Origin of the sequence: Enterobacter sp. 301B, from assembly GCF_003850715.1 — a bacterium.
GTDB lineage: Bacteria > Pseudomonadota > Gammaproteobacteria > Enterobacterales > Enterobacteriaceae > Enterobacter > Enterobacter intestinihominis.
The window spans coordinates 1-55,735 of record NZ_PQTC01000015.1 but is presented as its reverse complement, the minus strand read 5'-3'; the positions used below and the strand labels follow the sequence as shown (position 1 = coordinate 55,735).

Here is a 55,735-nt window from a genome sequence, read left to right as displayed (position 1 = left end):
TTACCCGCGAAGAAGCCCAGATACTCAGGCAGCTTGATGCGATAGAAGCGGTTAAACATATACGCTGCAATCGCACCGGAGATGATACCACCGAGAACACCGGTGTCCGCCAGGTGCTTAGCGGCAATCTCTTCAGCAGGTAAATGCAGTACCAGCGGCGCAACCACAGCCATGGTTTTCACCATGATGCCGTAAGCAACAACGGACGCCAGAGCGGAAACACCGTCGTTATTGGTGAAGCCCAGAGCAACACCGATAGCGAAGATCAGCGGCATGTTAGCAAAAACAGAACCGCCTGCTTCGGCCATCACGTGGGAAACTACGGCTGGCAGCCAGCTGAAGTTTGCAGAACCGACACCCAGCAGGATACCTGCGATAGGCAGTACGGATACTGGCAGCATCAGCGATTTACCGACCTTTTGCAGGTTAGCAAATGCATTCTTAAACATAATTGAGAGTGCTCCTGAGTATTTGTGCTTTTTTTACGTTTTCACGCATTGGCCCGGGGGGAGTACCGCGCCGTGGACAGGACATCTAAGCGCCCTTTATTTATTACACAGAGTAAAATAATTCCCTCTGAGTTTGTTTGACGGCTATCACGTTTCAGTTCAAGACGGCCAAAAAACTTGCAGATATTTACATAAAGCATGTCTGGATGTGTCTAAAAACGCCATCACCGCCCCGAATGAGGCGGTGAACTTTACTCGCTTTACTTATTAATTACGAGCCTAAAAATAACAGGTGTATCAGACAGATTGCAGGCGGGCGGGGTCGATATGGAACAGACTGGCGAAGTTTTCCGTTGTCACGCGAGCCAGTTCTTCAATACTGACACCTTTCAGAACGGCCATATACTCAGCGACATCCCGGGTCATCGCTGGCTGGTTCTCTTTGCCACGATGAGGCACCGGCGCCAGGTACGGGGAATCGGTTTCCACCAGAATACGATCCAGCGGAACATAGCGCGCCGCATCACGCAGTTGCTCAGCATTACGGAACGTGACAATCCCCGAGAACGAGATATAAAAGCCCAAATCAAGCAGCTTACCCGCCGTTTCTCTGTCTTCTGTGAAACAGTGTAGTACGCCACCGCAATCCGTCACCTTTTCTTCCCGCAGGATACCCAGCGTGTCGGCGCGCGCATCTCGGGTGTGAACGATAACCGGCTTATTCAGTTCCCGGCCAATGCGGATGTGGTTACGGAAGGATTCCTGCTGGCGAGGTTTCGTTTCCGGAGTGTAGAAATAGTCCAGGCCGGTCTCGCCCATCGCCACTACGCCCTCTTCTGCGGCAAGACGGCGTAAATCCTCAACGTCGTACGCTTCATCCTGATTCAGCGGATGCACGCCGCAGGAGAAGACGACATTATCGCGCTCGCCTACCAGTTCACGCATGGAGCGGTAACCCGGCAACGTGGTTGCCACGGCCAGGCAAAAATTCACATCGCGCGCGGCGGCTTTCGCCAGCACGTCGTCCACATTTTTATGCAGGGATTGATAATCCAGGCCATCGAGATGGCAGTGTGAGTCGACTAAAAACATAATGTCTCTCTCAGAGGTGGGAAACCGGCGGTATGACGCCCGGTTGCAGGTAGTGTTCAATACGCAGTAACTGGTCAGTCAGTAAAAGCTCGCGATTGAGACCGGTTACCGTCAAAAGTTGTTCACGACTCTGGCAGATATCATGAAGGATAGCGTGCAGTGACTGCCCTGACAGGCGATTCGCCAGCGTGGTGACCAGCGCCCACACGTCAGGGTTAGTCAGAAGCGTAGCCCCCTGCTGGATTTTGAGCGCATCCAGCAGCAGTGCGGCCAGCCAGTGCAGCCGTTCCGGAGCCTGATCGCTGTTCAGCGCTGGCAGCACGCTCAGCCAGTCATGGCTGTCGAGGGCTGATTCAACCGCACGACACAGCGTTTCACGCTGGGACCACACCTCGGGCTGTAATAAGGCCAGCGCAGCCGCAGGCGCACCGCTGCACAGGCGCAACGCTGAGAGCGCCGCGTCTTGTGACACCGTCACTTCCCGCTCAAGCCAGGCGAGTGCCCAGGATTCCTGAGGGACAGCAAGGTGGTGAAGACGGCAGCGACTGCGCAGTGTCGCCAGCAAGCGTTCCGGCTCGCGGCAGGAGAGGAAAAACCAGGTGTTTTCTGGCGGCTCTTCCAGGGTTTTTAACAGCGCGTTGGCTGCGGCTTCCGTGAGCAGCGCGGCGTCTTTCAGCCACACCACTTTCGCCCCCCCCAGACGCGCATATTCGTACAGTTTCTCACTGACCTCACGCACCGCGTCGATACCGAGCGTATTTTTGCCCTTCTCAGGTTCGAGGGTGTAATAGTCAGGATGCGTGCCCGCCTGCATGAGCTGGCAACCCCGGCACTTACCGCAGCTTTTATGTCCTTCCGGCTGTTGGCACATCAGAAAGCGGGTGATGGCGTAAATCAACGCATCATCACCCATTCCCGGCAGCGCCTGGATCAGTAACGCATGATGCCCCCGACCAACCTGATAGCTGCCGATCAGCTGTTCAAAGTGTGGGCGCAACCATGGATACCATTTCATGCCTGCTGCTCCTGTAGCCACTGCGTAACGGTCTGCTGAATATCACATGTAACGTCTTCAAGGGATTGCGTCGCATCGATGGTACGAATGGTCTTGTCCTGCCCGGCCAGTTCCAGATAACGCGCACGGGTGCGGTTAAAGAAATCAAAAGACTCCTGTTCGATGCGGTCCAGTTCGCCGCGGGCACGGGCGCGCTTCAGGCCCACCTCAGGGGTCACGTCCAGATACAGCGTCAGGTCAGGACGGAAATCGCCCAGAACCGCGTCGCGAAGCGTAGCCAGCATGGTCTGATCGATACCCCGGCCACCGCCCTGATACGCCTGGGTTGAGAGATCGTGGCGATCGCCAATCACCCATTTGCCTTCTGCCAGAGCGGGTTTGATCACCGTCTCCACCAGCTGAACGCGCGCCGCATAGAACATCAGCACTTCCGCTTTGTCGGTAATAACTTCATCGCCAACGGATTTGATATCCAGAACCAGGCTGCGCAGTTTTTCCGCCAGCTGCGTACCGCCCGGCTCGCGGGTGAAGACCATGTCGGCGACGCCAAGCGATTTCAGCGTATCCACCACCACGTTACGGGCGGTGGTTTTGCCCGCCCCTTCGAGTCCCTCAATGACAATGTATTTACTGCGCATTTTTTTCCTTAAGTGCCTTCAGATAGTCCTGAACGGAGCGATTGTGACTGGCCAGGTTGGTATTGAACGTATGCCCCCCTTTTCCGTCAGCCACAAAATAGAGATACGGCGTTTTGGCCGGGTGCGCGGCGGCCTTCAACGATGCTTCACTCGGCGTCGCAATCGGCCCAGGCGGCAGGCCGCTAATCACGTAGGTATTATACGCCGTTGGCGTTTCCAGATCTTTTCTGGAAATCCTGCCGTTGTAGTTTTCGCCCATGCCGTAGATGACGGTAGGATCAGTTTGCAAACGCATGCCGATGCGCAGACGGTTAATAAACACCGAGGCAACCTGGTCACGTTCGGCAGCAACGGCCGTCTCTTTCTCGATGATCGAGGCCATCGTCATGAACTGGTTTTGATCTTTATAAGGCAGGCCCTCTGCTCGCCCTTTCCACGCAGCGTCTACCGCCGCGACCATTTTGTTGTGCGCTCGCTTCAGAATTGCCACATCCGTCGTGCCTGCCGTATACATCCACGTATCGGGCCAGAACCAGCCTTCCACCCACTCGGGATGTTCGAATTTTAAGGCGTCTGCCACGGTCTGGTAGCGGTCATCTTTCAGCGTATGCTTGATGTACGGCGCGTCACGCAGTTGCCTGAGATAATCGCTCAGACGCATACCTTCCACAAAACGCAATGGGAACTGGGCTTCTTTACCACTCTCCAGCAGTTGCAGCATCTCGCGCACGGTCATGCCAGGGGTGAAACGATAGGTACCGGCCTTGAAATGGGACAGGTCCGGCTGAATACGCAGCAGCCACTGGAATACGCGTGGACGATTGATAATTTTGTCGTCATACAGCTGCTGACCAAGCGCCTGCCGCCCGGTCCCCGCTTTCAGGGTAAAAATCGTCTCGTCTTTAATCAGGATCTGACTTTCAGCCAGCTGACGGACTTTCCACACTCCCGCTCCGCCAGCGATTCCGAACGCAACGATAAGAAGGAGGACAAAGCGTAACATTTTCTTCATGACTACCTGGTTTGCTCACATAACGGGGCCAGAAACTGGAACAGCTCGCGGGATGACCAGCACTTGCGGTCATAAGCGCGAACGGGGACAACGGGCATCAGCGCATTGCAGATAACAACTTCTTCGGCAGCCAGCAGCGCCTCTTCCTTAGCGTTAACTTCGACAACGCGAAAGCCTGCGCGTGCCAGCTGTTGCAAACAAAACTGCCGCATAATGCCGTTGACTCCGGCCTGCTCCAGCGAAGGCGTGAATACGTCACTGCCCTTCCGCCAGAGTAAATTAGCCGCACAGCATTCCGTAATGTACCCTTCGCTGTCAAGAACCAGCGCCTCCCCGGCCTCCGTCTGCTCAAGATGAGTACGAATAAGCACCTGTTCAAGACGGTTAAGATGCTTTATGCCAGCGAGCATCGGGTTTCGCCCCAGACGTACCGGGCTAAGCGCCAGGACTACGCCCTCATCACGCCAGTGCGCGTAATGGGAAGGATAATCTGAAACGGAAAGGATCCGCGCAGGATGCTGGCAGGCAGAACCGCTATAGCCCCGACCACCGCTGCCGCGGCTGATAATGACTTTCAGGACGCCGCTTGCTTTATGTGACGCCAGCCGACGCATTTCACTTTCAAGAATGTCCCACTGCGAGAAGGGGATAAGTAATGCTTCACAGGCTTTTTGTAAACGAAGGATATGGGCCCCGAGCAGGCACACGCCACCGTCGAGAATACGCGCGGTCGTGAAACAGCCATCGCCAAACTGGGTCGCCCTGTCGCTTGCCGGCAGCATTTCTTGCTCAAGGCCATTAATTAAAAACATAGTGGCTCCTTATGCATGGAGGCTCAGTCTGGCAGGATGTGGTTAGCCGGACAAGGGGATATCACCTAATAAAAAAGGCCCGGCAAGCGGACCTTTATTATCGTCAGCGACTAACCAGACTCAGACCTTTTTGAAGATCAGAGAACCGTTAGTCCCACCGAAGCCGAAGGAGTTACACAGGGTGTACTCCATACCGCTAACCTGGCGCGCTTCGTGGGGAACGAAGTCCAGATCGCAACCTTCATCTGGATTATCCAGGTTGATGGTTGGCGGTACAGCCTGATCGCGCAGCGCGAGAATAGAGTAGATTGATTCTACTGCACCCGCCGCACCCAGGAGGTGACCGGTCATGGATTTCGTGGAGCTCACCAGTACACGGCTGGCAGATTCGCCGAAGATAGACTTAACCGCCTGCGCTTCTGCTTTATCGCCCGCAGGGGTAGATGTCCCGTGCGCGTTAACGTAGCCAATCTGTGCCGGCGTAATGCCCGCATCACGGATGGCGTTTTCCATCGCCAGAGCAGCACCTGCGCCGTTCTCTGGAGGAGACGTCATGTGGTAAGCATCGCTGCTCATGCCAAAGCCAACAACTTCAGCATAAATTTTCGCGCCACGTTTTTTCGCGTGTTCGTACTCTTCCAGTACGATCATGCCTGCACCGTCACCCAGCACGAAACCATCACGGTCTTTATCCCACGGACGGCTCGCCGCCTGAGGATTATCGTTTCGGGTAGAGAGCGCACGCGCTGCACCGAAGCCACCGACGCCCAGCGGGGTACTGGCTTTTTCAGCACCGCCCGCAACCATAGCATCTGCATCGCCGTACGCGATGATACGCGCGGCCTGGCCGATGTTATGCACGCCAGACGTACAGGCTGTCGCGATTGAGATGCTTGGGCCACGCAGGCCGAACATAATGGTCAGGTGACCTGCCACCATGTTTACAATCGTAGACGGAACGAAGAACGGGCTGATTTTACGCGGGCCGCCATTCACCAGAGATGTATGGTTTTCCTCGATCAGGCCAAGACCGCCAATCCCGGAGCCGATAGCAGCGCCGATACGGGTAGCGTTCTCTTCCGTAATCTCAAGGCCAGAATCCTGCATGGCCTGAACGCCAGCGACAATTCCATATTGAATGAAGGCATCCATCTTGCGCTGTTCTTTGCGCGAGATGATCTCTTCACAGTTAAAATCCTTTACTAAGCCAGCAAATTTCGTTGCATAGGCGCTAGTATCGAAATGGTCGATTAGGCTGATGCCGCTCTGACCGGCAAGGAGAGCTTTCCAGGTGGACTCTACGGTATTGCCGACAGGAGACAACATGCCAAGTCCGGTCACAACTACACGACGCTTAGACACGTTTGTCCTCCAGGGAGGGATAAAAAAAGAGATTCGTGGGACTACAAAAGATAAAACTCAGGCGGTCGAATGACCGCCTGGAGATGTTCACTTACGCCTGGTGACCGTTGATGTAATCAATGGCAGCCTGAACGGTGGTGATTTTCTCAGCTTCTTCGTCCGGAATCTCAGTATCAAACTCTTCTTCCAGAGCCATTACCAGCTCAACGGTGTCAAGAGAATCTGCGCCCAGGTCTTCAACAAAGGAAGCGGAGTTCACAACTTCTTCCTGCTTAACGCCCAGCTGTTCGCCGATAATTTTCTTAACGCGTTCTTCGATAGTGCTCATACTCTTAAATTTCCTATCAAAACTCGCTTTCGCGATGGTTTTCGTAGTGTATAAAATGTTGAAAAATTTGCAACTAAATCCCGGCAGGTCTTACCACGATTTTACGTTATTTTGAGGCCATTTGCCCAAATAACGCAAATATTTTCGATCGTGATTAAACCATGTACATCCCGCCGTTGACGTGGAGGGTTTCACCAGTGATGTAACCCGCTTCGTCAGAGGCTAAAAATGCAACCGCGCTGGCGATTTCTTTAGGGTCGCCAAGACGACCCGCTGGAACTGCCGCCAGCGTACCCGCACGCTGATCATCGGTCAGCGCACGCGTCATGTCCGTTTCAATAAAGCCCGGAGCAACAACGTTTACAGTAATTCCGCGGGACGCGACTTCGCGCGCCAGCGACTTACTGAAACCGATCAGACCTGCTTTCGCCGCAGCGTAGTTAGCCTGACCAGCATTTCCCATGGTACCAACCACAGAACCTACAGTGATAATACGTCCATGACGCTTTTTCATCATAGCGCGCATTACCGCTTTTGACAGTCGGAATACCGATGACAGGTTGGTTTCGATAATATCGTTCCACTCATCATCTTTCATTCGCATCAACAGGTTGTCGCGAGTGATCCCGGCATTATTGACCAGAATATCCACTTCGCCAAACTCTGCGCGAATATTTTCCAGAACAGATTCGATAGATGCTGGTTCAGTCACATTCAGTACCAGACCTTTGCCGTTCGCACCCAGATACTCGCTGATGGCCTGTGCGCCATTCTCGCTGGTCGCAGTCCCGATCACCGTCGCGCCGCGCGCAACCAGTGTTTCAGCAATAGCACGCCCGATACCGCGGCTTGCGCCGGTCACCAGGGCAATTTTTCCTTCAAAACTCATGGTATTCCTCTTTTATTGCGAGAGTGCCGCTTTCATTGCTTCCGGCTCGTTAATCGCCGAGGCAGTCAGGGTGTCTACAATACGTTTTGTCAGACCGGTAAGTACCTTACCTGGACCGACTTCATACAGATGTTCAACGCCCTGAGACGCCATAAATTCAACGGTTTTGGTCCACTGAACTGGGCTGTAGAGCTGGCGAACCAGCGCGTTACGGATAGCCTCCGGCGCGGTTTCGCACTTGACATCGACGTTATTCACAACGGAAATCGTCGGTGCGTTAAAGGTCATTTTTTCCAGCTCAACCGCCAGCTTATCGGCAGCGGGCTTCATCAGCGCACAGTGAGACGGCACGCTCACCGGCAGCGGCAGTGCACGTTTTGCACCCGCAGCTTTACAGGCAGCGCCTGCACGCTCAACCGCTTCTTTATGACCCGCGATAACGACCTGGCCTGGCGAGTTAAAGTTTACCGGAGAAACGACCTGACCTTCAGCAGATTCTTCACAGGCTTTAGCAATAGAAGCATCATCCAGACCGATGATGGCAGACATGCCGCCCGTGCCTTCTGGCACCGCTTCCTGCATAAACTTACCACGCAATTCAACCAGACGGACCGCGTCAGCGAAGGCAATCACTCCTGCGCAGACCAGCGCAGAGTATTCACCCAGGCTATGACCCGCCATCAGCGCCGGCGTTTTGCCGCCCTGCTGCTGCCATACGCGCCACAATGCGACGGAGGCTGCCAGCAGTGCCGGTTGAGTCTGCCAGGTTTTGTTCAGCTCTTCAGCTGGGCCCTGCTGGGTCAGCGCCCACAGATCATAACCCAGCGCGTCAGAAGCTTCACGGAAAGTCTCTTCAATAACCGGATAGTTTGCTGCCATTTCAGACAACATCCCAACAGTTTGTGAGCCCTGTCCCGGGAACATAAAAGCAAATTGCGTCATTTTTTAATCCTTATCCTAGAAACGAACCAGCGCGGAACCCCAGGTGAACCCGCCACCAAAGGCTTCAAGCAAGACCAGTTGGCCCCGTTTAATTCGTCCATCGCGTACCGCTTCGTCAAATGCGCACGGTACCGATGCCGCAGAGGTGTTGCCGTGGCGATCAAGCGTCACCACAACGTTATCCATAGACATGCCCAACTTCTTCGCCGTCGCGCTGATAATACGCAGGTTAGCCTGATGCGGTACCAGCCAGTCGAGTGCGGCGCGATCCAGATTGTTCGCTTCCAGCGTCTCATCAACAATGTGAGCGAGTTCGGTCACGGCCACCTTGAACACTTCATTACCCGCCATTGTCAGGTAAATCGAACTGTCCGGATTAACGCGATCGGCGTTAGGCAGCGTTAACAGCTCGCCGTAGCGACCGTCAGCGTGCAGGTGCGTGGAGATAATGCCTGGTTCTTCGGACTGCCCCAGCAGTACCGCGCCCGCGCCATCGCCAAAAATAATGATTGTGCCGCGATCGGTTGGATCGCAGGTACGCGCCAGCACATCAGCACCGATCACCAGCGCATATTTTACGGCACCCGATTTAACATACTGATCGGCGATGCTCAGCGCATAGGTGAAACCCGCGCACGCCGCTGCAACATCAAATGCCGGGCAGCCTTTGATGCCGAGCATGTTCTGCACCTGGCACGCTGCGCTTGGGAAGGCATGCGTGGCAGATGTTGTCGCCACCACAATAAGCCCGATCTGTTCTTTATCAATGCCAGCCATCTCAAGCGCTCGCTGAGCGGCTTCGTAGCCCATGGTGGACACAGTTTCGTCTGGCGCGGCGATACGACGTTCACGGATACCTGTGCGCGTGACAATCCACTCGTCAGACGTATCTACCATTTTTTCAAGATCGGCGTTGGTACGCACTTGTTTTGGCAGGTAGCTGCCGGTACCTAAAATCTTCGTATACATGTACGCTCAGTCACTTTTAGCTAATACAGATCCCAGGCGAGCGGCAATCCTCTGAGGGACTTGTCGCTGCACCGCCTGCACTGCCTGTTCAATCGCGACGGTAAATGCTCGCTGATTGGCGGCGCCATGACTCTTAATCACGATGCCGCGCAATCCTAACAGACAGGCGCCATTATACTGGTCGGGGTTGAGGTGACTGAATCGCCGCGTCAGGCTTTTTTGTAACCAACGCTTTAATAAAATCAGCCACCAGGACCTTTTTTTACCTTCTCCCTGCGATTTCAGCAGAGAAAGGAACATTCGTACGACCCCTTCCATGGTCTTCAACGTCACGTTTCCGGTGAAGCCATCACACACTAATACATCCGTTTTGCCCGTCAGCAACTCATTGGCTTCGAGATAACCAATATAGTTGATGGAGGGAACCTGTTTGAGTATTTCCGCAGCGTCGCGGATACTGTCCAGGCCTTTGGTCTCTTCTTCACCAATATTCAATAACGCAACGCGGGGATTGGTAATCCCGACCACGTCTTCTGCCAGCACCGACCCCATCACGGCAAACTGAGCCAGCATTGTACTATCACAATCTACGTTAGCGCCCAGATCGAGCACCACCGTTTTGCCCTTCTGCTGATGCGGTAACACCGTCACCAGCGCCGGACGCTCAATGCCCTCAATCGGCTTGAGCAATAATTTCGACAGCCCCATCAGCGCGCCAGTATTTCCCGCGCTGACGCAAGCCTGCGCTCGCCCTTCTTTCACCAGCTCCAGCGCCATTCGCATAGAGCTGCCGCGGCTATTACGAATAGCCTGCGATGGCCGGGCATCACTGGCAATAACTGACTGCGCAGGAATAATCTGCAGACGCGAACGTTGTTCAAAGTCAGCTTTTGCAAGTAATGGCGTGATTGTGTCGGGATTACCGACTAAAAGAAGTGTGAGTTGCGAATTAGAATTCAGTGCCTGCAATGCTGCAGGCACTGTCACGGTAGGGCCAAAATCTCCCCCCATGACATCTAACGCCAGGGTTAGACGTGTCAAGGTATCGTCGCAGCCTGGTTCGGTAAACTCCCCGTTTTCACGGGGAAGTTCCTCACTAAGCCTAATCACGCTGACGCGTGATTACTTAGTGATAACCTTGCGGCCGCGGTAGAAACCGTCAGCGGTGATGTGGTGACGCAGGTGTTTCTCACCAGAAGTCTTGTCTACAGACAGGCTGGTAACTGCGGTCAGCGCGTCATGGGAACGACGCATGCCACGTTTGGAACGGGTTGGTTTATTCTGTTGTACGGCCATGGACCTTACTCCTCAATTACTTACGCTTTAAGCTGGCTAATACGGCAAATGGATTTGGTTTTTGCGCTTCATCAGGCAGTTCCCCAAAGACCATGTCCGCCTCGGACACTTCACAGTGTTCAGAATCATGCACCGGAACGACTGGCAGGGAGAGGATGACTTCATCTTCAACCAGCGCCAGAAGATCGATTTCACCGAATTCGTTAACCTCAATCGGTTCATACGCTTCCGGGAGTGCTTCAGCCTGTTCGTCAGAACGAACCGGACTGAAACAATACGTTGTGTGAACATGCTGTACAAACGGTTTCCCGCAGCGCTGACATTCGAGCGTTACCGTCACCTTTGCATCACCGGTTAAAACGGCGAGGCGCTGGTTGTCGATAGCGAACGACATGGAGCACTCTACATCACTGTCCACACTGACTACAGATTCGGCAATACGCTCAGCCTGATCGGAAGAATAGATTCCTTCGTAATCGAGGCGTTTTTGAGCCGTACGAACCGGATCAAGAGTCAGGGGTAATTTTACCTTTTGCATAGGGCGCGCATATTAACTTTGTAACGTCATAGAGTCAAAGAAAAAGGCAACCAGAGCTGCCTTTTGCCAATTATTCGCACACATTGCGGCCTGTAGTTTAAAATGGCTGGCATCGATACGCTATATCTGGTGATAAAAATATGCCAAATCTCGTCCTTGCTTCCACTTCACCTTATCGCCGAATGCTGCTGGAAAAGCTCGGGATCCCGTTTGAATGCGCCGCGCCGGAGGTGGATGAAACGCCACAGCCGGGCGAGTCACCGCGTCATCTGGTGACCCGTCTCGCGAAAGAGAAAGCACAGTCGCTGGCCGTACGTTACCCCGCTCATCTGATTATAGGCTCCGATCAGGTTTGTGTGCTGGGCGGCGAAATCACCGGTAAACCGCATACGGAAGAAAACGCCTGCCAGCAGCTTTTGCGTGCGCGAGGCAGTATCGTGACCTTTTATACCGGCCTGGCGCTTTATAATTCCGCCTCCGGTCATCTGCAAACCGAGTGCGAGCCATTTGATGTGCACTTCCGTCATCTCAGCGAGGAGGAGATTATGGATTACGTGCGTCGGGAACGTCCTCTGAACTGCGCAGGGAGTTTCAAAAGTGAAGGACTGGGAATTGCACTGTTCGACAAGCTGGACGGGCGGGATCCCAACACGCTGGTGGGGTTGCCGCTGATTGCGCTCTGCCAGATGTTAAGGCGAGAAGAGTGTAATCCGCTGACGATGTGATTTTTGCCCAGCAGCGCTTCGCTTGTATGGGCCTACGGGTTTCGTAGGCCGGGTAAGCGCAGCGCCACCCGGCACATAATCAGCCGCGCAGAACTTTCAGGCAGCGTTTCAACTGATCATCCAGCGGCGCTTCAATACGGATAACTTCACCGGTATTAGGATGGGTAAACTTCAGCGCTGCCGCATGCAGGAACAGACGCGACAGCCCCGTACCCGCCAACTGCTTATCAAACTCGCGATCGCCATAGCGATCGTCGAACGCAATCGGATGGCCTGCAAACTGGGTATGGACGCGAATCTGGTGAGTACGCCCCGTCACCGGACTACAGCGCACCAGCGTGGCGAATTCGTAGCGCTCTTCTACTTTAAATCGCGTCTCAGACGGTTTCCCTTCCTGATTTACACGAACAATGCGCTCACCGCTTTGCAGAATATTTTTCAGCAGCGGCGCCTGCACCACTTTCACGTGGGACTGCCACTGGCCGCGCACCAGCGCCAGATAATCTTTCTGCATCCCTTTTTCGCGCAGCTGTTCATGCAGGGAACGCAGTGCAGAACGTTTTTTCGCCACCAGCAGCACGCCTGAGGTATCACGGTCAAGACGGTGAACCAGTTCGAGGAAACGCGCTTCCGGGCGCAGCGCACGTAAACCTTCGATCACGCCGAAGCTCAGACCGCTCCCCCCGTGTACCGCCGTTCCGGACGGTTTATTCAGCACCAGAATGTGGTCGTCCTCATAAAGGATAACGTCGCTCAAAGCCGCGACTTTTTGCAGCTTCGGAGAAACGACCTCTTCTTCACGCTCTGCAACACGTACCGGTGGAATGCGGACTTCATCGCCCGCCTCGAGCTTGTACTCGGGCTTCACACGTTTTTTGTTCACCCGCACCTCACCCTTACGCAAGATGCGATAAATCATACTTTTTGGCACACCCTTCAATTGGGTGCGCAAAAAATTATCGATACGTTGCCCCGCCTCGTCGTCGGCGATGGCAACCATTTTTACGGCTGGAGTCTCTGTTTTCATGGTTGGCGATTCTAAATAGCGTCTGACATTAGCGCCACTCATTTTTCTATGCTTATATTTACTTTTATCCGGACCACTCCCCTTTCGCGCAATCGATTTGGTGGTTATTAAACCAATCACCCCGTTGAAGTGAAGAAACTGTGAGTAACCGGGTGATAATTGGTAAAAGTCATCTTGCTATAACCCGGCGAGCAGTGGAATAATGAATCCGTTTTCCGCGTTAAATCCGGGTTTTGTAAGGATGTCGACGGAATGACCAATTTTGTCTGACCGATCATCCACGCAGCAATGGCGTAAGACGTATTGATCTTTCAGGCAGTTAGCGGGCTGCGGGTTGCAGTACTTCCCGGTATAAGGATTGTTCTCTGGAGAGTTTTCCCAGGCAATTCCCCTGATAATTGCGCTGTGTTTCCCTATGAAATACAGGCAACCGACACTCTGCGCCTCTTAAGCGAGCGACAACCGTGAGGTTGGCGACGTGAATAGACACGAGGCCATCGGTTCATACCCCGGAAAGCGTCACCTTGCCCGCAGCTTTGTCGTCAATGTAAGAATAACGAGTAAGTTACGATGAAAAGAATGTTAATCAACGCAACTCAGCAAGAAGAGTTGCGTGTCGCCCTTGTGGATGGGCAGCGCCTGTACGATCTGGATATCGAAAGTCCTGGACACGAACAGAAAAAAGCGAACATTTACAAAGGCAAAATCACCCGCATTGAACCAAGCCTTGAAGCTGCATTTGTCGATTACGGTGCTGAGCGTCACGGTTTCCTTCCTCTCAAAGAAATCGCCCGCGAATATTTTCCTGCAAACTACAACTCCCATGGCCGTCCGAACATCAAAGATGTTCTGCGTGAAGGTCAGGAAGTTATCGTCCAGATCGATAAAGAAGAGCGTGGCAACAAAGGCGCCGCGCTGACCACCTTTATCAGTCTGGCAGGAAGCTATCTGGTATTGATGCCAAACAACCCGCGTGCGGGTGGCATCTCTCGCCGTATCGAAGGCGATGACCGTACCGAGCTGAAAGAAGCACTGGCAAGTCTTGAACTGCCAGACGGCATGGGCCTTATCGTGCGCACCGCAGGCGTTGGCAAATCTGCCGAAGCGTTGCAGTGGGACCTGAGCTTCCGCCTGAAACACTGGGAAGCCATCAAGAAAGCGGCAGAAAGCCGTGCTGCGCCGTTCCTGATCCACCAGGAAAGCAACGTCATCGTGCGTGCCTTCCGTGATTATCTGCGTCAGGACATCGGTGAAATTCTGATTGATAACCCGAAAGTGCTTGAGCTGGCTCGCCAGCACATCGCCGCACTGGGTCGCCCGGATTTCACCAGCAAAATTAAACTGTACACCGGTGAAATCCCGCTGTTCAGCCATTATCAGATTGAATCCCAGATCGAGTCTGCCTTCCAGCGTGAAGTGCGTCTGCCGTCCGGCGGTTCTATCGTTATCGATACCACCGAAGCGTTGACCGCCATCGACATCAACTCCGCGCGTGCAACCCGCGGCGGCGACATCGAAGAGACCGCCTTCAACACCAACCTTGAAGCCGCTGATGAAATCGCCCGCCAGCTCCGCCTGCGCGACCTGGGTGGTCTGATCGTTATCGACTTCATCGACATGACCCCGGTTCGCCACCAGCGTGCGGTTGAAAACCGTCTGCGTGAAGCGGTGCGCCAGGATCGCGCGCGTATCCAGATCAGCCATATTTCTCGCTTTGGCCTGCTGGAGATGTCCCGTCAGCGCCTCAGCCCGTCTCTGGGTGAGTCCAGCCATCACGTCTGCCCGCGCTGTTCCGGTACAGGTACCGTGCGTGACAATGAATCTCTCTCCCTCTCTATTCTGCGTCTGATTGAAGAAGAAGCGCTGAAAGAGAACACCAAAGAGGTTCACGCTATTGTTCCAGTGCCGATTGCCTCCTACCTGCTGAACGAAAAACGTGCAGCGGTGAGCGCAATCGAAGCGCGTCAGGGCGGCGTTCGCTGCATCATCGTGCCAAACGACGAGATGCAAACCCCGCACTATCACGTGCTGCGCGTGCGCAAAGGCGAAGAGACAAGCACCCTCAGCTACCTGCTGCCGAAGCTGCATGAAGAAGAAATGGCGCTGCCGTCTGATGAAGAGCCTGCCGAGCGTAAACTGCCTGAGCAGCCAGCTTTAGCGACCTTCATCATGCCGGAAGCACCGCCAGAAGCGACGCTGGAAAAACCAGCGGAAAAACCTGCTGTGCAGAAAGTGGCTCCTGCCGCGCCAAAAGCGCAGCCTGAGCAGCCTGGTCTCCTGAGCCGCATCATCGGTGCGCTGAAAAAAATGTTTGCCGCCGAAGAAGTTCAGCCTGAGGAGCCGAAAGAAGCGCCAAAAGAAGCGAAACCAGAGCGTCAGCAGGACCGTCGTAAGCGTCAGAACAACCGTCGCGACCGCAACGACCGTGGCGATCGTAATGAGCGCCGTGATAATCGTTCCGATAACAACGAAGGTCGTGAACAGCGCGAGGACAACCGTCGCAACCGTCGCGAGAAGCAACAGCAGAACGTTGAAGATCGTGAGATTCGCCAGCAGGCGGGCGATGAGTCCGAGAAGAGCAAACAACGTGACGAGCAGCAGCCTCGCCGCGAGCGTAACCGTCGTCGTAACGATGACAAACGCCAGGCTCAGCAGGAAGTCAAAAACCTGAATCGCGAAGCGCCTGTAGAACAGCAGGACACTGAGCAGGAAGAGCGTACTCAGGTTATGCCGCGTCGTAAGCAGCGCCAGCTGACCCAGAAAGTACGTGTGGGTGTTGTTCAGGCCGAAGAAAACGACGTTATCGCGGTTGAAGCGGCTGAAAGCACAACGGGCACTCAGGTTGCGAAAGTTGACCTGCCAGCCGTAGTGGAAAATCAGGTTGAGCAGGACGAAAGCAGCGAAAACCGTGATAACGCAGGTATGCCGCGTCGCTCCCGCCGTTCTCCACGCCATCTGCGCGTGAGCGGTCAGCGTCGCCGTCGTTATCGTGACGAGCGTTACCCGACCCAGTCTCCAATGCCAATGACCGTGGCGTGCGCGTCACCTGAGATGGCATCCGGTAAAGTCTGGATCCGTTATCCGGTTGCACGTCCGGAGCAGGCTGTTGAAGAACAGGCTGTGACCGAAGAGGTGATTGCACCGGTCGTCGCGGTGGAAGACGTCGTGACTGAAGCGGCAACCGTGGTCGAACCGCAGGTTGTTGAAACAGCGCCGCCGCAGGCTGTGGAAGTGGAAACGACCCATCCTGAAGTGATTGCTGCGCCGGTTGATGCCGCACCGCAGATCATTGCCGAAGAAGATACCGTGGTGGCTGAAGAAGTCGCGGAAGACGCTAAGCCTGTATCCGCAGCAGAAGAGCCCGCAGACGTTGCCGTCGAAACGGTGACGGAAGAGGTTGTTCAGGACGTCGAGATTCAGGTTGAACCTGTTGTCGAAGAGGTCAAAGCGCCTGAAGTGAAATCTGAGCCGGTTGAGATCGTTGAAGCTGTAGCGCCTGCTCACATTGCTACCGCGCCAATGACTCGTGCCCCGGCACCTGAGTACGTGCCTGAAGCACCACGCCATAGTGACTGGGTTCGTCCGGAATTCAACTTCGAAGGTAAAGGTGCTGCCGGTGGTCACAGTGCGACGCACATGGCTACTGCCCCAGCTACTCGTCCTCAGCCTGTTGAATAACGCACGCTAAGACTGAAAGCCGACCTTCGGGTCGGCTTTTTTATGGCTGTTGCAGGGGCTTTCTCATACCGGTGACCTCCGGCATTATCTGCCGCATCAGCTCCAGAAAACGCCGCAAGCGCGCCGGATAATAGCGTGACCAGGGATAAACCAGATGTACCGGTAGCGCTGCTGGCTGCCACTCTGGCAGTAAATGCACCAGTCGCCCTTCCCGAATATCATCCTGTACCGTCCAGCTGGATACCACCGCCACGCCTAGCCCGGTGAGTGCCGTATTGCGCGCTACATACAGGCTGTCGGTACTCAGGCGTGGCGTAATGGTAACTCTCGCCGGGGTGGGTGTTGCCTCGTGGAAGAGTTCCACATGGCGTTGATAAAAAGAGCTGATGGCAATCCAGGGGAGATGTTGCAGATCGTCCGGCGTGTTAACCGCGGGAAAACGGGCAAGGAGTGCCGGTGACGCTACCACCGAGCGCGGCACTTCAGCCAGTAGCACAGACACGGTTGCCGGATCGACTTCCACGCCCACCCGAATAGCACAGTCAAGGTTGTCGCCGAGGAAATCAACCGAGCGATCGTTAAGCATCCATTCGATTGAGAGTAGCGGATAGCGCTGCAAAAATTCGGTTAACGGTTTTAGTAGCTGATCCTGGCCAAACGCGTGAGGGGCGCGCACCCTCAGCACCCCGACCGGTTCATCTTCCGTCTGCCCCACCTCGTCTTCCAGCGCCAGCCAGCTGTCAATTACCCGTCGGGCATGCTGATAGCAACGTTCACCGTCATCGGTAAGCCGTGTGGTATGGGTTGTGCGCAGCATCAGGCGCACGCCCAGCATGGTTTCAAGCGACTGCAACCGTCGGCTCACCGTGGCCTGGGTTGTTGCCAGCTGACGTGCCGCCGCAGAAAGGGACCCCGCCTCCACAATGCGAACAAAGGTTCGCATCAGTTCTACACGATCTATACGCTCAGTCCGTTTCATATCATTTGCACCTATACGCTACACGTATAAGCGTTTTACCACCGCGCCCGCTACCGTCGCAAGGCGTACTGATAAAAAATAGCCGCACACGACGAATGAGGAACATCTTATGAACACAACCGCCACCCGGGCCATAAGCCGCTGGGTAATCTTAATGCTGGCGCTCGGTGCGGGCTTCAGCGTGGCATCCATCTATTATGCCCAGCCTCTGCTGCCGCTGATGGGCTCAGACCTGCACCTGAGCATCGAAGGCATGGGCATGGTCCCGACGCTCACCCAGGCGGGTTATGCCTTAGGTATCCTGTTTCTGCTCCCGCTCGGCGATCGTTATGACCGCAGAACGTTGATCCTGATAAAAAGTGCAGCTCTGGCGCTGTTCCTGCTGGGTTGTAGCCTGACCGGACAACTGCACTCCCTACTGCTCACCAGCCTGCTGATTGGCATGGCCGCCACCATGGCGCAGGATATTGTCCCGGCCGCAGCGATCCTCGCGCCGGAAGGCAAACAGGGAAAAACAGTCGGCACGGTGATGACCGGCCTGCTGCTGGGGATTTTGCTCTCCAGAACCGTGAGCGGCGTGGTGGGTGAAGCCTTTGGCTGGCGAGTGATGTATTAGCTGGCCGCCGCAAGCATTGCCTTTATCGGCGTGGTGATATGGGCCGTACTTCCCCGCTTCGCCGTTCATTCCACGCTGAGCTACCCGGCACTGATGCGCTCCATGGAACACCTCTGGCGTCGCTACCCGGCGCTGCGTCGGGCTGCGCTGGCTCAGGGTTTTCTGTCGATTGCCTTTAGTGCGTTCTGGTCGACGCTGGCGGTCATGCTGCTGGAACGGTATCACCTTGGCAGCGCCGTGGCGGGTGGTTTTGGTATTGCCGGAGCCGCAGGCGCGCTGGCCGCACCGCTGGCAGGCGGTCTGGCCGATAAGCTGGGCGCCGGTAAAGTGACCCAACTGGGTGCCGCGCTGGTGACCCTCTCGTTTGCTCTGATGTTCCTGATGCCAGCCCTGGGTGTACACGGCCAGTTGCTCCTGATTGCCCTCTCCGCGGTCGGTTTCGATCTCGGTTTGCAGTCCAGCCTCGTGGCGCACCAGAACCTGGTCTACAGCCTTGAGCCGCAGGCCCGTGGGCGCCTTAACGCCCTGCTGTTTACCGTCATTTTCATCGGAATGGCGCTGGGTTCGGCATTAGGCAGCAATATCTATACGCTGGCAGGCTGGACGGGCGTGGTAGCACTGGCAACCCTGTGTGGTGCCATTGCGCTGGCTATCAGAGTGATTGAAAGCGCCCGGGTGGTGTCCGCTCAGGCAGAAAGTGTGTAAAAAAAATGCCCAACCCGGACGGGTTGGGCAGTCAAAACATGCCCAGTTTCAAGACATGTCAAACAGGTCAGAGTCTTATCTGTTCATCTGGAACAAAGACATACCCTGCATATCGCTAAAGGCTTTATACGAGGCCTGCAACGCCGCCTGCTGCATGGTGTAGGACGAAATCACCGAGTTCCAGTCCACGTCAACCAGGTCGCTCATCTGCTGAGTCTGGCCCAGCGCGCGGTCTTCACCCAGAGAATCCAGCTTGCCCAGCTCGTCCAGCTTGATGCCGAGGTCGGCGCGCACGGTCAACACGTTGTTGAGGGAGTTGCTCAGGCCACGGTTGGCTTTATCAATAGCCGCCGTAAATGCTTCAGCCTTCGTTTCGTCATCGCCAATCGGCTTATTCAGCGCTTCAATTGCGGAATCGAGGATCTTGAACAAATTCGTTTCCGGCGCACTACCATCTGGCTCTGGCTTCGCATTGCTGGTGAAGCTATCGAAAACTTCAGTGCCCGTATGGCTGATTTGCATCGTGCGCGCAGAGTCAACCTGCTGGCTGATTGGCGTTCCGCCACCCTTATAATCACCCGTAGCCTGGTCGAAAGCCGCCGCTTCGGTTTTGTAACCGGAAAAAATATAGCGACCGTTACCGTCCGTGCTGTTAGCCAGGTTCATGAGCTGATCGCGAATACCTTGCAGGTTCGTTGCCAGCGAAGCGCGGTCATCGTCACTTAACGTACCGTTGCCCGCATTGACAATCTTTTCCTGAGCAGCCTGGATAGCGGTTGTCACTTGCGATAACACGTTTTCTTCCAGCGAGACTTTCGTCGTAGCGAAGGAGCGCGCCAGCGCATACTGGCTATTTTGCGTTTGGGCCTGAGAGAGCACAACGGCCTGCGAAGCGGCAATCGGATCGTCAGACGGACGGTTGATACGCTTCCCCGTAGACATCTGCTCGCCGTAGCTGAGCCAGAGACTTTGGGAGTTCGTCACGCCGCGCATGCTTTGCTCATACATCATTTGAGTACTAATACGCATTTTTTATGCCTCAGCCTTAGCGGATATTGATCAATGCATCAAACAGCGTGCTCGCCGTTTGCAGCACCTGCGCATTCGCCAGATAGTACTGCTGATAGCGTTGCAGGTTGCCATACTCTTCATCCAGGTTAACCCCGGAGATTGACTGCTGTTGTTTGGTCAGCTGCGTAACAACGTTAACTTTGGTTTCGCTGCTGGTTTTCAGCGACGCCGTGGTGCTGCCCACCGTACTGACCAGCGCGGCATAAGCATCGTTAAAGGTTTTGTTCCCCCCCACCAGCTTGGCGCTCTGCAAATCCAGCAGCTTTTGGCCATTGGTATTGTCGCTTTCGCCGCTTCCTTTCGCGGAAGCCATCGCCAGTTTGGATTCGTCGCTGATCGCAACGTCCATATTCACGATAACGTCATTCACCGGCTTCACGATAAAGCTGTCTTTATTATTGGCCGAGCCGCTAATGTTGACGTTGAGGCCATCAAACGAAAGATTACCGCTGGTATCCGGCATAGCCGTGAAGCTGGTGTTGTCTGACAGACGCGTGATTGTCCAGTCAGTACCGTTATACTCAACTTTGTAGTTTGTCGCCTGGACCTTGGTACTGTCCGTCATCGTTGCCGTCACGGACGCGCTTCCGGTGTTCTTACCGTTACTCAGCACTGCCGGGGAGCCAAAATCAAACAGCTTGCCGCCTGGGTCCCCGTTGGCATCAAAGCCCGCCTGGTGCTGGGTATTCATGGCATCCGCAAACGCCAGCGCCATCTGGTTAAGCGTATTTCGCGCCTGATCCAGATCCTGAGAACGGAACGTTAACAGCCCCCCAAGCGACCCCGTGGTAATCTGTTTTTCTGAGATCTCCACGTTGCCTGCTGCGGCATCCACATACGCAATCGTTGTACGTGCAGGGTCCGCGCTGGATTTCACCGCAGCCAGCTGGCTGGCGTTGCTGCCCTGTACCAGGGTGTAGCCGTTGGCGATAGAGATGTTGTAGGTGCCGCTGTCCTGTACGGTCACGTCCACACCGACAATTTTGTTCAGCTCACTCACCAGCTGATCGCGCTGATCGAGCAGTTCGTTCGGGGATGCGCCCGCCCCTACGCCAGTCAGCCGGGAAATCTGATCGTTAAGGTTGGCAATCTGCTTCGCATAGTTATTGATCTGATCGACGCTGGTAGAAATCGCCGTATTGACCTGCGCATCCTGATCGCGGAGATATTGATCGTTAGTTTTGAACTGGTTTACCAGACCATCTGCCTTCCCGAGTACCGTCTGGCGTGCAGCCGGATCTTCTGCGTTACTCACCAGCGTTTGCAGGCTTTTAAAGAAATCCTGGAGGTTGGCAGAAAGCGAGTTCGTGGTATCCGACAGCACGTCGTCAATTTTCGACATCTGCTGGTAGCGCGTGGTCAGGCCGCTGCTCTGGTTCTGCGCCGCGCGCAGCTGGTTGGTAATAAACGCATCATATTCACGCTGAACGCCGGAGACATAGACCCCGTTACCCACCCAGCCGCCGCCGGTCAGGGTGCTGTTTGATGCGCCCAGAATGGTAGTCTGGCGGGTATAACCTGCCACGTTGTAGCTTGAAATATTATTACTGACGGTATTGAGTGCCGACTGCGCAGCACTGAGGCCACTCATGGCGCTGTTAATCAAACTGGACATGGGGGTTCCTTTTATACTTTCAGACACGAGTCCTGATGAAGGTTATCGGCAACCTCCACCGGGACTTGAGAACTTTCAGAACAGATTTTCGAGATCTGTGCTATACGCTTTGCTGACCTTCTCTGACATGGATTTCAGCTGCTGGATCATGCTGGTCAGCTTGCGTGCATAGTTTGGATCGGTCGCGTAGCCGGCATTCTGCAATGCCTGAGCGCCCTGCTCTGGCGTGGTGGCCTGGGTCACGGCGGTGTAGCGCGGATTCCGGCTCAACAGCCCGACATAATCCGACAACGCTTCCAGATACGAGCTGTAGACGCGGAATTTGGCTTTCACCTTCACTGCCGCACCGTTCTCATATTCGGTGGTGGTAATTTCCGTGGTCGGCCCCTTCCAGCTGGAGGTGGCCTTCACGCCAAAGATGTTGTAGCTCGGCTCGCCGTTCTCCCTGCGGATCTGACGTTGCCCCCAGCCCGACTCCAGCGCCGCCTGCGCCAGAATCAGATGGTGTGGCACGCCGCTTTCTTCACTGGCAAGACGCGCCGGCAGGGAGAGCTGCGCCAGGAAGTCTTTGCTGTCGCCGGAGAGCGGCTCGTCACGCGTTTCTGCCGGCTTCGGCATCGCCTTACGCACCATCTGGGTCAGCGCCTGATTTTGATAACTGGTCACCTTTTCCAGATCAAACTTCAGCGGCACCTGCGGCGGAGCCTCTTCAGGTGGCAGCCCCTGAGCGGCTGCGGTCTGTTTCACAATCATGTCTGCCAGGCCGAGCCCCTTTCCGGCGGTCATTTGCTGGGCAATCTGCTGATCGTACATGCTGGTGTAAAGCCGTGTGGAATCGCTGCTGAACATGCCATCTTTCGGCAGGGTTTCACGCATGCTTTTCAACATCATCTGCACGAACATGCCTTCCACCTGACGGGCAACCGGGCGGATATTCGCCGCCGGATCATTGCCCGCTTTGGTTTTCAGCTCGTTGAGCGACTGGGCATCCCAGGCGGCACTGGTCAACAGTTTGCTATCGGTCAGCATTTAGATGATTTCCAGTTTAGCGCGCAGGCAGCCTGCACTTTGCATGGATTGCAGAATGGACATCAGATCCATTGGCGTTGCACCCAGCGCGTTCAGGGCACGCACCACGCTGTTCAGGTTGGCGCTGGGGCGCACGCTCTGCAACGATCCGCCGCTCTGTCGTAAATCAATCTGCGTTTGCGGGGTCACTACCGTCTGACCGCCACCAAACGGGGTATCCGGCTGGCTGACGTTGGCCGAGCGGTTAACCGTGACGGAGAGATTGCCCTGAGCCACGGCGCAGCTGTCCAGCGTCACTTCGCGGTTCATCACCACCGATCCGGTACGGGAGTTGATAATGACTTTTGCATCCTGCACCGACACGTTCACTTCCATATTCTGGATATCGGCCAGCATCCGCACCTGGTTGCTGCTACCGGTTGACGTGCGGATCTGCACGGTGCGGGCATCCAGCGCGGTGGCGCTGCCGTAACCCCGGCTGCGGTTGATGGTGTCAGCAATCTGCTGCGCCATCGTGAAGTCTTCGTTATTCAGTTGCAGGTTAATGGTGTTGCCGGTGCCGAACTGGGTCGGCAGCTCACGTTCGATGATCGCGCCGTTGGTAATACGTCCCCCGTTCAGCTGGTTCACCTGCACGCTGCTGCCGCCCGCCGACGCACCTGCCCCGCCAACCAGAATGTTGCCCTGCGCCAGAGCATACACCTGGCTGTCGACGCCTTTCAGCGGCGTCATCAACAACGTACCGCCGCGCAGGCTTTTGGCGTTACCCATCGACGAGACAACCACGTCGATGGTTTGCCCCTGACGCGCAAAGGCCGGATAAGACGCGGTCACCATCACCGCCGCCACGTTTTTCAGCTGCATGTTGGTCCCCGCCGGTACGGTAATACCGAGCTGAGAGAGCATGTTGTTCAGGCTCTGGGTGGTGAACGGCGTCTGGGTCGTCTGGTCACCCGTCCCATCCAGCCCCACCACCAGGCCGTAGCCAATCAGGGAGTTTTCGCGCACGCCCTGCACGCTGGTGAGATCGCGAATGCGATCGGCCTGCGCAACGGTAGCGACCAGCGACAGCGCCACGGCGAAGAGAAATTTATACATAGGTCACCTCGCTTACATCGGCGATAAGTTAAGGAAGAAGCGTTGCAGCCAGCCCATATTTTGCGCTTCGTTGATGTAGCCGTTGCCGACGTACTCAATGCGCGCATCCGCCACCTGTGTGGACGGTACGGTGTTGGTGCCGCTGATAGTGCGAGGGTTAACCACACCGGAGAAGCGAATGAATTCCGTACCCTGGTTAATGGCGATCTGTTTTTCGCCCACCACGTGCAGGTTGCCGTTCACCAGAACCTGGTCAACCGTTACCGTCAGCGTTCCGCTGAAGGTATTGCTGGCGTTCGCGCCACCTTTACCGTTAAAGGTGTTGCCGCCGGAGGCTTCCACATCCGCACGGGCGTTGCCGAACAGCCCTTGCAGATAGCGCGGTACGGTGTCGAAGCCAAAATTGGTTTTGCCGTCGCGGCTGGCGTTCGCCGACGAGCTCTTGCTCGCGCTGACGTTTTCCTGCAACACAATGGTCAGCGTATCGCCGACGTTACGCGGACGACGGTCTTCAAACAGCGGCTGATAACCGTAGTTAATCGGCTGCGCGGTCTGGAAAATAGAGCCGTTCACCACCGGCGCGGGGCCGGGAACGGGTTGGGCGGTAGTCGCACCCTGTACCAATGGTTTAGACGGGATCCAGGCACACCCGCTGAGGGTGACAGCCAGAACAGTCAGGATCGGATAACGAAACGCCGCGTTTTTTTGCATTGCCTTCATCTTCGAAAACAGGGAGCCGGTGCGACGTTTACCGCACCGGGCTACACCTTAGAGTTGCGTCAGTTTTTGCAGCATCTGGTCGGTCGTCGACACTGCTTTACTGTTAATTTCATAGGCGCGCTGGACCTGGATCATATTCACCAGCTCTTCCGCCACGTTAACGTTCGAGGTTTCCACATACCCCTGGTACAGCAGCCCCGCACCGTTCAGGCCGGGGGTACTTTCATTTGGCGTGCCGGAAGACTGCGTTTCGGTGTAGAGGTTCTCACCGATGCTTTCCAGTCCGGTATCGTTCATGAAGGTCGTCAGGTTGAGCTGACCAACCTGGACCGGCGCGGCCTGACCTTGCTGAGTGACACTGACGATACCGTCACGGCCAATGGTGATGCTCAGCGCGTTCGCCGGGATGGTGATCGCAGGCTGAACCTGGAAGCCGCCCGCCGTCACCAGCTGACCATTCTGATCCACCTGGAACGAACCATCGCGGGTATAGGCGGAGGTCCCGTCAGGCAGTTGCACCTGGAAGAAACCCTGACCTTTGATGGCAACGTCTTTGCTGTTGTTGGTCTGGGACAGATTGCCCTGGCTGTGCAGACGCTCGGTAGCGACCGGGCGGACGCCGGTACCAATTTGCAGACCGGACGGCAGCGTGGTTTGCTCAGAAGACTGCGCCCCTGGCTGACGAATCGTTTGATAAAGCAAATCTTCGAAAACCGCACGCTGGCGCTTGAAACCATTGGTGCTGACGTTTGCCAGGTTGTTGGCAATTACATCCATATTGGTTTGCTGTGCGTCCAGACCGGTTTTCGCGATCCATAAAGAACTGATCATAGGGAGTCCTGTTAACTCATAGCCAGAAGTTGGTTAGCCTTGCCTGCGTTTTCATCGACGCTGCTGATGATTTTCATCTGCATTTCGAAGCGGCGGGCGCTGGCGATCATGTCGGTCATGGCTTCGACCGGTTTGACGTTACTGCCTTCCAGCACGCCGGACATCACGCGGATGGTCGGGTCGGCCTGTAACGTGGCGCCACGCGTGGCCTGCGCCGCCTGGGTCAGACGGAACATCCCGTCATCACCACGCTGCACTTCGTTGCCTTCCGCTTTCACCAGCTTCAGACGACCGACAGGCGCAACGGTGTTGGCCGGGTCGCCCGGATTCAATGCCGAGATCGTCCCGTCTGCCGCAATGGTCAACTCTGACCCTTCCGGCACCGTCAGCGGACCGGCTTCGCCCATCACCGGATGCCCCTGAATCGTCAACTGTCCGGTGGCGCTCACCTGAATGTTACCGTTGCGGGTATACCCTTCTGCGCCGTCAGCCGTTTGCACCGCTAGCCAGCCGTCCTGCTGAAGGGCAACGTCCAGCGGACGCGCGGTGTAATCCATCTGGCCTGGCGTCATGTCGGCGCCGGGCGTGGAGGCGGTGACCAGCGTACGCGTGGGCAATGACAGCCCTTCTACCGGCACCGCACGCAGTGCGTTGAGCTGTGCACGAAAACCAGGCGTGGAGGCGTTCGCCAGGTTGCTGGCGGTAACAGCCTGCTGATTGAGCGTCTGGCTTGCAGCCCCCATCGCTGTATATATTGCGTGATCCATTGCGCTTTCCCGTCAGCCGCTTAACGCAGGTTAACCAGCGTGTTGAGGATCTGATCCTGGGTTTTGATGGTCTGCGCGTTGGACTGGTAGTTACGTTGCGCGACAATCATGTTCACCAGCTCTTTACTCAGATCGACGTTGGAGGCTTCAAGCGCGCCGTTGGTCAGCGTGCCGAAGTTACCGGAACCCGCGGTACCCAGCAGGGCAACACCGGAAGACTGCGTGGCAGACCAGACGTTATCCCCTTCGGACTTCAGGCCTTCGTTGTTGGCAAAGTTTGCCAGCACGATCTGGCCCAGCACCTGGGTCTGTTCGTTGGAGTAGTTACCGACAACGGTGCCGTCATCGTTGATCTGGTAGCTCACCAGATCGCCCGGCTTATAACCGTTCTGGCTCGTCGCCACGATGTTGTTCGCACCGGTGTTCTGCTGCATGGAGTTCGCGAAACTCATTTTGAAGGTTGCCGCCGTTGCACCAGTGATCTCCCCGGTCTCGATATCGACTTCCCCACCGCCGGTCAACACACCGCTCTCATTAAAGACCAATGTGGTTGCCAGTTTCGCTGCATCTCCCGCTACGCTGCCGTCCTGTGAATACACCTTCCAGGAGTTAGCTGGAGTAGCGTCTTTGACATAGAACAGGTTCATGTTGTGCGCATTACCCTGGCTGTCAAACACCGTCACGGTGCCTTTCTTGTTGTAAGAGTCAGGGTTGGCCGGGTCGAATGCGACGGTTGGCGCGGTATCGGTGGAGTTCAGGTTGATCTGCTGAGAGGCCGTGGTGGTGGACTTCGCCGCCATCAGCGTCGTTGGGATGGTGATCGCCTGCGGATTCGCACCGGTTTGCACCGTCGGCGGCGTGCCGGCAACCGGATAACCGGTTAACTGTAGCCCCTGCATGTTCACCAGGTTACGGTTTTCATCCAGCTTAAACTGGCCGTTGCGGCTGTAGAACACGGAACCGTTGGCATCCACCATACGGAAGAAACCGTTCTGGCTGATGGCGACATCCAGACCACGACCGGTGTTGGTGGTCGTCCCGTCGGTGAAGTCCTGGGTGATACCCGCAACCTTCACGCCCAGGCCCACTTTAGAGCCTGCAAACATATCTGCAAAAGACGCAGAACCGGATTTAAAACCATAGGTCGCGGAGTTGGCGATGTTGTTGCCAATGACGTCCAGGTTGGTGGCCGCAGCATTCAGGCCGCTGACCGCTTGAGAAAAGGCCATGACTTACTCCTGATAAGTATGAAGGCTTAGATAATCTGCCGAACTTCGTCGAGTGTGGTGGTACCGGAGGTACCCAAATCCAGTTTGTTGCCATCGCTACCTTTGATGACGCCCTGAACCAGGGCAAACTGTAGCGGCTGAGCCACCAGCTGCGTGGTGCCGTTGCTGGCGCTAATCGCAACCTGATACGAGCCGTTAGGCGCTTTAGTGCCGTCGGTCAGGCTGCCATCCCAGGTAAAGGTATGAACGCCCGCTTTAAGCTCGCCAATCTCAATCGTGCGCACCACGTTGCCGCTGGCGTCTTTGATGGTGGCGGTGACTTTGTCGGCCGGTTGCTGCAACTCAACGCCAAACGGCGTCGTGGTGGTGGTGGACGTGCCATCGGTGGTGCTGGTGCCCGCCAGAATCGTGGTCCCCGGGATCATCACCCCGTGACCGATCAGGTTGGCGGCCTGCAAGGACTGGCTGTTATCGATTTGACCGGAGACCGAGCCGAGCGTGGTATTCAGTTTCTCAATGCCGCTGACGGTACTGATCTGCGCAAGCTGCGTGGTCAGTTCGTTATTCTGCATCGGATTGGTCGGGTCCTGATTTTTCAGCTGTGCCACCAGCAGGGTCAGAAAGCTGCTCTGTAAATCGGAGGCATTGCTCCCGGTGAGGGAGCTGGAACCGGTTGCACTACTGGTGCTGTTGACGCCGGTATTTGTCGGGTCATTCACGTTTACGGCGATGGACATGCGTGTCTCCTTTACTGGCCGAGAGTGAGTGTTTTGAGCATCATGCTCTTCACGGTATTAAGCACTTCGACGTTTGCCTGGTAGCTGCGTGACGCGGACATGGAGTTCACCATCTCCTCGACCACATCCACGTTCGGCATTTTCACGTAGCCGCTGGCATCCGCGAGCGGGTTGCCTGGCTCGTAAACCAGCTTGTCGGGCGCCTGGCTCTCAACCACGTCCGCCACTTTCACGCCGCCCGTTGCCGCACCCGGTGCAGCATCAACCTGGAGACGACCTGTTTAGCGCGATACGGTTGTCCGTCAGGGCCGGTCACGCTATCGGCGTTGGCCAGGTTACTGGCTGCCACGTTCAGTCGTTTGGACTGCGCCGTTAATGCCGAACCGGCGATATCAAAAATATTCAGCAAGGCCATTTACTAATTGCCCCCCTGTAGGACGGTCATCATGCCTTTGATTTGCCCGCCGAGTAGCGTCAGGCCTGTCTGGTATTGCAGGCTGTTATCGGCAAACTGTGTGCGCTCCCGGTCCATGTCGACGGTATTGCCGTCAAGCGAGGGCTGATCGGGTACACGATAAAGTAAGTCAGTTGTTGGCGCGGTCATCGCCTGAGCGGGAATATGCCGTGAGGATGTCAGGGCAAGTGAGACACCCGTCCCTTCGGCACGTCCACGCTCCATCACTTTTTTGAGTTCACTGGAAAAATCAATATCGCGCGCCTGATACCCGGGGGTGTCCGCGTTGGCGATATTGGCGGCTAAAATTTCCTGCCGCTGGGCGCGTAAGTTGAGCGCTTCCTGCTGAAAACGTAACGCGGCGTCGAGTTTATCGAGCATGTCTCCTCCGCTGATGAGAAAATTTCAGTTCACAGCTTAAATCTCACCCCGTCTCCCCTATCGACGGAATAAGCGCAAAATGCGTCGCTATTTGTTGCGTTGATGGAAAACCACTGCGGGTAGAATTTGCTTAATTCTGGACATGGTGGAACGTGCGATGCGGACTTTTAAACGTGGCCTTGCGGCGACCCTGCTGCTTTTGAGCCCTCTTGTGCAGGCTGAGGGGTTAGAGAACCAGCTCAATGCATTCTTTGCGCAGAAGCTGGCCGGTTTCAGCGATGACATACGCGTGACCGTACGCACCCCGCCTAACCTTTACCCTTCCTGCGAAGCCCCGTCATTTAGCGTGACCGGCAGCACCCGATTATGGGGCAACGTGAATGTGCTGGCGCGTTGCGCCAACGAAAAACGTTATTTACAGGTTGCGGTTCAGGCGACAGGCAATTATGTTGTCGCCGCCGTTCCCATTCCCCGGGGCAGCCTGCTGCAACCAGACAGCGTAACGCTGAAGCGAGGCCGTCTGGATCAGCTTCCACCGCGGACGATGCTGGATATTAACCAGGCTCAGGAGGCAGTCAGCCTGCGCGATGTCGCTCCTGGACAGGCGATACAGCTCTCTATGCTGCGACAGGCGTGGCGGGTGAAGGCGGGACAACAGGTGATGGTAGTCGCCAATGGCGAAGGCTTTAGTATCAACAGTGAAGGAAAAGCGCTGAATAATGCCGCAGTGGCGCAAAATGCCCGGGTCAGAATGTCCTCAGGCCAGGTGGTCAGCGGCACGGTCGGTCCTGATGGGAATATTCTGATTAACCTGTAATCTTTTTAAAGATTTCGCGGCGACTGCCGATAAATATTCAACAAATGATGATGTCAGGCGCAAACGCCGCGAACCCTCGATGAGGACAACACTATGAGCATTGATCGTACATCAGCCCTGAAGCCGGTTAGCACTGTACAACCTCGCGAAACGAATGAGGCTGCCCCGCAAAAAACGCGTCTGGAAAAAACCTCGACGGCTAACAGCACCAGCGTCACGCTGAGCGATGCGCAGTCGAAGCTGATGCAGCCAGGCAGCAGCGATATCAACATGGAACGAGTTGAAGCGCTGAAAACGGCTATCCGTAACGGCGAACTGAAAATGGATACCAGCAAAATCGCTGATGCGCTGATTCAGGACGCACAGAGTTTCCTCCAGAGTAACTAACCGTATGAGTCGACTGTCAGAAATACTGGATCAGATGACGGTGGTCCTGAACGACCTGAAAACGGTGATGGACGCAGAACAGCACCACCTCTCTTCTGGTCAAATCAACGGCAGCGCGTTGCAACGCATTACTGAAGATAAAAGCTCGCTGCTGGCGACCCTGGATTATCTGGAAAAACAGCGACGCGCTGAGCAAGACACGAAACGCAGCGCCAATGATGAGATCAACGAACGCTGGCAGACCATTACAGAAAAAACCCAGCATCTTCGCGATCTCAACCAGCATAACGGCTGGCTGCTGGAAGGTCAGATTATCCGTAATCAGCAGGCGCTTGAGGTGTTAAAGCCCTATAAAGAGCCGGGGCTGTACGGTGCGGATGGTCAAACGGCCACGGCACGTATCACGGGCGGGAAAAAGATTTCGATTTGACGCACTAGCGGCATGTCATGAAGCGGGGAGCACCTTCTGGTGACTCCCCTTTTGGCGTTTATACCGTGCGGCGGGTAAACTCTTTCACCTTGAAGCCAAGCACCGCCAGCGTGGCAAAGTACACCACCACCCCGACCACCACCACGGCCATCAGACGCATCAGGCGGTAAGGCATGGTGCCCTGCGCCCATTCAGGCATGACATACAACATGCCAACCAGCGCGGCCGCCATCACTACTACCGCGATCGCCAGACGCAGCAGGAAGCTTGCCCAGCCCGGCTGCGGGGTGAAGATATCCTGCTTACGCAGCTGCCAGTACAGCAGCCCGGCGTTGAGACAGGCCGCCAGACCAATCGACAGTGACAGACCCGCGTGTTTCAGCGGACCAATAAACGCCAGGTTCATCAGCTGCGTCATGATCAGCGTCACAATGGCAATCTTAACCGGCGTTTTGATGTCCTGACGTGAATAGAAGCCGGGCGCAAGCACCTTCACGACAATCAGCCCCATCAGCCCCACCGAGTAGGCTACGAGCGCACGCTGGGTCATGGCGGCATCAAAGGCGGTGAATTTTCCATACTGGAACAACGACACCGTCAGCGGTTTCGCCAGGATCCCCAGCGCCACCGCGCTTGGCAGCGCCAGCAGAAAACAGAGACGCAGACCCCAGTCCATCAGGCGGCAGTATTCATCGTGGTTGCCGCTGGCGAAACTTTTCGACAGCGACGGCAGCAGAATAGTCCCCAGCGCCACGCCCAGCACCCCGGATGGAAACTCCATCAGCCGGTCGGCGTAGTACATCCAGGACACCGAGCCCGACACCAGGAAAGAGGCGAAGATGGTATTGATGATGAGCGAGATCTGGCTGACGGACACGCCGAGTATTGCCGGTCCCATCTGTTTGATAACGCGCATTGCGCCCGCATCTTTGAAATTAATGCGCGGCAGAACCAGCATGCCGATCTTTTTCAGGTGCGGGAGCTGGTAAGCAAGCTGTAACACCCCGCCGACGGTCACGGCCCAGGCCAGCGCCAGCACCGGTGGGTTAAAATGCGGCGCGGCGAACAGCGCAAAGCCAATCATGCTGACGTTGAGGAACGTGGGGGCAAAGGCCGGCACGGAGAAGCGGTTCCAGGTATTCAGGATGGCACCCACCAGCGACGCCAGCGAAATCAGCAGAATATAGGGGAAGGTTATCCGCAGCAGTTGCGTCGTCAGGGCAAATTTATCCGCCGTGTCGGCAAAGCCCGGCGCCGTTACCATGATTACCCAGGGCGCTGCCAGCATCCCCAGTACGGTCACGATCGCCAGCGCCAGCGTCAGTAAACCGGAAACGTACGCCACAAAGACGCGGGTGGCATCTTCGCCCTGCTTGCTTTTATATTCCGCGAGGATCGGGACAAATGCCTGTGAGAAAGCCCCTTCGGCAAAAATACGGCGCAGCAGGTTCGGCAGCTTGAACGCAACGAAAAAGGCGTCAGTCGCCATCCCTGCGCCAAAAACCCTTGCCACAATGGCATCGCGCGCAAAGCCAAGCACGCGGGAAAACATGGTCATCGAGCTGACGGCCGCCAGCGATTTTAATAAGTTCATTAACGTGAAGTTCCACAACCCTACGGATTTCCAGGACGGATAAGCGAAAGCGCCACCCGGCAAAGCCAACAAGCGGCGCTTAGTCTAACCGGATTTCAACGAATTACTATCGGCAGATGTTACAGCGAGTTATTCCGACATCGCTTCGCGCCAGAGTCGTTCCACGATGCGCTGCGCCAGAATGGCCTGCTCCCCGGACGTTTCAGGAACCGTCTGATTCTGCACGCAGGTAATGAAGTGACGCGCGCAGCCCACAAAGCCACGCTGCTCCAGGGTGCTCTGCCAGCCGGGAACGGGTAACGCGAGCACGCCATTGCCCTTCTCTTCCCGCCACTCACGCATATCGGTGACGTCATACAGCGCGCCATCCGTAACGGCCTGCACGGACTCGCGCTGGCTGCCCGCCCGACGATGCATGCTGGTCGTCACCTGTAAATGCTCAACGGCAAAATGATGTTCGGCGTAAACCATTTCACCCTGCTCGTTGGTCAGCAGCGTGCCGCTTTGCAGCTGGGCTTTTCCGTTACTCAGCCACAGGGCCGTATCCACGACGTGGAGATAATCATCCAGCAGCGTGAACCGCAGATCGTTCGGCCCCACGCTGTCGGTACGGTGCTTATCCATACGCAGAGAGGCAAACGAGCCGGACTGCGCTTTAAGCTGCTGATAGAGCGGCGCAAAACGGCGGTTGAAGCCGACCATCAGCGTCAGCTTTTTACGCGCGGCCAGCTCAATCAGTCGTTCAGCATCCTGCACATTTTCCGCCAGCGGCTTATCAACGCAGACGTGAACGCCTGCGTTCAGCAACTCGCTCACCACCTGGAAGTGCGTCGCGGTTGAGGTATGCACAAATACCGCATCACATTCACGGGCTAAATCCTGGAGTGAGCCAGCATAAGGGATGCGCCAGGTTTTGCAGATGCGCTCTGCTTTCTCGCGAGTGGGCGACCACGCCCCTTGCAGCGTCCAGTCTGACGCGGCGCCTAAAACGGGCAGCCAGGCTTTTTGCGCAATCCCGCCCAGCCCCACCACTCCAATGCGTAATGTAGTCACGGTTAATCTCCTAGGTGTGCGAGTAAAGCATCCAGACGCTGCTTCAGCCCGGCAACCTCGTCTTCCAGAGCTGCCACGCGCGCAGTCAGGCTGTCGTTTGATGCTGGCGTGTCGGATTCGACGGCAAGCGTAGAGGACTCCACGTCGCCGCTAAACAGGTGCATGTAGCGGCTTTCACGCTTGCCCGGCTCGCGGGCCAGACGCACCACGTAAGGACCGTCCTCGCGTGAGGCTAATCCCTCCAGCGTCTGTTCAACGTCCTGCATATCCTGAAACTCATGCATGCGGGAGGCGCGTGTGCGCAGTTCACCCGGCGTCTGCGCCCCGCGCAGCAGCAGCGTGGTGATAACCGCCACTTCTGCGGCGCTGAGTTTTAAATCGCCAAATTCGGAATTACAAAAGCGCTGTTCATATTTAGTGACGCGATTACCGAAGCCGCTGACGGTGCGCAGGTAGTGGCGCTTCACCAGCTCATCAAGGATATCCTGCACCTCGTACTCGCCAAGGTTCATCACCGGCTCACGGTTCGTCTTTTGGTTGCAGGCCATCGTGACGGCATTCACGGAAAGAGGATACTGCTCCGGCGTCGTAACCTGCTTTTCCAGCAGGCAGCCAATCACGCGCGCTTCGGCGCCATTTAACTGATATTTCATCTTTTCTCCTTAACGACCCGCGGTCCACTCCTGCGCGGTGAGCGCGGTGAGGACATGGTCCCGCCACTCGCCGTCAATCAGCAGATAATCTTTGGCATAGCCCTCTTTCTCAAACCCCAGGCGGGCCAGCAGATCGCCGCTGCGCTTATTGTGCGGCATGTAGTTCGCCATAATGCGATGGATATGTTGCGTGCGCTGCATGTAGCGAATCGCCGCCGTCAGCGCCTCAAACATGAGCCCCTGCCCCTGCCATTTCTGGCCGATGGAATACCCGAGATAGCAGGCGTGAAACGACCCGCGTACTACGTTTGAAAAATTGGCAATGCCAACGATCTCTTTCTCTTCCGGATCGAGAAGCGCGAAATAAAACGCACTTCCCTGTTTGTGAAATTCCGCAATCATACTGAGGCGCGCCTGCCAGCCAGAGGGGTAGCAATGGCTCTCGTCCCGAACGGGTTCCCAGGGTTTTAAAAACTGGCGATTCTCGGCGTAATAATCCGCCAGACGCCAGGCATCACGCTCATGCACCAGACGAACGACCAGCCTGTCCGTCGTCAGACGCACTTTTGGCACATTACTGCGATAGCCAAACATCGATACCACTCCTTCCCGTCGCTTCTGCTCTGCCTGTTAGCTTTACTATACCTGCGCCTGTGCCTTCTGTGAAAACAGTGACATACCATTTTTATCGCTTTTCACATTTTTCGATGAGAACTCTCTATCAAAGCACCTTTTTGATAAAAAAATATTGTCGCCAGCAGGTATGTGAAAAAGCGCGGCGACACCGCAGAATATTAGCGTGCTCACCTTTTATTTTCCCTGGAGGGAAAATGTCCCGCGTATCACAGGCCAGGAGCCTGGGTAAATATTTCCTGCTCGTCGATAACATGCTGGTCGTGCTCGGCTTTTTTGTCGTTTTTCCACTTATATCGATTCGTTTTGTCGATCAAATGGGCTGGGCGGCGCTAATGGTCGGGATCGCGCTGGGCTTACGCCAGTTTGTACAACAGGGTCTTGGCGTGTTTGGCGGGGCAATAGCCGACCGCTTTGGTGCGAAACCGATGATCGTCACCGGCATGCTGTTACGTGCGGCGGGATTCGCCACGATGGCAATCGCTCATGACCCCTGGCTGCTGTGGTTCTCCTGTTTCCTTTCCGGGATTGGCGGCACCCTTTTCGACCCACCGCGTACCGCGCTGGTGGTTAAGCTTATCCGTCCGCAACACCGGGGGCGTTTCTTCTCAATTTTGATGATGCAGGACAGCGCTGGCGCGGTAGTGGGCGCCCTGCTGGGAAGCTGGCTGCTGCAATACGATTTCCGCCTGGTCTGCGCCACCGGCGCGGTGCTGTTTATTCTCTGCGCGCTGTTTAACGGTCTGTTTCTGCCTGCATGGAAGCTGTCGACGGTAAAAGCGCCGGTGCGGGAAGGGCTTGACCGCGTGCTGAGCGATAAACGCTTCGTCACCTATGTTTTAACGTTGACCGGCTACTACATGCTCGCCGTACAGGTCATGCTGATGCTGCCGATTATGGTTAACGATATTGCCGGCACGCCGGCGGCGGTAAAATGGATGTATGCCATTGAGGCCTGCCTTTCTCTGACTCTGCTCTATCCGATTGCCCGGTGGAGCGAGCGCCGTTTCCGGCTTGAGCACCGTCTGATGGCCGGGCTGTTGCTGATGACGCTGAGCATGATGCCCATCGGCCTGGTGAGCTCACTCCAGCAGCTGTTTATGCTGATTTGCACCTTCTATATTGGCTCAATCATTGCCGAGCCGGCCCGTGAAACCCTGAGCGCGTCACTTGCCGACGCCCGGGCCCGTGGCAGCTACATGGGCTTCAGCCGTCTCGGACTGGCGCTTGGCGGCGCGCTGGGTTACACCGGTGGCGGCTGGCTGTTTGATGCCGGAAAAGCGCTCCATCAGCCGGAGCTGCCGTGGGTCATGCTCGGTATGGTCGGCTTTATGACGCTGATTGCCCTCTGGTGGCAGTTCAGTGATAAACGCAGCACCCGCGGGATGCTGGAACCTGGCGCCTGACCTTCTGGGGGAGGATATTTACCTCCCTGCACTATCAGTTTTTTCTGCTGGTTTCTCCAGGATCACCCTGACATACTGGCGTATCAGGACAGATGCGCCGATTTTATGTTGAGGAACACCATGAAAAAGATCGTTATTGCCGCTGCGTTAATTGTCAGTGGGCTGCTGGTGGGATGTAACCAGCTTACGCAGTACACCGTCAGTGAGCAGGAAATTAATCAGGCGCTGGAAAAACATAATAACTTTTCAAAAGATATCGGCGTGCCCGGCCTTGCGGATGCACATATCGTCCTGACGAATCTCGCCAGCCAGATTGGGCGCGAGGAGCCTAACAAAGTCACCCTGTCCGGCGATGCCAGCCTGGACATGACCTCGCTCTTCGGCAATCAGAAAGCGGATATCAAACTGAAGCTCAAGGCGCTGCCGGTCTTTAATAAAGAGAAAGGGGCAATTTTCCTGCAAGAGATGGAAATCGTCGATGCGGTCGTCACGCCGGATAAAATGAAACCGGTGCTGCAAACGCTGATGCCTTATCTCAACCAGTCGTTACAGAACTATTTTAACCAGCAGCCCGCCTACGTTCTGAGCGAAGACAAGAGTAAGGGCGAATCTCTGGCGAAAAAATATGCCAAAGGGATAGAGGTGAAACCGGGTGAAATCATCATTCCTTTCACCGACTAAATACTCCGGGCGCTCAGGCGCCCGTTTTTTTTAACGGAATAGTGTGCAAACGAAAACGTTTCCGCTTATGATTTGTGTCCGGCAAAAACAGCCCTCTTATGACTGATCTCTTTCAAGCCGGAGCTTCCATGACTGTACAATCCCAGGTTCTCAAAATCCGCCGCCCAGACGACTGGCATATCCATCTTCGTGATGGCGACATGCTGAAAACCGTCGTGCCGTATACCAGCGAAATTTATGGCCGTGCGATTGTTATGCCTAACCTGGTTCCGCCAGTCACTACCGTCGAGGCCGCGATTGCCTATCGCCAGCGTATCCTTGACGCCGTTCCGGCCGGACACGATTTTACCCCATTGATGACCTGCTACCTGACGGACTCGCTGGATCCGAATGAAGTTGAGCGCGGGTTTAACGAAGGTGTGTTCACCGCCGCGAAGCTCTACCCGGCGAATGCCACCACCAACTCCAGCCATGGGGTGACCAGTATTGATGCCATCATGCCTGTTCTGGAGCGTATGCAAAAACTGGGCATGCCGCTGCTGGTGCACGGGGAAGTGACCCACGCTGACATTGATATTTTCGATCGCGAAGCACGTTTTATCGAAACGGTCATGGAGCCGCTGCGCCAGCGTCTTCCTGGGCTGAAGGTAGTGTTTGAACACATTACGACCAAAGATGCCGCAGAGTATGTCCGGGATGGAAACGAATTGATTGCCGCCACCATCACCCCGCAGCACCTGATGTTTAACCGTAACCACATGCTGGTGGGTGGCGTTCGTCCACATCTGTATTGTCTGCCGATCCTCAAGCGCAATATCCACCAGCAGGCGCTACGTGAACTGGTCGCCAGCGGCTTCCCGCGCGCGTTCCTCGGCACGGATTCCGCCCCGCATGCCCGTCACCGAAAAGAGGCGAGCTGCGGCTGTGCAGGCTGCTTTAACGCCCCGACCGCCCTGGCAAGTTACGCAACCGTCTTTGACGAGATGAATGCGTTAGGCCATTTCGAAGCCTTCTGCTCCCTTAACGGCCCGCGTTTCTACGGTCTGCCGGTTAATGACACGTTCATTGAGCTGGAGCGCAAAGAAAGCCAGGTTGAAGCGTCGATTGCGCTCACCGACGATACGCTGATCCCCTTCCTGGCCGGTGAAACCGTAAGCTGGACGGTAAAAAGCTAAAAAATTGTCATCCCCCTGTTGTCAAACCGCCAATATAACTGTATAAATAAACAGTATATTACACAGGGGGCATTTATGCGTATTGAAGTCACCATTGCCAAAACCACCGTCCTGCCTGCTGGCGCACTCGACGCTCTGGCGGGTGAGCTATCCCGACGTATTAACAGCACTTTTCCTGAAAACGATGGCGCCATAACGGTACGTTATGCGACAGCAAACCATCTTTCCGTCATTGGCGGCGCGAAAGAAGACAAAGACCGCATCAGCGAAATTTTGCAGGAAACATGGGAAAGCGCCGACGACTGGTTTATCACTGATTAAAATTTGCTCCCTCATTGTGTTTTTTTGCCGGGTCGCCCCGGCTTTTTTTCGTTTCGTCTCCTGAAGGTTCAAAATATTTCAGTATCTTCTTAGAAAATCGTGAACAAGATGACGTTTTATTGTTCGAACAATCCTAAAAAGCAGAAAAATGTGTTGCTACCCGTTTATTTTTTCCTGCGGAACCCTTATTAATTGATATACTGAAAAAGCTTTCAGAAAAACATGCATTGAACCTCAAAGTCGTTGTCTTCTAACACGCATTAAGGGGGTTATAATGGAAAAGAATAATGAAGTCATCCAGACCCATCCACTCGTTGGCTGGGATATCAGCACCGTAGACAGCTACGATGCGCTGATGCTGCGTTTGCACTACCAGACCCCGAATCAGCTAAACCGTGACGAAGCGGAAGTTGGACAGACGCTGTGGCTTACAACAGACGTCGCCCGTCAGTTTATTTCTATTTTGGAAGCAGGCATCGCAAAAATAGAATCTGGCGACTACCAGGAAAATGAGTATAAACGGCATTGACCTTATGCCCCTTTTCCCTCAACAGGCACCCTCGCGGTGCCTTATTTATTTCGCTCTTGTATAAGCCCACATAGTTAATTACTCTGCTAACAAAGCGTTAGTAAAGAGAAGCCTATGAAATACGATTTGATCATTATCGGAAGCGGCTCCGTTGGATCTGCAGCCGGTTATTACGCTACGCAGGCGGGTCTGAATGTGCTGATGATTGACGCCCACCATCCCCCTCATTCTGAAGGAAGCCATCACGGCGATACCCGTCTTATCCGTCACGCTTACGGCGAAGGTGAGCGCTATGTACCGCTGGTGCTTCGGGCTCAGACGCTGTGGGACGAACTGGCGACACGCACCGAGGAGCGCATTTTTGAGCGCACCGGGGTGATTAACCTCGGGCCTTCCAACTCCACGTTTCTGGCGAACGTTGAGGAGAGCGCGAAAGCCTACCGTCTGGACGTTGAGCGTCTGGATGCGAACGACATAATGGCGCGCTGGCCGGAAATTTCTGTCCCTGAAGACTACATTGGATTGTTTGAAGCCAATTCCGGGGTACTGCACAGCGAAACGGCCATTAAGACCTGGATTGATCTCGCCGCCAAAGCGGGCTGCGCACAGTTGTTTAACTGTCCGGTCACGGGTATCACCCACCATGCCGGGGGTTCAACCATCACCACGTCTGAAGGTGAATATACCGCCACGCGCCTGCTGGTGAGTGCGGGAACGTGGGTGACGAAACTGCTGCCGGATCTGCCCATCCAGCCGGTACGCAAAGTCTTCTCCTGGTTCCAGTCTGACGGGCGTTACAGCAGCCAGAACAAATTCCCGGCGTTCACGGGCGAGTTACCTAATGGCGACCAGTACTACGGTTTCCCCTCGGAAAAAGACGCGCTCAAGATTGGCAAACATAACGGCGGACAGGTAATTTCCTCTGCGGAAGAACGCAAGCCGTACGGAGCCTATCCGCAGGATGGTTCCGAAGCCTTCACGTTCCTGCGTAATATTCTGCCGGGCGTAGGCGGGTTGCTTTATGGCGCAGCGTGCACCTATGACAATACGCCAGATGAAGACTTCATCATCGACACCCTGCCTGGGCACGACAACACCCTGATCGTAACCGGGCTCAGCGGTCACGGGTTTAAATTTGCCTCTGTGTTAGGTGAAATCGCCGCCCAGTTTGCTCAGGGGATTGCGCCTTCGTTTGATCTCAAACCCTTCGCGCTCTCGCGCTTTAGCCGATAATACCGCTACAGGCTCCGAATAACCGGAGCCTGATTTGCGAGAGGATCATGATGCGCAGACTGGTGAATTACCTTATCAATAACATCCGCGAGCATTTCATGCTCTACATTGTCCTTTGGTCGCTGCTGGCGATTGTTGACGTCATCTTTATTGTATTCTTCTGAAAACCATCACTGACGTTTATTGACACTCCTTTAAATTTATTTAACTTATAGCTTTTATAAAAAGTCATCTCAAATTTATTGAACGAAGCGATTGAAATACATTGCGGAAACATATTCAAATTCGCTGAAATAAAATAACTAAATAACATTATTCCTTTTTTTCAGTTGCATTATTTAATTAATCCGGCCATTTTTATTGCTCAGTCATTTGAGAACGGAAATTCATATGCAATGGCGTAACTCCTCCAGCCGCTACGGAATAATATCCATGTGTTTACACTGGCTATTTGCACTTGCTGTCTATGCCATGTTTGGTCTCGGCCTCTGGATGGTGACATTAAGCTATTATGACGGTTGGTATCATCAGGCCCCCGAATTGCACAAAAGCATTGGAGTTCTGCTGATGATGGGTCTGGTTTTTCGCGTGATCTGGCGACATCTCTCTCCGCCCCCTCCTGCCCCCAAAAGCCATGGCCGTCTTACCCGCATAAGCGCTGTTGGCGCACATATCGCACTCTATGCCCTGCTGTTCGCCATTCTGATCAGCGGTTATCTCATTTCGACCGCAGACGGCAAACCGATCAGCGTGTTTGGGCTCTTTGACGTCCCTGCCACGCTGGCTGACGCCGGTTCACAGGCTGACACCGCAGGTGTGGTTCATCTGTGGCTGGCATGGAGCGTGGTGATCCTGTCTGTTCTGCATGGCCTTGCGGCCCTGAAACACCACTTTATTGATAAAGACGATACGCTGAAGCGCATGCTTGGCCGTTCGTCAGTTGACTCTGGAGCATAAAATGAAAAAACGCCTGTTGGGTATCGCATTAGGTTCGCTGTTATTTACCACCGGTTCGGCCATTGCCGCCGACTATAAAATTGATAAAGAAGGCCAGCATGCCTTCGTCAATTTCCGTATTCAGCATCTGGGTTACAGCTGGTTATATGGTACGTTCAATGATTTCGATGGCACATTTAGTTTCGACGAGAAAAACCCTGCTGCCGATAAAGTAAACGTCACCATTAATACTAACAGCGTCGACACTAATCACGCCGAGCGTGATAAACATCTGCGCAGCGCTGAATTCCTGAACGTAGGCAAATTCCCGCAAGCTACTTTCGCGTCGACAGAAGTGAAGAAAGACGGTGATAAGCTCGCTATTACCGGTAATCTTACGCTGAACGGCGTAACAAAACCGGTAACACTGGATGCGAAATTAATCGGCCAGGGCGACGATCCGTGGGGCGGAAAACGTGCTGGCTTTGAAGCCGCCGGCAAAATTCATCTGAAAGATTTTAATATCACCACAGATTTAGGACCGGCATCGCAGGATGTAGAGCTGATTATTTCGGTGGAAGGCGTTCAGCAGAAGTCATAAAACAGGCCCGGCAGGCTTTTACGCCGCCGGGCAAAGTTTTACTCCGGGTCCGGAATACCCAGTTTGGTATTCAGTCGGCCCCGGGATTTATTAAAGATCTTATTCCCGTTCTCGCGCCCGGCACGGCGACGACGTTGCTCTTCTTCAGGCAGGATACTCTCTTCACTGCACAGCTCGCTACAGCAGCCATTAAACTTCTCGGCACATGCAGTACACTGAATAAACAGAAGATGACAACCGTCGTTTTTGCAGTTGGTATGCGTGTCGCACGGCGTACCGCACTGGTGGCAGTGAGCGATTACGTCCTCTGAAATTCGCTCGCCCATACGCTCATCAAACACAAAGTTTTTACCGATAAAACGCACCGGTAACCCCTGCTCGCGGGCGCGGCGGGCATATTCAATGATCCCACCCTCAATATGCCAGACTTTATTAAAACCGTTGTGTTTCATCCAGGCACTGGCTTTTTCGCAGCGGATCCCCCCGGTGCAATACATAACGATCTTTTTGTCTTTATGCTCCTGCATCATCTCAACCGCTTTCGGCAGCTGTTCACGGAAAGTGTCGGCAGGAATTTCCATCGCATTCTCGAAGTGGCCCACTTCATATTCGTAGTGGTTACGCATATCGATGAACACTGCATCCGGATCGTCGAGCATCGCGTTCACTTCAGCGGCCTTGAGGTACTCCCCCACATTCGCGGCATTGAAGCTCGGATCGTCGATGCCATCCGCCACAATACGCTCACGCACCTTCATGCGCAGCACCCAGAACGATTTGCCGTCATCATCCAGCGCAATGTTCAGGCGTAAGCCGTTAAGCGCCGGATCAAAACCATAAAGGAGATCGCGGAAGGCGCTGACTTTGCTTTCCGGCACGCTGATCTGCGCGTTAATACCCTCACGCGCCAGATAGACGCGACCAAACACGTTCAGGGCGGTGAAAGCCTGGTAAAGCGCATCGCGGGTCGCCTGTGGATCGTTGATGGTAAAATATTTATAGAAAGAGATCGTTGTGCGCGGTTCGGTTTCGGCCAACATACGCGCTTTCAACATCTCATTCGAAACGCGGTTGTGTAACACTGGCATGGTGTACAAGTCCTGCAATCGTTGAGAAATAAAAATCGGTCGGCATGATATAGCAAACAAAGACAATTTACATCCACACAATTTACGCTACATTTCAGTCAACCTGATTAATCAGACTTAACACTTGCATATTCTTTCATGTTTCGATGACAGACATTTTGGCTATGCCTCAAAAAATGAGACAATAGCCCTTCAGGACGTTAGAACACAGGACAGACATGACCCAGTTACCGAAATTTACTGCCGCGCTTTTACACCCACGCTATTGGTTAACATGGTCAGGCATTGGCTTGTTGTGGCTAATTGTACAGCTGCCTTATCCCGTAATTTTCCGCATGGGTAAAGGACTGGGCCGCATTGCTCAACAATTTATGAAGCGTCGCGCCAGGATCGCGTATCGAAATCTTGAGCTTTGCTTTCCTCAGATGAGCGAATCTGAGCGTCACGACATGGTGGTTAAAAACTTCGAATCTGTCGGCATGGGACTGATGGAGACCGGTATGGCCTGGTTCTGGTCGGATAAGCGCATGGCGCGCTGGACGGAAGTGGCCGGAACCGGCATGGATCCGGTGCATAATCTCCAGGCCAACCAGACTGGCGTCCTGCTGATTGGCGTTCATTTCCTGACGCTCGAAATTGGCGCGCGCATGTTCGGCATGCAGGCGCCGGGTATTGGCGTTTATCGTCCCAACGATAATCCGGTGATCGATTTGATACAGACCAACGGACGCATGCGCTCGAATAAAAGCATGATCGACCGCAAAGACCTTAAAGGGATGATCCGCGCCCTCAAATCAGGTGAAGTGGTCTGGTATGCCCCGGATCATGACTATGGCCCGCAATCCAGCGTGTTTGTCCCGTTCTTTGCGGTGGAAGAGGCCGCGACGACCACCGGGACCTGGATGCTGGCGCGGATGTCCAAAGCGGCTATCGTGCCGTTTGTACCGCGCCGTAAACCAGACGGTTCAGGCTATCAGCTCATCATGCTGGAGCCGGAACTCACGCCGCCGCTGGATGATGCAGAAACCACCGCGCGCTGGATGAATGCTATTGTCGAGAAATGCATTATGCTCGCTCCCGAGCAGTACATGTGGCTGCATCGCCGCTTCAAAACCCGGCCTCAGGGCGTCCCTTCTCGTTATTAATCTGCATGCGGTCTTCCGGGCCGCAAGCTGTTTTAGCTTTAAAAGCTCCCCGTCATTGCGGCAATCATACCCCAGGCGCATAATTAGCAGGCTTATTACCTCACTGGTCACGGTGCCCTGCACCTCATTATGCGGATAGTTATGTCCTCCACAGATGCTCCCATAAACTGGAAACGCAACCTGACGGTTGCATGGCTGGGTTGTTTTCTTACTGGCGCCGCCTTTAGCCTGGTAATGCCCTTCCTGCCCCTCTACGTTGAACAGCTCGGCGTCACCGGCCATAGCGCACTGAATATGTGGTCCGGCCTGGTGTTCAGCATTACGTTCCTGTTCTCCGCCATTGCGTCGCCTTTCTGGGGTGGGCTTGCGGATCGCAAAGGCCGCAAAATTATGCTGCTGCGCTCCGCGCTCGGCATGGCGATCATAATGCTGTTGATGGGGGTGGCGCAAAATGTCTGGCAGTTCCTGATATTACGCGCGCTCCTGGGTCTGCTCGGGGGATTTATCCCCAATGCCAACGCCCTGATCGCAACCCAAATCCCACGCCATAAAAGCGGCTGGGCATTGGGTACGCTCTCCACTGGCGGCGTAAGCGGCGCACTGCTGGGTCCGCTGGCGGGCGGGCTGCTGGCCGACCACTACGGACTGCGGCCGGTATTCTTCATTACCGCCAGCGTGCTGTTCCTCTGCTTCCTCGTGACGCTTATCTGCATCCGTGAGAATTTCACGCCGGTAGCCAAAAAAGAGATGCTGCACGCCCGGGATGTGCTGGCCTCGCTGAAAAACCCAAAGCTGGTGCTGAGCCTGTTTGTGACCACCATGATTATTCAGGTGGCCACCGGTTCAATCGCGCCTATTCTGACGCTCTATGTCCGCGATCTGGCGGGCAACGTCAGCAACATTGCTTTTATTAGCGGCCTGATCGCCTCTGTTCCCGGCGTGGCCGCGTTGCTGAGCGCGCCACGGCTCGGCAAGCTGGGCGATCGCATCGGCCCGGAGAAAATTCTGATCTGCGCCCTGATCCTCTCCGTCCTGCTGCTGATCCCCATGTCGATGGTGCAGTCTCCCTGGCAGCTCGGCGTGTTGCGCTTTCTGCTGGGCGCAGCGGACGGCGCGTTGCTTCCGGCGGTGCAGACGCTGCTGGTCTATAACTCCACCAACCAGATTGCCGGGCGTATTTTCAGCTACAACCAGTCGTTTCGCGATCTGGGTAACGTCACCGGGCCGCTGGTCGGCGCGGGGGTTTCGGCCAGTTTCGGTTTCCGGGCGGTCTTTATCGTGACGGCAGGCGTCGTGCTGTTCAACGCTGTTTATTCCTGGCTCAGCTTATCCCGGGCGCTACGCCCGGCGCGCATAACACAACATCGTGACGGCTAATTTACGCATTCATACTTGCACAATCATATAATCAGCTATTCTTTCCCTGAATACCTTCACGAAAAACAGGGAGACACCAATGACCATGTACGCCACGCTGGAAGAAGCAATTGATGCCGCTCGCGAAGAATTCCTCGCCGATAATCCCGGCATTGAGGAAGAAGATGCTGACGTGCAACAACTCAATATCCAAAAATACGTCCTTCAGGACGGCGATATTATGTGGCAGGCCGAATTCTTTGCTGATGAAGGTGAAGACGGAGAATGTCTGCCGATATTGAGTGGTGAAGGTGCGCAGGCGGTATTCGACGGCGACTATGACGAAATTGAGTTACGTCAGGAGTGGCTGGAAGAAAATACGCTGCATGAATGGGATGAAGGTGAGTTTCAGCTCGAACCGCCGCTGGATACCGAAGAAGGTCAGGCCGCAGCGGACGAATGGGACGAGCGATAAGCTCTCGTTACTCGTAAGGGCCGTGGCTGGCATCGATGGGCAGCAGTAGCGTGTCGAAAATCAGCGAAAACGGCAGATCGAGCACGGTGAGATAGCGCCATGCGGAATCGCGGACATCCCACTGTACGCCGGGGTAGTACTGATTCCCGTGGCCCTGTCCGGGAATGGTGCGGCTGATGATGCTGCCGCAGCCGCTGAGCAGGCATGCCATCATGACGACGATGATTACTTTCATTTCTGACCTCTAAAAAAATACCGGCCTCACAGCCGGTATTTTATTTGGCAGGTGGCGCTTCGCTTACCCGCCCTACTTAACAACTTACTTCGTCTTCAGTGCCAGCGGATTCAGCTTCACGTCCTTGTAGTAGTTCACCCACGAAGAGTATCTCTCCGGAGAAGTCCACACGCGGTAGTGAAGCCGTGCCATCGTCACCGGATCGCTCAACAGCACCAGACGACGGTCGCGGTTAAGCTTTTCTGGCGTCTCGTTCAGCGCCTGCTCAACGTGGCGATCGCGGGCGATCTCCAGCACCTGGCTGGCGCGGTGACGCGCAGTCGCCATCGCGGTTGCCAGCGCGTTGAATGACGGGTTAAACACGGCGTGCATAAAGCCATCATCCAGCGTGCGTTTGCGGTTCTGCTCCAGATAGGTATCGGTATCCACCAGCACCTGCGGCGGAGAATACTCTTCCGGGATCAGGAACAGCTTCCAGCGTTTGGTACGCAGGCCCACCGTAGAACGGCTGGAGATCACCGACACAAATGGCGACAGGATCAGCGAGAAGACGATTGGCGCCAGCCAGAACAGGAAACGCAGATCCAGCCAGGCCATACCAACGGCCCACACCAGGCCCAGCAGCAGCTGAGAGCCGTGGCGCATAAAGGCTTCACTCCATGGCGTAGAGTCATCGTCTCGCTGCGGTGAATTCCACACCACTTCCCATCCCAGGAACGCGCTCACCACGAATACCGTGTGGAACAGCATACGCACCGGTGCCAGCAGGACCGAGAACAGCACTTCCAGCAGCAGTGAAAGGGTTACGCGGCAGAAACCACCGTACTCCTTCGAACCTTTACACCAGATCAGAATGATACTGAGCAGCTTGGGCAGGAACAGCAGCACCATGGTCGACGCGAACAGCGCAATCGCCAGCTCCGGACGCCACTGCGGCCACACCGGGAACAGCTGGCGCGGTTGCAGGAAGTACTGCGGCTCCGTCAGGGCATGCACAACCTGCAACGCGGTCGAGAGTGCCAGGAACATAAACCACAGCGGCGCAGACAGATAGGACATGACGCCCGTCAGGAACACCGCACGGTGAACAGGGTGCATCCCCTTCACCAGGAACAGGCGGAAGTTCATCAGGTTACCGTGACACCAGCGGCGGTCACGCTTGAGCTCATCCAGCAGGTTCGGCGGCAGCTCTTCATACGAGCCCGGCAGATCGTAGGCAATCCAGACGCCCCACCCTGCGCGACGCATCAGCGCGGCTTCCACAAAGTCATGCGACAGAATGGACCCGGCAAACGATCCTTCACCCGGCAGCGGCGCCAGGGCGCAGTGCTCGATGAATGGCTTCACGCGGATAATAGCGTTGTGGCCCCAGTAGTGAGATTCACCCAGCTGCCAGAAGTGCAGACCGGCAGTAAACAGCGGCCCGTAGACGCGGGTCGCAAACTGCTGGCAGCGCGCATATAGCGTGTCCATACCGGACGCTTTTGGCGAGGACTGAATAATACCCGCGTTCGGATTGGCTTCCATCAGACGGACCAGCCCGCTCAGGCAGTCGCCGCTCATCACGGAGTCCGCATCCAGTACCACCATGTAGCTGTACTGGTTACCCCAGCGACGACAGAAGTCATCGATGTTCCCGCTCTTACGCTTAACACGACGACGACGACGACGGTAGAAGATCTGCCCTTCGCCCTGCACTTCAGCAATCAGCTCCATCCAGGCTTTTTGCTCTGCCACGCAGATATCCGGGTTGTAGCTGTCGCTCAGGATGTAGACGTCGAAATGCGCCGCGTTACCGGTCGCCTTTACGGACTCCCAGGTGGCACGCAGCCCGGCGAATACGCGGTCAACATCTTCGTTACAGATAGGCATGATTAGCGCGGTACGGTGCTCAGGATTGAGGGGTTCATCCCCGACCGTCGACGCGGAAATGCTGTATTTGTCACGCCCCATCAGCAGTTGCAGGAAGCCCATCAGCGCCGTCCAGAACCCGGCGGAGACCCAACAGAACAGCACGGCAAACAGCAGAAGGATGCCGCTCTGTAAAATATACGGCAGCAGCTGCATGAAGGAGACCCAGATATCCTGGCCAATCATGTCAGCAGGGTTAATCAATGCCCAGCCCTGGTACGGCAGAATAGTTTTCATGTACCAGGTGGCGACAACCGTCTGTGCCAGCGTCAGCAGCAGCAGAATGTAACGACGAATCGTTCCCACGGTACGCCATTTCTGCTCGGACGCCTGTTGTTCTTTGGTCAGACGTGACAGATAGCGCGGCGTCACGTCACGCCCACGCAGGCGATCCCAGAAGCGACCCACCGGGTTGGTGCGCCACGGATCGGGGAACATAGAGGAACGCGTGGCCTTCGGCATCGCCTGTAGCTGGTCACGCCCTTCGTCATCCTTGATTAACTGCCCTTCTGCCAGCGAGTCTGGCCATGCCTGCTCCAGACGTGCCTTCACTGACCCCAGCGGCGTATCATCATCACGGGAAAAGTGACGATGTTCACCATCCAGCGCGGTGTGAACCGCGCGGATGTCGCTCGCAGGGAGTGCCGCTTTTTCAATGTCCGTTAGCGGCATGGCATCAATATATTCAGATGTATTATTCATTGGCAGGTAGCTGATAGCTCCAGGTTTCACTCAGCGGCTTATCGTTACTGACCAGCGCGGCGCGCATTTCAGTGGTCTGTTTCGGATCTTTCACCTTCACGCGCAGGGTCAAACGCCACCCTTTGGTGACCGGATTGTAACGCACGGCGTTCTCAACGATTTCACCGTTATCGCCAATGCTGGCCTGTGCCGTCACGGCAGTATCCGGCGCCAGTTTTTTCATATCCTGCCCGGTGAAGTCCACGATAAATGCCAGCGTGCCATCCGGCTGACGAATCAGGTTGGACTGCTTCACGTCCCCCGTAGAACGACGCGTCTGCATCACATACGCGTTATCCGGTGCGTGCAGTTTGTCTTCGTCACGGCTGAAGGTGATCGCATACTTGAAGTTCATCTCTTTACCGGCTTCAGGCAGCTGATCCGGTGTCCAGTACGCCACGATGTTATCGTTGGTTTCATCATTGGTTGGAATTTCAACCAACTCAACCTTGCCTTTACCCCAGTCGCCTTTCGGTGTAACCCAGGCGCTTGGGCGCAGATCGTAGCGGTCGTCCAGATCTTCAAAGCGGGAGAACTGACGGCCACGTTGCAGCAGACCAAAGCCCTGCGGGTTTTCCATCGCAAAGCTGCTGACGGCGAGGTGTTTCGGGTTGTTCAGCGGACGCCAGATCCACTCGCCGTTACCAGCATGAATGGAAAGGCCATTAGAATCATGCAGTTGAGGGCGGAAGTTAGTCGCCGGAGACGGCTGATTCGGCCCGAACAGGAACATGCTGGTCAGCGGCGCGACGCCCAGTTTGCCCACTTTATCGCGCAGGTAAACTTTAGACTGCACGTCAACCACCGTGTCACGCCCTGGCATGATCACGAAGCGATAAGCGCCTGTCGCACGAGGGGAGTCCAGCAGCGCATAAATTGTCAGACGTTTGTCGGTTGGTTTTGGACGTTCGATCCAGAACTCGCGAAAACGTGGAAATTCTTCACCTGATGGCAGCGCGGTATCAATTGCCAGACCGCGCGCAGAAAGCCCGTACACCTGCCCCGCGCCAATCACGCGGAAGTAGCTGGCACCAAGCATGCTGACGATTTCGTCGTTTTTATCTTTGCTGTTAATCGGGTAAAGCACCTTGAAGCCTGCGAAGCCGAGGTCTTTCACCGTGTCTTTATCGTGTTGCACATCGCCAAAATTGAAATAATCCGGGCTGTACTTGATTTTACGTACCGCGGTCGCCGTCACTTCATTGATGGCAACCGGCGTGTCGAAGTACATACCCTGGTGGTAAAATTCAAGCTTGAACGGGGTTTTAATATTGTTCCAGTACGCTTTATCGTGATTGAACTGGATCTGCTGATAGTCCGCGTATTTCATGTCGCGGAAAACGGAGGGCAGGTTACTTTTTGGCGCTTCGTAGCTCTTGCCCGCCATCGATTTAGCCTGTTTTGCGACATCATCGATGTTAAAGGCCAGTGCAGATGAGGTATACAGTGACAACAGCACTGCTACACCCAACCAACGCATTTTCATCATTTGTGGTTTATGTTTCATAATAAGTAAGCACTTCCCCCTTTGTGTGCTTATATCGATCCGATCCATTTTAATGGAAACTCAGGCAATCCGACAACATTATCACTGCTTTGTTCAGCTCGCTGGCTCATGGATTAAGCAAATGAAAGAACCCGCTTTTCACTTTGCGTGCTTATCCTGGAGACAGGGTGTCGGTCTTGGTGTAGGGTTGGCTCCGAATGTAACCATTATGAGCCTTAGGGATAAGGCGAAAAGTCTGAGAATGCGCAAAGTTATATGAGCACAACCCCAGTACAACGTGAATATTTCCTCGACTCGATCCGCGCATGGCTCATGCTATTGGGGATCCCTTTTCATATTTCACTGATCTATTCCAGCCACACCTGGCATGTGAACAGCCAGATGCCCTCCTGGTGGCTGACGCTGTTCAATGATTTTATCCATGCCTTCCGCATGCAGGTGTTTTTCGTCATTTCAGGCTATTTCTCTTACATGCTCTTCTTGCGCTATCCCCTCAAGCGGTGGTGGAAAGTGCGCGTGGAGCGCGTGGGCATACCAATGTTGACGGCCATTCCGCTGCTGACGCTGCCGCAGTTCATCATGTTGCAGCATGTTAAAGGCAAGGCGGAAAACTGGCCTAATCTCTCGTTCTATGAGAAATACAACACCCTGGTCTGGGAGCTGATTTCCCACCTCTGGTTCCTGCTGGTACTGGTGGTGCTAACCACGGTGAGTTTGCTGATCTTCAGTCAACTGCGCCAGCGCGCGAGCGCCGCAACCTCGACCTTCTTCGCCAACATCACCCTGGGCAAGCTGTCGCTGCTGTTTCTTGCGCTGGGGGTCGCGTATGCCGCCGTCAGGCGTACGCTGCTCATTGTCTACCCTCCCATTCTGAGCGATGGGCTGTTTAATTTCGTGGTGATGCAGACCCTGTTCTACATTCCCTTCTTCCTGATTGGGGCGCTGGCATTTATTCATCCCCGGCTTAAAGCGCTGTTTACCACCCCCTCCCCCTGGTGTGCGGTGGGTGCTGCGCTGGCCTTTGCCGCCTATCTTCTCAATCAGCGCTTTGGCAGCGGGGACGCGTGGATGTATGAGACAGAGAGCGTGATAACGATGCTGATGGGCCTGTGGATGGTTAACGTGGTGTTCGCCCTTGGCCATCGTCTGCTGAATTTTAAATCAAGTCGCGTCACCTATTTCGTTAATGCTTCACTGTTTATCTACCTGGTCCACCATCCGCTGACGCTGTTTTTCGGGGCGTACATTACGCCGCATATCAAATCGAATGCGCTGGGCTTCTTCACCGGTCTGGTCTTTGTGGTTGGCATTGCCATCGTGTTGTATGAAATCCACCTGCGGATCCCGCTTTTGCGTTTCCTGTTCTCAGGCAAACCTCAGGTTAAAGCGGGATAACAAAACGGCGCCTCCAGAGCGCCGTTTTTGCTTTTCAGACATCAAAATGCCTGGCTGCGCGCGGTCAAAAGCCGCTGATACAGGTCGGCGGTGTGCTCATCGAAACAGACAAAAATGACTTTTTCCGGCATGGGTTTGAGGGAAAGGTAGTGATAAACGGTATTCACGGCGATCGTAGCTGCCGCTTCCTTTGGATAACCGTACACCCCGGTGCTAATGGCGGGGAACGCCATGGTCTTATAGCCGTTATCTGCCGCAAGCCGCAGGCAGTTACGATACGCCTGCTCCAGAATCTCAGCCTCATGGCGGTCGCCACCGTGCCAGACGGGTCCAACGGTATGGATCACCGCTTTGGCCGGGAGATCGCCCGCAAGCGTAATAACAGCATGCCCCGGCGGGCACTCTCCCTGCTGCTGGCGCACGGTTTTGCATGCTTCAAGGAGCTGAGGGCCCGCGGCCCGGTGAATGGCACCATCCACCCCGCCCCCACCCAAGAGGGAGGAATTGGCTGCGTTGACGATCACGTCAACGTGCACCGTCGTGATATCGCCATGAATAACGTCGATTTGCGGTCTCATAAACACCCTCTGCAACCCGCCTTTTTCATCAGTGTATCGCAGAGGGAGAAGGAGAAAAACTGTCGCGAAAAAAACGGCGGTTAACGGTAATCCACCTGAACGACCGCAAGCGTTTTCTTTTCATTCAGGTATTTCATGGTGACAGCGGCCAGCGCTGAGTGAGGATGATGGCCCCGGAGCGCCTCTTCATAACTGATGGTATGCGTTTTCATACGGTTATTTTCCGGGCAGGAAATCGCAAACTGCCGATGCCGGGGCGTGACTTCGCACGGGTCAGCGACCACCGCGCCACGAAAATGAATCACCCCACCATTCTCTATAGTTGCTGAATAAGCCGGAGAAAAAAAAGAGGACAGGATCAGTCCCAGACCAGAAATAATACACGCTGCGGATTTGAACATTATTTGTACTCCTCAATGAAATTCGTCCTTGAGGGGTAAAAACGCTCCGTTATGACGTATCAATTTAAGCAACCCGTTTGCTGGGTTCTTGATATCAGCATAGCTTACCTGTGCAGCGCCGCCACTTTATTAAATCATTGATTTTATGAATGATTAAAGCGTACTTGCCGGTGCGTTCCACTGCTGTGATAAATGAAGCGATTTTCCATCGGAAACGGTGACGATTATTTTTACCGCATCCCCTGAGCGAATATTTAAACTGATTCGCGTTAAATCAATCGGCTGATTAGCGGGTATAAAAAGAGTATTTTTCTGCCGCGATGTACTTTGTCCCCCCTGCCCCTGTCGGACAGATAACACCTCAACCTGACATTCGCAGGCGTCTGCCAGCGTGACCTGAGGAATAATGGTTGTCACATTTGCCTGCTGTGAGGTACTGAACGTTATCTGGCTGGCAAGCGCGGCAAGGAGAATGAAGGTGCTCATGAGATCCTCCCGAAAAAAAACAGGGCGGATGCCCTGTTTTTTGGTACAGAAATGAATCAGTACTGGTGTGCGGTCGCGTTGTTGCCGAAGCCAACCTGGTGCACAGTCACCGTTGAGCCGGACGCTGTCTGGTCTACCGCTGCGCCGTTGCCGCCGCCGAACTGTTTCACGTTGATAACAGAGTCTTTGCTATTCCACTGGTCGATGGTGGCGCTGTTACCAAAGCCTTTTTGCAGCAGATCGATAGAACTGTCATCAGAGCCCTGGCCAACATCTGCGCCGTTACCGCCACCATGCTGGGTAATGGTCAATTCAGAATCTCGGGCATCCGTCTGCAAAGCAAGCGCGGAGTTACCGCCGCCGTACTGGTAAATGCTCAGGGTTGAGTCAGGGCCGTTATTGCCGCCACCCCAGCCACCACCGTGGCCGCCGCCAAATTGTGGTACCGCACCTGCGAAAGCACTGCCAGAAACTACGATTGCTGCAATAACTGCCACTTTGAAAAGTTTCATGGTAAACCCCCATCGGATTGATTAAGGCGTCACACATCGCTAGCGTTGAATAACGCGAATAGCCATCTGCGACTGTCTCTGTACTACAACTGCTGTTTTCTGCGTACCATACTGCGTTATATTCGCCCTGTTACCCGAGCCTTTCTGGATAATCATGGCGGTGTTGCCAAAAGCGCCCTGCTTAATACTCGCATCGTTGCCGTTGCCGGTCTGATCGATATAAGCAAGGTTATACGTCCCTGACTGATCAACATTCGCGCGGTTATTCCCGCCCTCCTGGGAAATAACGGACAGCAATTTAGAACCGCCCTGGCGTACATCAACATTATTACCTGAACCCTGTTGACCAATAATGGCTGCCTGATTGTATGAAGCTTTACTTAATTCATTTATCGCAAAATTATATTCAGAACTGGCTAAATCTGAATCACCTGCGATTACAAACCCAGGCGCACCCAGTAATGTAAACATCATAAACAACGTTTTGTTTTTCATGCTGTCACCCTGGACCTGGCTATAAAAAAGGTATTCCTTACTCCGTTAACGCGATTCGTTTTGTTAACGCCGCGTTACGGAAAAGAGTATGTCTGCCGAAACATGTTTAATATCTCACCCGTGCGCCTTATTTTTATATTCCCCTTCACCACAAAGTCGTAAATCTCGCCTGAAACGACGGGATACTCGCCTAAAGCAGAAACCAAAAATGTTTTCCTGCGCTTGTACAACAGCGAGACAGGTTGTCCAACCTGTACCGGCTTCTTCAGACAAAAACGACAATGCCCTTTGTCACGCGCGTGACACGAAGCAAGTTTTCTTAAGAAAAAATTCCGGCTTAGGGAAGTCTTATGTTTTTAGCAGAGTTCATACTTTTTACCGGCTGGCTTACAATAATAAAAAACCAGATAATACAACTCATTATAATATACCGTATGGTTTTTAAAATCTGTGCACGTTTATACACCTGTACAACTTTCCCCTTATCTTAAAATCTATTAACCCTGCAAAATACACAAATAAATATCGAATTTTACATTTTGTTACACGATTAACACTTGCTTTAAAGTTTGCAATAGCTAGATTGAAAACAGCAGTACGTTATTTTTTTTAATTTTACCGCCTCCTTTGGAGGAAGGTTTTTTAACTACACACAGCAGTGCCACACCTGCAGTACTTCTGGTGCCCTTTTCAATAATACGAGGGCAACTGCCGGGTGTCATAAATAACGTAGGGTTTCATCATGTTTAATGAAGTCCATAGCTTACCCGGTCATACATTATTGTTGATCACAAAACCTTCCTTACAAGCGACAGCGTTATTGCAGCATTTAAAACAATGCCTGTCACTTAACGGGAAACTTCATAACATTCAACGTTCTTTTGATGATATCGCTCCTGGCAGCATCATTCTTCTCGATATGATGGAAGCGGATAAAAAACTGATCCATTACTGGCAAGATAATTTAAGCAGGAAAAACAATAATATCCGCGTATTGTTATTGAATACGCCTGATGAGTATCCTTTCCGCGAAATTGAGAGCTGGCCGCATATTAACGGCGTGTTTTACGTTACAGAAGAAGAAAACCGTGTCGTGGAGGGTTTGCAGGGCATATTGCGGGGGGAGTGTTATTTCTCGCAAAAACTGGCCAGCTACCTCATTACCCACTCCGGAAATTATCGCTATAACAGTTCGGAATCGGCCCTTCTGACGCACCGTGAGAAAGAGATCCTGAACAAACTGCGTATTGGTGCTTCAAATATTGAAATCGCCCGTTCGTTATTTATCAGCGAAAATACGGTTAAGACGCATCTTTATAATCTTTTCAAAAAGATAGCTGTTAAAAATCGCACGCAGGCGGTGTCGTGGGCAAACGATAACCTCAGGCGTTAATAGCATGAAACGCACCCTAAGTTGGATTGCCGCCGCAGGCATTATGCTTGCTGCCGGAAACCTTCAGGCTGTTGAGGTGGAAGTTCCTGGACTGTTGACCGACCACACCGTCACCTCTGTCGGACACGATTTTTATCGTGCCTTCAGCGATAAGTGGGAAAGCGATTATCCGGGTAATTTAACCATCAACGAACGGCCCAGTGCGCGGTGGGGAAGCTGGATCACAATAACCGCTAATCAGGACGTTATTTACCAGACTTTTTTATTCCCAACGAAAAGAGACTTCGATCAGAACGTCGCTTTCGCACTGGCACAAACAGAAGAAGCTATTAACCGCCTACAGTTAGGGAAGGTGCGAATAAGCAGGTCATTTCTTCCCAAGCTGACTCGCTGATTAAAATTTCGCGGATCTGGGCCGATTTTTTTCCCGCAAACACATCGAATCAGCCTATTTAGGCTATTTTTTCCACCATTTCTGGCGTTATTTCCGGTTTTTACTGAGATCTCTCCCACTGACGTATCATTTGGTCCACCCGAAACAGGTTGGCCAGGGTGAATAACATC

General features: G+C 54.5%; 61 protein-coding genes and 2 pseudogenes (1 of these 63 cut by a window edge). 21 read left to right on the top strand and 42 right to left on the bottom strand.

The window, feature by feature from the left end:
- The 14 genes from ptsG to yceD all read right to left on the bottom strand — a co-directional run.
- Positions 1–449, bottom strand: partial view of a PTS glucose transporter subunit IIBC gene (ptsG, locus tag C3451_RS16750; protein ID WP_006809245.1) — the 5' end (the start) only. Its footprint begins 985 nt before the window's first position; the window shows 449 of its 1,434 coding nt (coding positions 1–449); the start codon lies at positions 447–449; its stop codon lies beyond the left edge, outside the window.
- 297 nt (positions 450–746) lie between these two features.
- Positions 747–1,541: a metal-dependent hydrolase gene (locus C3451_RS16745; protein ID WP_045622618.1), complete on the bottom strand. Its 795-nt coding sequence runs from the start codon at positions 1,539–1,541 to the stop codon at positions 747–749.
- A 10-nt stretch (positions 1,542–1,551) separates the two neighbouring features.
- Entirely contained in the window at positions 1,552–2,556 is a 1,005-nt protein-coding gene (gene holB, locus C3451_RS16740; protein WP_022647744.1) for a DNA polymerase III subunit delta', read from the bottom strand.
- Entirely contained in the window at positions 2,553–3,194 is a 642-nt protein-coding gene (gene tmk, locus C3451_RS16735) for a dTMP kinase (RefSeq protein WP_045622620.1), read from the bottom strand. Before tmk ends, holB begins: the two co-directional genes overlap by 4 nt.
- Positions 3,184–4,206: a cell division protein YceG gene (yceG, locus tag C3451_RS16730; RefSeq protein WP_023305870.1), complete on the bottom strand. Its 1,023-nt coding sequence runs from the start codon at positions 4,204–4,206 to the stop codon at positions 3,184–3,186. The genes tmk and yceG overlap by 11 nt, the downstream gene beginning before the upstream one ends.
- 2 nt (positions 4,207–4,208) lie before the next feature.
- Positions 4,209–5,018: an aminodeoxychorismate lyase gene (gene pabC, locus C3451_RS16725; protein ID WP_045622621.1), complete on the bottom strand. Its 810-nt coding sequence runs from the start codon at positions 5,016–5,018 to the stop codon at positions 4,209–4,211.
- A gap of 120 nt (positions 5,019–5,138) precedes the next feature.
- Positions 5,139–6,380 carry a beta-ketoacyl-ACP synthase II gene (gene fabF, locus C3451_RS16720; RefSeq protein ID WP_022647740.1) on the bottom strand — a complete coding sequence of 414 codons (1,242 nt, stop codon included), beginning with the start codon at positions 6,378–6,380 and terminating at the stop codon, positions 5,139–5,141.
- A gap of 91 nt (positions 6,381–6,471) precedes the next feature.
- Positions 6,472–6,708 carry an acyl carrier protein gene (gene acpP / locus C3451_RS16715; RefSeq protein WP_003857954.1) on the bottom strand — a complete coding sequence of 79 codons (237 nt, stop codon included), beginning with the start codon at positions 6,706–6,708 and terminating at the stop codon, positions 6,472–6,474.
- A gap of 154 nt (positions 6,709–6,862) precedes the next feature.
- Positions 6,863–7,597, bottom strand: a complete 735-nt coding sequence (gene fabG / locus C3451_RS16710) for a 3-oxoacyl-ACP reductase FabG (protein ID WP_022647739.1) — start codon at positions 7,595–7,597, stop codon at positions 6,863–6,865.
- A gap of 12 nt (positions 7,598–7,609) precedes the next feature.
- Entirely contained in the window at positions 7,610–8,539 is a 930-nt protein-coding gene (gene fabD, locus C3451_RS16705; RefSeq protein ID WP_045622623.1) for an ACP S-malonyltransferase, read from the bottom strand.
- Between the two features lie 15 nt (positions 8,540–8,554).
- The gene (locus tag C3451_RS16700) at positions 8,555–9,508 is read right to left on the bottom strand and encodes a beta-ketoacyl-ACP synthase III (RefSeq protein ID WP_003857960.1); all 954 of its coding nucleotides are present in this window, start codon (positions 9,506–9,508) and stop codon (positions 8,555–8,557) included.
- A gap of 6 nt (positions 9,509–9,514) precedes the next feature.
- Positions 9,515–10,549, bottom strand: a complete 1,035-nt coding sequence (plsX, locus tag C3451_RS16695; protein WP_152811225.1) for a phosphate acyltransferase PlsX — start codon at positions 10,547–10,549, stop codon at positions 9,515–9,517.
- An 81-nt stretch (positions 10,550–10,630) separates the two neighbouring features.
- Complete coding sequence (rpmF, locus tag C3451_RS16690) at positions 10,631–10,804, bottom strand: 50S ribosomal protein L32 (protein WP_003857964.1); 174 nt, start codon at positions 10,802–10,804, stop codon at positions 10,631–10,633.
- A gap of 16 nt (positions 10,805–10,820) precedes the next feature.
- On the bottom strand, positions 10,821–11,342 hold the full coding sequence (gene yceD / locus C3451_RS16685) for a 23S rRNA accumulation protein YceD (RefSeq protein ID WP_003857966.1): 522 nt from the start codon (positions 11,340–11,342) through the stop codon (positions 10,821–10,823).
- Between the two features lie 140 nt (positions 11,343–11,482).
- Between yceD and C3451_RS16680 the strand changes: the two genes are divergently transcribed.
- Entirely contained in the window at positions 11,483–12,067 is a 585-nt protein-coding gene (locus C3451_RS16680; RefSeq protein WP_032624478.1) for a nucleoside triphosphate pyrophosphatase, read from the top strand.
- A 79-nt stretch (positions 12,068–12,146) separates the two neighbouring features.
- Here the strand turns inward: C3451_RS16680 and rluC are convergent, their stop codons facing one another.
- Positions 12,147–13,094: a 23S rRNA pseudouridine(955/2504/2580) synthase RluC gene (rluC, locus tag C3451_RS16675; RefSeq protein WP_041907418.1), complete on the bottom strand. Its 948-nt coding sequence runs from the start codon at positions 13,092–13,094 to the stop codon at positions 12,147–12,149.
- Positions 13,095–13,664: 570 nt separating this feature from the next.
- On the opposite strand from rluC, the gene rne reads away from it, so the two are divergent.
- Entirely contained in the window at positions 13,665–16,772 is a 3,108-nt protein-coding gene (rne, locus tag C3451_RS16665) for a ribonuclease E (RefSeq protein WP_023305866.1), read from the top strand.
- Between the two features lie 40 nt (positions 16,773–16,812).
- Here rne and C3451_RS16660 read toward each other — a convergent pair whose 3' ends face one another.
- Positions 16,813–17,751: a LysR family transcriptional regulator gene (locus C3451_RS16660; RefSeq protein WP_023299793.1), complete on the bottom strand. Its 939-nt coding sequence runs from the start codon at positions 17,749–17,751 to the stop codon at positions 16,813–16,815.
- Positions 17,752–17,860: 109 nt separating this feature from the next.
- Here C3451_RS16660 and C3451_RS16655 point away from each other — a divergent pair.
- Positions 17,861–19,072 (top strand): annotated as a pseudogene (locus C3451_RS16655) (MFS transporter).
- A gap of 75 nt (positions 19,073–19,147) precedes the next feature.
- On the opposite strand, the gene flgL reads toward C3451_RS16655, so the two are convergent.
- The 11 genes and pseudogenes from flgL to flgB all read right to left on the bottom strand — a co-directional run bounded on the left by flgL (position 19,148) and on the right by flgB (position 29,004).
- Positions 19,148–20,101: a flagellar hook-associated protein FlgL gene (flgL, locus tag C3451_RS16650; protein WP_023299791.1), complete on the bottom strand. Its 954-nt coding sequence runs from the start codon at positions 20,099–20,101 to the stop codon at positions 19,148–19,150.
- Between the two features lie 16 nt (positions 20,102–20,117).
- Positions 20,118–21,758: a flagellar hook-associated protein FlgK gene (gene flgK / locus C3451_RS16645; protein ID WP_045622624.1), complete on the bottom strand. Its 1,641-nt coding sequence runs from the start codon at positions 21,756–21,758 to the stop codon at positions 20,118–20,120.
- A 75-nt stretch (positions 21,759–21,833) separates the two neighbouring features.
- Positions 21,834–22,787 carry a flagellar assembly peptidoglycan hydrolase FlgJ gene (flgJ, locus tag C3451_RS16640; RefSeq protein ID WP_045622626.1) on the bottom strand — a complete coding sequence of 318 codons (954 nt, stop codon included), beginning with the start codon at positions 22,785–22,787 and terminating at the stop codon, positions 21,834–21,836.
- A complete protein-coding gene (locus C3451_RS16635; RefSeq protein ID WP_124304347.1) occupies positions 22,788–23,885 on the bottom strand; it encodes a flagellar basal body P-ring protein FlgI in 1,098 nt (365 codons plus the stop codon).
- Positions 23,886–23,897: 12 nt separating this feature from the next.
- On the bottom strand, positions 23,898–24,596 hold the full coding sequence (gene flgH, locus C3451_RS16630) for a flagellar basal body L-ring protein FlgH (RefSeq protein WP_003857987.1): 699 nt from the start codon (positions 24,594–24,596) through the stop codon (positions 23,898–23,900).
- A gap of 57 nt (positions 24,597–24,653) precedes the next feature.
- Positions 24,654–25,436, bottom strand: a complete 783-nt coding sequence (gene flgG, locus C3451_RS16625) for a flagellar basal-body rod protein FlgG (protein ID WP_000625853.1) — start codon at positions 25,434–25,436, stop codon at positions 24,654–24,656.
- An 11-nt stretch (positions 25,437–25,447) separates the two neighbouring features.
- Complete coding sequence (locus C3451_RS16620; protein WP_022647727.1) at positions 25,448–26,203, bottom strand: flagellar basal body rod protein FlgF; 756 nt, start codon at positions 26,201–26,203, stop codon at positions 25,448–25,450.
- Positions 26,204–26,223: 20 nt separating this feature from the next.
- A complete protein-coding gene (flgE, locus tag C3451_RS16615; RefSeq protein WP_045622627.1) occupies positions 26,224–27,432 on the bottom strand; it encodes a flagellar hook protein FlgE in 1,209 nt (402 codons plus the stop codon).
- A gap of 26 nt (positions 27,433–27,458) precedes the next feature.
- Complete coding sequence (flgD, locus tag C3451_RS16610; RefSeq protein ID WP_003857994.1) at positions 27,459–28,169, bottom strand: flagellar hook assembly protein FlgD; 711 nt, start codon at positions 28,167–28,169, stop codon at positions 27,459–27,461.
- A gap of 11 nt (positions 28,170–28,180) precedes the next feature.
- Positions 28,181–28,584, bottom strand: a pseudogene (gene flgC / locus C3451_RS16605) (flagellar basal body rod protein FlgC).
- Positions 28,585–28,587: 3 nt separating this feature from the next.
- Entirely contained in the window at positions 28,588–29,004 is a 417-nt protein-coding gene (flgB, locus tag C3451_RS16600) for a flagellar basal body rod protein FlgB (protein ID WP_045622629.1), read from the bottom strand.
- Positions 29,005–29,161: 157 nt separating this feature from the next.
- Here flgB and flgA point away from each other — a divergent pair, with 157 nt between their 5' ends.
- The 3 genes from flgA to flgN all read left to right on the top strand — a co-directional run bounded on the left by flgA (position 29,162) and on the right by flgN (position 30,638).
- A complete protein-coding gene (gene flgA / locus C3451_RS16595; RefSeq protein WP_045622645.1) occupies positions 29,162–29,821 on the top strand; it encodes a flagellar basal body P-ring formation chaperone FlgA in 660 nt (219 codons plus the stop codon).
- 93 nt (positions 29,822–29,914) lie between these two features.
- Positions 29,915–30,208 carry a flagellar biosynthesis anti-sigma factor FlgM gene (flgM, locus tag C3451_RS16590; RefSeq protein ID WP_003858002.1) on the top strand — a complete coding sequence of 98 codons (294 nt, stop codon included), beginning with the start codon at positions 29,915–29,917 and terminating at the stop codon, positions 30,206–30,208.
- Between the two features lie 4 nt (positions 30,209–30,212).
- The gene (flgN, locus tag C3451_RS16585) at positions 30,213–30,638 is read left to right on the top strand and encodes a flagella biosynthesis chaperone FlgN (protein WP_022647721.1); all 426 of its coding nucleotides are present in this window, start codon (positions 30,213–30,215) and stop codon (positions 30,636–30,638) included.
- A gap of 58 nt (positions 30,639–30,696) precedes the next feature.
- Here the strand turns inward: flgN and murJ are convergent, their stop codons facing one another.
- The 4 genes from murJ to rimJ form a co-directional block, all read right to left on the bottom strand.
- Positions 30,697–32,232: a murein biosynthesis integral membrane protein MurJ gene (gene murJ, locus C3451_RS16580; protein WP_023305858.1), complete on the bottom strand. Its 1,536-nt coding sequence runs from the start codon at positions 32,230–32,232 to the stop codon at positions 30,697–30,699.
- Between the two features lie 129 nt (positions 32,233–32,361).
- The gene (locus tag C3451_RS16575; RefSeq protein WP_023305857.1) at positions 32,362–33,285 is read right to left on the bottom strand and encodes a Gfo/Idh/MocA family oxidoreductase; all 924 of its coding nucleotides are present in this window, start codon (positions 33,283–33,285) and stop codon (positions 32,362–32,364) included.
- A gap of 2 nt (positions 33,286–33,287) precedes the next feature.
- A complete protein-coding gene (locus tag C3451_RS16570) occupies positions 33,288–33,938 on the bottom strand; it encodes a YceH family protein (RefSeq protein WP_045307934.1) in 651 nt (216 codons plus the stop codon).
- Positions 33,939–33,947: 9 nt separating this feature from the next.
- On the bottom strand, positions 33,948–34,532 hold the full coding sequence (rimJ, locus tag C3451_RS16565; protein ID WP_045622631.1) for a ribosomal protein S5-alanine N-acetyltransferase: 585 nt from the start codon (positions 34,530–34,532) through the stop codon (positions 33,948–33,950).
- 236 nt (positions 34,533–34,768) lie between these two features.
- Between rimJ and mdtH the strand changes: the two genes are divergently transcribed.
- The 9 genes from mdtH to C3451_RS16520 all read left to right on the top strand — a co-directional run bounded on the left by mdtH (position 34,769) and on the right by C3451_RS16520 (position 41,453).
- Complete coding sequence (mdtH, locus tag C3451_RS16560) at positions 34,769–35,977, top strand: multidrug efflux MFS transporter MdtH (protein WP_022647718.1); 1,209 nt, start codon at positions 34,769–34,771, stop codon at positions 35,975–35,977.
- A 120-nt stretch (positions 35,978–36,097) separates the two neighbouring features.
- Positions 36,098–36,658, top strand: coding sequence for a lipoprotein (locus C3451_RS16555; protein WP_023305855.1), 561 nt, complete (start codon positions 36,098–36,100; stop codon positions 36,656–36,658).
- A gap of 128 nt (positions 36,659–36,786) precedes the next feature.
- Entirely contained in the window at positions 36,787–37,833 is a 1,047-nt protein-coding gene (pyrC, locus tag C3451_RS16550; protein WP_022647716.1) for a dihydroorotase, read from the top strand.
- Between the two features lie 75 nt (positions 37,834–37,908).
- The gene (dinI, locus tag C3451_RS16545; protein WP_022647715.1) at positions 37,909–38,154 is read left to right on the top strand and encodes a DNA damage-inducible protein I; all 246 of its coding nucleotides are present in this window, start codon (positions 37,909–37,911) and stop codon (positions 38,152–38,154) included.
- A gap of 274 nt (positions 38,155–38,428) precedes the next feature.
- Positions 38,429–38,683, top strand: coding sequence for a biofilm formation regulator BssS (bssS, locus tag C3451_RS16540; RefSeq protein ID WP_023299782.1), 255 nt, complete (start codon positions 38,429–38,431; stop codon positions 38,681–38,683).
- 114 nt (positions 38,684–38,797) lie between these two features.
- Positions 38,798–39,916, top strand: coding sequence for an N-methyl-L-tryptophan oxidase (gene solA, locus C3451_RS16535; protein ID WP_045622633.1), 1,119 nt, complete (start codon positions 38,798–38,800; stop codon positions 39,914–39,916).
- Between the two features lie 50 nt (positions 39,917–39,966).
- Entirely contained in the window at positions 39,967–40,080 is a 114-nt protein-coding gene (locus C3451_RS16530; RefSeq protein ID WP_022647713.1) for a YceO family protein, read from the top strand.
- A 226-nt stretch (positions 40,081–40,306) separates the two neighbouring features.
- Positions 40,307–40,873, top strand: a complete 567-nt coding sequence (locus tag C3451_RS16525) for a cytochrome b (protein WP_022647712.1) — start codon at positions 40,307–40,309, stop codon at positions 40,871–40,873.
- Position 40,874: 1 nt separating this feature from the next.
- The gene (locus C3451_RS16520) at positions 40,875–41,453 is read left to right on the top strand and encodes a YceI family protein (RefSeq protein WP_022647711.1); all 579 of its coding nucleotides are present in this window, start codon (positions 40,875–40,877) and stop codon (positions 41,451–41,453) included.
- A gap of 38 nt (positions 41,454–41,491) precedes the next feature.
- Here the strand turns inward: C3451_RS16520 and C3451_RS16515 are convergent, their stop codons facing one another.
- Positions 41,492–42,541 carry a rhodanese-related sulfurtransferase gene (locus C3451_RS16515; RefSeq protein WP_045622635.1) on the bottom strand — a complete coding sequence of 350 codons (1,050 nt, stop codon included), beginning with the start codon at positions 42,539–42,541 and terminating at the stop codon, positions 41,492–41,494.
- A gap of 218 nt (positions 42,542–42,759) precedes the next feature.
- On the opposite strand from C3451_RS16515, the gene C3451_RS16510 reads away from it, so the two are divergent.
- From C3451_RS16510 to C3451_RS16500, 3 genes are all read left to right on the top strand, one after another.
- Positions 42,760–43,686, top strand: coding sequence for a Kdo(2)-lipid IV(A) acyltransferase (locus C3451_RS16510; protein ID WP_045622637.1), 927 nt, complete (start codon positions 42,760–42,762; stop codon positions 43,684–43,686).
- Between the two features lie 141 nt (positions 43,687–43,827).
- Positions 43,828–45,063 (top strand): multidrug efflux MFS transporter MdtG, encoded by a 1,236-nt coding sequence (gene mdtG / locus C3451_RS16505; RefSeq protein ID WP_022647708.1) that lies wholly within the window; start codon positions 43,828–43,830, stop codon positions 45,061–45,063.
- Positions 45,064–45,142: 79 nt separating this feature from the next.
- Positions 45,143–45,517 (top strand): MysB family protein, encoded by a 375-nt coding sequence (locus C3451_RS16500; RefSeq protein WP_003858026.1) that lies wholly within the window; start codon positions 45,143–45,145, stop codon positions 45,515–45,517.
- 7 nt (positions 45,518–45,524) lie between these two features.
- Here C3451_RS16500 and C3451_RS16495 read toward each other — a convergent pair whose 3' ends face one another.
- The 3 genes from C3451_RS16495 to mdoG form a co-directional block, all read right to left on the bottom strand.
- Positions 45,525–45,752 (bottom strand): YceK/YidQ family lipoprotein, encoded by a 228-nt coding sequence (locus C3451_RS16495; protein ID WP_003858030.1) that lies wholly within the window; start codon positions 45,750–45,752, stop codon positions 45,525–45,527.
- Positions 45,753–45,836: 84 nt separating this feature from the next.
- A complete protein-coding gene (mdoH, locus tag C3451_RS16490) occupies positions 45,837–48,365 on the bottom strand; it encodes a glucans biosynthesis glucosyltransferase MdoH (RefSeq protein WP_022647707.1) in 2,529 nt (842 codons plus the stop codon).
- Positions 48,358–49,911, bottom strand: a complete 1,554-nt coding sequence (gene mdoG, locus C3451_RS16485) for a glucans biosynthesis protein MdoG (RefSeq protein ID WP_032622136.1) — start codon at positions 49,909–49,911, stop codon at positions 48,358–48,360. The genes mdoH and mdoG overlap by 8 nt, the downstream gene beginning before the upstream one ends.
- Positions 49,912–50,166: 255 nt before the next feature.
- Here mdoG and mdoC point away from each other — a divergent pair, with 255 nt between their 5' ends.
- Positions 50,167–51,306 carry a glucans biosynthesis protein MdoC gene (mdoC, locus tag C3451_RS16475; RefSeq protein WP_022647705.1) on the top strand — a complete coding sequence of 380 codons (1,140 nt, stop codon included), beginning with the start codon at positions 50,167–50,169 and terminating at the stop codon, positions 51,304–51,306.
- A gap of 41 nt (positions 51,307–51,347) precedes the next feature.
- Here mdoC and ymdB read toward each other — a convergent pair whose 3' ends face one another.
- The 5 genes from ymdB to csgB all read right to left on the bottom strand — a co-directional run bounded on the left by ymdB (position 51,348) and on the right by csgB (position 53,778).
- On the bottom strand, positions 51,348–51,884 hold the full coding sequence (gene ymdB, locus C3451_RS16470) for an O-acetyl-ADP-ribose deacetylase (RefSeq protein WP_022647704.1): 537 nt from the start codon (positions 51,882–51,884) through the stop codon (positions 51,348–51,350).
- A gap of 80 nt (positions 51,885–51,964) precedes the next feature.
- Positions 51,965–52,285 carry a type 1 fimbrial protein gene (locus tag C3451_RS16465; RefSeq protein WP_045622602.1) on the bottom strand — a complete coding sequence of 107 codons (321 nt, stop codon included), beginning with the start codon at positions 52,283–52,285 and terminating at the stop codon, positions 51,965–51,967.
- A gap of 153 nt (positions 52,286–52,438) precedes the next feature.
- Positions 52,439–52,771: a curli assembly chaperone CsgC gene (gene csgC / locus C3451_RS16460; RefSeq protein WP_023299776.1), complete on the bottom strand. Its 333-nt coding sequence runs from the start codon at positions 52,769–52,771 to the stop codon at positions 52,439–52,441.
- Between the two features lie 56 nt (positions 52,772–52,827).
- Positions 52,828–53,283, bottom strand: coding sequence for a curli major subunit CsgA (gene csgA, locus C3451_RS16455; protein ID WP_003858043.1), 456 nt, complete (start codon positions 53,281–53,283; stop codon positions 52,828–52,830).
- A 39-nt stretch (positions 53,284–53,322) separates the two neighbouring features.
- The gene (gene csgB / locus C3451_RS16450) at positions 53,323–53,778 is read right to left on the bottom strand and encodes a curli minor subunit CsgB (protein WP_022647701.1); all 456 of its coding nucleotides are present in this window, start codon (positions 53,776–53,778) and stop codon (positions 53,323–53,325) included.
- A gap of 742 nt (positions 53,779–54,520) precedes the next feature.
- Between csgB and csgD the strand changes: the two genes are divergently transcribed.
- Entirely contained in the window at positions 54,521–55,171 is a 651-nt protein-coding gene (gene csgD / locus C3451_RS16445) for a biofilm master transcriptional regulator CsgD (protein ID WP_006809293.1), read from the top strand.
- A gap of 4 nt (positions 55,172–55,175) precedes the next feature.
- Positions 55,176–55,565, top strand: coding sequence for a curli production assembly/transport protein CsgE (csgE, locus tag C3451_RS16440; RefSeq protein WP_124304346.1), 390 nt, complete (start codon positions 55,176–55,178; stop codon positions 55,563–55,565).
- On the opposite strand, the gene C3451_RS24760 is transcribed toward csgE, so the two are convergent.
- Complete coding sequence (locus C3451_RS24760) at positions 55,460–55,684, bottom strand: hypothetical protein (protein ID WP_124304354.1); 225 nt, start codon at positions 55,682–55,684, stop codon at positions 55,460–55,462. The two genes, csgE and C3451_RS24760, sit on opposite strands and share 106 nt — an antisense overlap.
- Positions 55,666–55,735, bottom strand: a 70-nt coding sequence (locus C3451_RS24575) for a hypothetical protein (protein ID WP_002906209.1), incomplete at its 5' end; no start/stop codon positions are given. The genes C3451_RS24575 and C3451_RS24760, both read right to left, overlap by 19 nt.

Excerpts from the sequence above, each read along its gene's own strand:
- C3451_RS16745 (WP_045622618.1), bottom strand. The coding sequence starts at position 1,541 with ATGTTTTTAGTCGACTCACACTGCCATCTCGATGGCCTGGATTATCAA.
- holB (WP_022647744.1), bottom strand. The coding sequence starts at position 2,556 with ATGAAATGGTATCCATGGTTGCGCCCACACTTTGAACAGCTGATCGGC.
- tmk (WP_045622620.1), bottom strand. The coding sequence starts at position 3,194 with ATGCGCAGTAAATACATTGTCATTGAGGGACTCGAAGGGGCGGGCAAA.
- yceG (WP_023305870.1), bottom strand. The coding sequence starts at position 4,206 with ATGAAGAAAATGTTACGCTTTGTCCTCCTTCTTATCGTTGCGTTCGGA.
- pabC (WP_045622621.1), bottom strand. The coding sequence starts at position 5,018 with ATGTTTTTAATTAATGGCCTTGAGCAAGAAATGCTGCCGGCAAGCGAC.
- acpP (WP_003857954.1), bottom strand. The coding sequence starts at position 6,708 with ATGAGCACTATCGAAGAACGCGTTAAGAAAATTATCGGCGAACAGCTG.
- fabG (WP_022647739.1), bottom strand. The coding sequence starts at position 7,597 with ATGAGTTTTGAAGGAAAAATTGCCCTGGTGACCGGCGCAAGCCGCGGT.
- fabD (WP_045622623.1), bottom strand. The coding sequence starts at position 8,539 with ATGACGCAATTTGCTTTTATGTTCCCGGGACAGGGCTCACAAACTGTT.
- C3451_RS16700 (WP_003857960.1), bottom strand. The coding sequence starts at position 9,508 with ATGTATACGAAGATTTTAGGTACCGGCAGCTACCTGCCAAAACAAGTG.
- rpmF (WP_003857964.1), bottom strand. The coding sequence starts at position 10,804 with ATGGCCGTACAACAGAATAAACCAACCCGTTCCAAACGTGGCATGCGT.
- yceD (WP_003857966.1), bottom strand. The coding sequence starts at position 11,342 with ATGCAAAAGGTAAAATTACCCCTGACTCTTGATCCGGTTCGTACGGCT.
- C3451_RS16680 (WP_032624478.1), top strand. The coding sequence starts at position 11,483 with ATGCCAAATCTCGTCCTTGCTTCCACTTCACCTTATCGCCGAATGCTG.
- rluC (WP_041907418.1), bottom strand. The coding sequence starts at position 13,094 with ATGAAAACAGAGACTCCAGCCGTAAAAATGGTTGCCATCGCCGACGAC.
- rne (WP_023305866.1), top strand. The coding sequence starts at position 13,665 with ATGAAAAGAATGTTAATCAACGCAACTCAGCAAGAAGAGTTGCGTGTC.
- C3451_RS16660 (WP_023299793.1), bottom strand. The coding sequence starts at position 17,751 with ATGAAACGGACTGAGCGTATAGATCGTGTAGAACTGATGCGAACCTTT.
- flgL (WP_023299791.1), bottom strand. The coding sequence starts at position 20,101 with ATGCGTATTAGTACTCAAATGATGTATGAGCAAAGCATGCGCGGCGTG.
- flgK (WP_045622624.1), bottom strand. The coding sequence starts at position 21,758 with ATGTCCAGTTTGATTAACAGCGCCATGAGTGGCCTCAGTGCTGCGCAG.
- flgJ (WP_045622626.1), bottom strand. The coding sequence starts at position 22,787 with ATGCTGACCGATAGCAAACTGTTGACCAGTGCCGCCTGGGATGCCCAG.
- C3451_RS16635 (WP_124304347.1), bottom strand. The coding sequence starts at position 23,885 with ATGTATAAATTTCTCTTCGCCGTGGCGCTGTCGCTGGTCGCTACCGTT.
- flgH (WP_003857987.1), bottom strand. The coding sequence starts at position 24,596 with ATGCAAAAAAACGCGGCGTTTCGTTATCCGATCCTGACTGTTCTGGCT.
- flgG (WP_000625853.1), bottom strand. The coding sequence starts at position 25,436 with ATGATCAGTTCTTTATGGATCGCGAAAACCGGTCTGGACGCACAGCAA.
- C3451_RS16620 (WP_022647727.1), bottom strand. The coding sequence starts at position 26,203 with ATGGATCACGCAATATATACAGCGATGGGGGCTGCAAGCCAGACGCTC.
- flgE (WP_045622627.1), bottom strand. The coding sequence starts at position 27,432 with ATGGCCTTTTCTCAAGCGGTCAGCGGCCTGAATGCTGCGGCCACCAAC.
- flgD (WP_003857994.1), bottom strand. The coding sequence starts at position 28,169 with ATGTCCATCGCCGTAAACGTGAATGACCCGACAAATACCGGCGTCAAC.
- flgB (WP_045622629.1), bottom strand. The coding sequence starts at position 29,004 with ATGCTCGATAAACTCGACGCCGCGTTACGTTTTCAGCAGGAAGCGCTC.
- flgA (WP_045622645.1), top strand. The coding sequence starts at position 29,162 with ATGCGGACTTTTAAACGTGGCCTTGCGGCGACCCTGCTGCTTTTGAGC.
- flgM (WP_003858002.1), top strand. The coding sequence starts at position 29,915 with ATGAGCATTGATCGTACATCAGCCCTGAAGCCGGTTAGCACTGTACAA.
- flgN (WP_022647721.1), top strand. The coding sequence starts at position 30,213 with ATGAGTCGACTGTCAGAAATACTGGATCAGATGACGGTGGTCCTGAAC.
- murJ (WP_023305858.1), bottom strand. The coding sequence starts at position 32,232 with ATGAACTTATTAAAATCGCTGGCGGCCGTCAGCTCGATGACCATGTTT.
- C3451_RS16570 (WP_045307934.1), bottom strand. The coding sequence starts at position 33,938 with ATGAAATATCAGTTAAATGGCGCCGAAGCGCGCGTGATTGGCTGCCTG.
- rimJ (WP_045622631.1), bottom strand. The coding sequence starts at position 34,532 with ATGTTTGGCTATCGCAGTAATGTGCCAAAAGTGCGTCTGACGACGGAC.
- mdtH (WP_022647718.1), top strand. The coding sequence starts at position 34,769 with ATGTCCCGCGTATCACAGGCCAGGAGCCTGGGTAAATATTTCCTGCTC.
- C3451_RS16555 (WP_023305855.1), top strand. The coding sequence starts at position 36,098 with ATGAAAAAGATCGTTATTGCCGCTGCGTTAATTGTCAGTGGGCTGCTG.
- pyrC (WP_022647716.1), top strand. The coding sequence starts at position 36,787 with ATGACTGTACAATCCCAGGTTCTCAAAATCCGCCGCCCAGACGACTGG.
- dinI (WP_022647715.1), top strand. The coding sequence starts at position 37,909 with ATGCGTATTGAAGTCACCATTGCCAAAACCACCGTCCTGCCTGCTGGC.
- bssS (WP_023299782.1), top strand. The coding sequence starts at position 38,429 with ATGGAAAAGAATAATGAAGTCATCCAGACCCATCCACTCGTTGGCTGG.
- solA (WP_045622633.1), top strand. The coding sequence starts at position 38,798 with ATGAAATACGATTTGATCATTATCGGAAGCGGCTCCGTTGGATCTGCA.
- C3451_RS16530 (WP_022647713.1), top strand. The coding sequence starts at position 39,967 with ATGCGCAGACTGGTGAATTACCTTATCAATAACATCCGCGAGCATTTC.
- C3451_RS16525 (WP_022647712.1), top strand. The coding sequence starts at position 40,307 with ATGCAATGGCGTAACTCCTCCAGCCGCTACGGAATAATATCCATGTGT.
- C3451_RS16520 (WP_022647711.1), top strand. The coding sequence starts at position 40,875 with ATGAAAAAACGCCTGTTGGGTATCGCATTAGGTTCGCTGTTATTTACC.
- C3451_RS16515 (WP_045622635.1), bottom strand. The coding sequence starts at position 42,541 with ATGCCAGTGTTACACAACCGCGTTTCGAATGAGATGTTGAAAGCGCGT.
- C3451_RS16510 (WP_045622637.1), top strand. The coding sequence starts at position 42,760 with ATGACCCAGTTACCGAAATTTACTGCCGCGCTTTTACACCCACGCTAT.
- mdtG (WP_022647708.1), top strand. The coding sequence starts at position 43,828 with ATGTCCTCCACAGATGCTCCCATAAACTGGAAACGCAACCTGACGGTT.
- C3451_RS16500 (WP_003858026.1), top strand. The coding sequence starts at position 45,143 with ATGACCATGTACGCCACGCTGGAAGAAGCAATTGATGCCGCTCGCGAA.
- C3451_RS16495 (WP_003858030.1), bottom strand. The coding sequence starts at position 45,752 with ATGAAAGTAATCATCGTCGTCATGATGGCATGCCTGCTCAGCGGCTGC.
- mdoH (WP_022647707.1), bottom strand. The coding sequence starts at position 48,365 with ATGAATAATACATCTGAATATATTGATGCCATGCCGCTAACGGACATT.
- mdoG (WP_032622136.1), bottom strand. The coding sequence starts at position 49,911 with ATGAAACATAAACCACAAATGATGAAAATGCGTTGGTTGGGTGTAGCA.
- mdoC (WP_022647705.1), top strand. The coding sequence starts at position 50,167 with ATGAGCACAACCCCAGTACAACGTGAATATTTCCTCGACTCGATCCGC.
- ymdB (WP_022647704.1), bottom strand. The coding sequence starts at position 51,884 with ATGAGACCGCAAATCGACGTTATTCATGGCGATATCACGACGGTGCAC.
- C3451_RS16465 (WP_045622602.1), bottom strand. The coding sequence starts at position 52,285 with ATGTTCAAATCCGCAGCGTGTATTATTTCTGGTCTGGGACTGATCCTG.
- csgC (WP_023299776.1), bottom strand. The coding sequence starts at position 52,771 with ATGAGCACCTTCATTCTCCTTGCCGCGCTTGCCAGCCAGATAACGTTC.
- csgA (WP_003858043.1), bottom strand. The coding sequence starts at position 53,283 with ATGAAACTTTTCAAAGTGGCAGTTATTGCAGCAATCGTAGTTTCTGGC.
- csgB (WP_022647701.1), bottom strand. The coding sequence starts at position 53,778 with ATGAAAAACAAAACGTTGTTTATGATGTTTACATTACTGGGTGCGCCT.
- csgD (WP_006809293.1), top strand. The coding sequence starts at position 54,521 with ATGTTTAATGAAGTCCATAGCTTACCCGGTCATACATTATTGTTGATC.
- csgE (WP_124304346.1), top strand. The coding sequence starts at position 55,176 with ATGAAACGCACCCTAAGTTGGATTGCCGCCGCAGGCATTATGCTTGCT.